Here is a 44,586-nt window from a genome sequence, read left to right as displayed (position 1 = left end):
GTCGAGGTTCCGGAATTCCGGAACCTCGACGCCCGGCACCGTCCACCTGCGGAACCTCGGAAGCCGTGAGCGGCAAGTCACGGAACCACACGCAGTGGCATGGACCCACACGACGAACGGGAGGCCCGGTGCCAGCTGGCACCGGGCCTCCCGTTCGTGTGCGAGGTCGCGACTAGATCGAGAAGCCGAGCGCGCGCATCATCTCGCGACCGTCGTCGGTGATGCGGTCCGGGCCCCACGGCGGCATCCACACCCAGTTGATGCGGAAGGCGTCGACGATGCCGTCGAGCGCGTTGGCGGTGTCGCCCTCGATGACGTCGGTCAGCGGGCAGCCCGCGCTGGTGAGCGTCATGCTGATGATGAGCGCCGTCGCCTCGTCGTCCCAGGCCAGGTCGTAGATGAGGCCGAGGTCGACGATGTTGACGCCGAGCTCCGGGTCCTGCACCTCTTTCAGGCCCTCGACGACCTCGTCGAACTTCTCCGGTGCGAGTGCGGTGATCATCAGTTGCCCGCCGCCGCTGCCTCGGCCTGCACGTACCGGTCGTAGCCCTCGTTCTCGAGGCGGTCGGCCAGCTCGGGTCCGCCCTGCTCGGCGATCTTGCCGGCGACGAACACGTGCACGAAGTCGGGCTTGATGTACCGGAGGATGCGCGTGTAGTGCGTGATGAGCAGCACGCCGAGGCCAGTGGCGGCCTTGGCGCGGTTGACGCCCTCGGACACGATCTTCAGCGCGTCGACGTCGAGTCCCGAGTCGGTCTCGTCGAGGACGGCGAACTTCGGCTTGAGCAGCTCGAGCTGCATGATCTCGTGGCGCTTCTTCTCGCCGCCGGAGAAGCCCTCGTTGACGTTGCGCTCCGCGAAGGCCGAGTCCATCTTGAGGTCGGCCATCGAGGTGCGGAGGTCCTTGACCCAGCTGCGGAGCGCGGGGGCCTCGCCGTCGATGGCGGTCTTCGCCGTGCGCAGGAAGTTCGACACGGTCACGCCGGGGATCTCGACCGGGTACTGCATGGCGAGGAACATGCCGGCGCGGGCACGCTCGTCCACGCTCATGTCGAGCACGTTCTGTCCGTCGAGCGTGATCGAGCCGCCGACGACGTGGTAGCGGGGGTGACCGGCGATCGTGTAGGCCAGCGTCGACTTGCCCGAGCCGTTCGGGCCCATGATCGCGTGGATCTCGCCCTCGTTGATGGTCAGGTCGACGCCCTTGAGGATCTCCTTGACCCCCTGGTCGGTGTCGATCGAGACCTGCAGGTCGCGGATTTCGAAAGTGGACATTGGGTTCCTCCGGTTGCAGCTGGTGTGCGGCGTCAGCCGCGGGAAGTGAGTGGTGGCCGTGTCCGGCCGGAGCACATGGGTCTCAGTCGACCGGGACGGGGTCGTGCACGTCGACGTAGACCTCGCCGTCGCGGACCTCGACCCGGAACACGGGGACGGGCTCGTACGCCGGGAAGTTCTGCGGCTTGCCAGTGGTCAGCGAGAACTGCGAACCGTGGGCCCAGCACTCGAGCGAGTCCCCTTCGACGAAGCCCTCGGCCAGGGAGATGTCCCCGTGGGTGCAGGTGTCGCCGATCGCGTGCACGGTGCCGGCGGAGTCCTTCACGATCGCGACCGCGACGCCGTCGACGACGACGCGCATCGGGCTCTCGACCGCGATGTCCGTCTCGGCGCAGATCTTCTCGGCCATCAGGCGTCCGTGGTTCCGGTCGCGGGTGCAGCGAGCACGGTGCGTCCTTCGAGGAGCTCCTGCTCGACGGCCGCGATCAGGCGTGCCTCGAGCTCGGGGGCGCCGATCTTCTGGATGACCTCGACCAGGAAGCCGAGGACGACCAGACGCCGGGCCTCTTCTTCCGGGATGCCGCGGGCCTGCAGGTAGAAGAGCTGCTCGTCGTCGAACCGACCGGTGGCGCTGGCGTGGCCGGCACCCTCGATGTTGCCGGTCTCGATCTCGAGGTTCGGGATGCTGTCCGCACGGGTGCCGTCGGTCAGGACCAGGTTGCGGTTCTGCTCGTACGAGTCCGTGCCGTCCCCGGAGCGCCCGATGAGCACGTCGCCGATCCACACGGTGTGAGCACCCTGCCCCTGCAGCGCACCCTTGTAGTTGACCCGACCGCGCGTGTTCGGCGCGTCGTGGTTCACGTAGACCTGCTGTTCGATGTACTGACCGGCGTCGGCGAAGTACACGCCGTACATCTCGGTGTCGGCCCCCTGGGCGCCGAGGTGCGTGGACGGGTTGACACGGATCACGTCACCGCCGAGCGAGACCACGACGTGCTTGAGGAAGGCGTCGCGCCCGACCTCGGCCCAGTGGGTGGCCACGTGCACGGCGTCGTCGGCCCAGTCCTGCAGGCTGACGACCGTCAGTCGTGCCCCGTCGCCCACCACGATCTCGACGTTCTCACTGAGCAGCGCGCTGCCGCGGTTGTCGATCACGACGATGCCCTGGGCGTGCGCTTCGGCCGTGATGACCGTGTGCGCCGCTCGCGGCTGCGTGCCGAAGTCGGACCGCGTGATGGTCATCGACTCGTTCGCGTCGGTCGCCTTCACCGTCACGGCGAGGACGGCGTCGCGCGCGGTCCATGCGGCGGCGGACGCTCGGTCCTCGGGGAGTCCGGCAGAGCCGACCCGGGCGTCGTCGCTGCGGACCCACTCGACGTCGGCGCCGTCGGTCTGGGTCGCGAGGTACGGGTACGCCGAGCCGTCGAGTCCGCCGTCGAGCAGCGGCTGGATCTTGTCGAGCGGCGCGAATTTCCAGTTGACCTCGCGGCCGGTGACCGCGGGGTAGGCCTCGATGTCGCCGGACTGCGGACGCTGCGACCGGGTCTGGATGGGGACCTTCGACTCCCAGGCGCCGTCCGAGTGCGCGCGAGCGCCATGCTGCTCGAGGCCGCCAGTGCTGCGCTCGGTGCCGGACGCCGGCTCGATCGGCTGGTCGATACGGGGGGTGGGGGTGGAGCTCGACATCTAGCCGACGGATCCTTCCATGCTCATCTCGATGAGCTTGTTGAGTTCGAGCGCGTACTCCATCGGGAGTTCGCGCGCGATGGGCTCGATGAAGCCGCGGACGATCATGGCCATCGCCTCGTCCTCGGCCAGACCGCGAGACATGAGGTAGAAGAGCTGCTCTTCGCTGACCCGCGAGACCGTGGCCTCGTGTCCGAGCTGGACGTCGTCCACGCGGATGTCGATCGCCGGGTAGGTGTCCGATCGGCTGATCGTGTCGACCAGCAGCGCGTCGCACCGCACCGTGTTGGCGGCGTGGTGCGCGCTCGGGTCGACCCGGACCTCGCCGCGGTAGCCGGCGCGGCCACCGCCACGGGCGATCGACTTCGACACGATCGACGACGTCGTGTACGGCGCCATGTGGATCATCTTGGCGCCGGCGTCCTGGTGCTGCCCGGGACCGGCGAAGGCGACCGACAGGGTCTCACCCTTGGCGTGCTCACCGGCGAGGTAGATCGACGGGTACTTCATCGTGACCTTGGACCCGATGTTGCCGTCGATCCACTCCATCGTGGCGCCCTCGTGCGCGATGGCACGCTTGGTGACGAGGTTGTAGACGTTGTTCGACCAGTTCTGGATCGTCGTGTAGCGCACGCGGGCGTTCTTCTTCACGATGATCTCGACGACGGCGGAGTGCAGCGAGTCGGACTTGTAGATCGGGGCGGTGCAGCCCTCGATGTAGTGGACGTAGCTGTCCTCGTCCGCGATGATCAGCGTCCGCTCGAACTGGCCCATGTTCTCGGTGTTGATGCGGAAGTAGGCCTGCAGCGGGATCTCGACGTGGACGCCCTTGGGGACGTAGACGAACGACCCGCCGGACCACACCGCGGTGTTCAGGGCAGCGAACTTGTTGTCGCCGGCCGGGATGACCGTGCCGAAGTACTCCTGGAAGAGCTCGGGGTGCTCACGGAGCGCGGTGTCCGTGTCCATGAAGATGACGCCCTGCTGCTCCAGGTCCTCGCGGATCTGGTGGTAGACGACCTCGGACTCGTACTGCGCGGCGACGCCGGCGACCAGACGCTGGCGCTCAGCCTCGGGGATGCCGAGCTTCTCGTAGGTGGCGCGGATGTCCTCGGGGAGGTCTTCCCACGACTGCGCCTGCTTCTCGGTGGAGCGGACGAAGTACTTGATGTTGTCGAAGTCGATGCCCGACAGGTCGGCGCCCCACGTCGGCATCGGCTTGCGACCGAAGAGCGAGAGCCCCTTGAGCCGGTTCTTGAGCATCCACTCGGGCTCGTTCTTGAGGTTCGAGATGTCGGTGACGACCTCGTCCGAGATGCCACGGCGGGCCGAGGCACCGGCGGAGTCGGAGTCGGACCAGCCGAACTCGTACTGGCCGAGTCCCTCGAGTTCTGGACGGTCGATGAGCACGTCGGACATGGTCTCCTCGTTTCCTTCTCGGGGCAGTTCCCTGGCGGCAACCGGCGGCTGCCGGATGCCATTCCATCGCGGACCACCGACACGACCGACCGGTCGAGCAGGGGATCACGCAGCTGCTGCCTCGCAACGTCATGGTTCCACGCAGTGCTGGGTTCCACCGGCGATCTCGGCCCATTCGGAGCCGGCGCCTGCCTAGACTTGACTGCTGCTGAACCCTCGAATCCTACAGGGCAACCGCGCAGAACGACAGGAAGGCACCACCCTCGTGACTCGCGTCGCATCTGAAGCCGAGCAGGACGTCCGCACCCCGTGGTGGTCCCTCCCCCGTGTCGTCGACCCCCGCGTCGTCGTCCTGGCCTGGGCCTCGTTCGTCGTCGAGGTCGTCCTCATCGGCACCGGAGGGCTCGTCCGCCTGACCGCGTCCGGGCTCGGATGCCCGACCTGGCCCCGATGCACGGCGGACTCGCTCGTGTCGACGCCGGAGATGGGCGTGCACGGCGTCATCGAGTTCGGCAACCGGCTGCTGACCTTCGTGCTCGTCATCGTGGCGATCGCGATGTTCCTGGCCGTCGTCCGGATGCGCGGGACCCGCCCCGAGCTGTTCTGGCTGGCGTTCGCCCAGGGCGCAGCGATCCCGGTACAGGCGGTCATCGGCGGCCTGAGTGTCCTGACCAACCTGAACCCCTACGTCGTCGGCCTGCACTTCGTCGTCTCGACGGCCCTCGTCGCGGTCACGTCCACGCTCGTGTACCGCTCGACGAACGGCCCCCGCACGGCTCGACGCACGGTGCCGCGCTGGTACCGCGGTGTCGTGGGCGGGACCATCGCCGCGACCGTCGTCACCGTGCTGATCGGCATCCTGACCACCGGCAGCGGTCCGCATGCCGGTGCCGACGAGGCGGTCGACGGCGGCCGACTGCACCGCACCGGGCTCGACCCCGCCGTGCTGCAGCACGTGCACGCGGTCCCCGCCTACGTGCTCTTCGCCCTGACGCTCGTGCTCGTCGTCGGCGCCGTGCGGCTCCGCCTGTCGAGCAAGTGGGCGCTGGTGCTGCTCGTGGTCGAGTTCGTCCAGATCGCGGTCGGCCTGACCCAGGCGCGCACGGCCCTGCCGGTCGGACTGGTCGGGACCCACATGGTGCTCGCCGGGCTGCTCGTGGGCGCTGTCACGGTCGTGACGCTCTCCACTCGCGCGAGCGCCGGACGCGACGCCGTCCGCGCACCGTTCCCCCGCTAGGGGCACGCAGTTCGGAGCGCCGCGGTGCTCGCCCGGATCCCGGACGCACGCGCGGCCTGCCGGGCCGGGCCGGCCCTGCGGCGGTCCGCCGTCGGAGGGGAGGAACGGTGCGAGCCGGTGACGAGCCTCCAGGCCGTGGACGGTGGCCCGTGACCCGTGACCCGTCACCCGCGAAGATGCAGTCCCACGGGTGCCGCCTGGTGTCGGTCACTTGCGTCCGCATGTTCCGTCATCGCACGAGTCGATCGACCGGTGCCATGTCGTCTCATGCGTCCGCATCTTCCGACGGCGATCAGGAGGCGACGCAGCGATCATGCGGCTGACCGTCCGCGTGGGACACGAGACGCCGCTGGAACCGCGGGACGCCGCCCCGTGGGGCGGCGTCCCGGATGCGCGGCGGCGTCTCGGCGGCGCCGCGGCGTCTCGCGCAGCGCCGCGCGGGCAGCGCCGACCGCTAGAAGGTGAAGACCTGCGGCAGGAGCGGGTCGATGCCCACGGCGATGAACAGCAGCGTCAGGTACGTGATCGAGCTGTGGAACACCCGCATCGGGTGGACGTGCTCGACGTGCTGGATGGCCCGGTTGTACAGCTTGTGCGACTCGATGACGAACCACACGCCACCAGCCAGGGCGACGACCGTGTACAGCGGCCCCATGTGGGCGACCGGGATCAGCAGCAGCGAGCAGACCAGCGTGGCCCAGGCGTACAGCACGACCTGCAGGCCGACGACCGTGCGACCGCGGACCACGGCGAGCATCGGCACCGAGGCGGCGTCGTAGTCATCGCGGTACTTCATCGACAGCGGCCAGTAGTGCGGCGGCGTCCACAGGAAGATCACCATGAACAGGATGACCGGCGCCCAGGTCAGCGACCCGGTGACCGCGGCCCATCCGATGAGCACGGGCATGCAGCCGGCGGAGCCGCCCCAGACGATGTTCTGCGGGGTGCGACGCTTGAGCCACAGCGTGTAGACGAACACGTAGATCAGGATCGCGGCCACGCTCAGGGCGGCGGCGAGCCAGTTGACCAGGAACCCGAGCACGGCGGTCGAACCGATCGCCAGGATCCACGAGAAGACCAGGGCCTGGCGGTCGGTGAGCTCGCCGGTGACGAGCGGGCGCGCACTGGTGCGCTTCATCAGGCGGTCGATGTCGCGGTCGATGTAGCAGTTGAAGGCCGACGCGGACCCGGCGGACATCGCGCCGCCGAGCAGCGTCCAGAAGACCAGCCACAGGTCGGGCACGCCCCGCTGGGCGAGGAACATCGTCGGTGCGGTCGTCACGAGCAACAGCTCCATGACCCGCGGCTTCGTCAGCGAGACGTACGCTCGGACCTTGCGGGACAGGGTCGAGGGACGACCGGTGTCGGGCCTGGTCACGGTGGCAGTCGGCAAGGGGACCTTCAGTCTGTTCGCTTCAGCTCGCACACTCGGTGGACGTCGCCGTCGGCGTCCGGGCATGCGCTGACCCGGAATGCTCACGGGTCCTGGACAGTTTACGTGATGGAAGCGCCGCGATGCTGCCCCGCTCCCCCGACACGCCCGGTCCACGGGCCGCAGAGGCCGGATCACGTGAACATCCGGCGTCACCTGGGGACCTTCTGTGTGGCGGTTCACTATGCTGGTGGGGCCTCCCGCTGTGTGCCCCGATGACGCCGGCCGCTCCACGAGCCGGTCGGTCGCCGTCCACCGGTGACCAGACCAGGGCCCCGGGTGGCAACCATGTCCGTGCGATGGCACGAGCCCTCGCACATGTCGCATCAAGAAGGGTCAACATCCAAGTGGCTGAATTCACCTGGGACGCCATCGACAAGAAGGCCGTCGACACGGCCCGCGTGCTCGCCGCCGATTCGGTCGAGGCCGCCGGCAACGGTCACCCCGGCACCGCGATGAGCCTCGCCCCGCTCGCCCACCTCCTCTTCCAGAAGGTGATGCACCGCGACCCGAGCGACTCCACGTGGATCGGCCGTGACCGCTTCATCCTCTCCGCGGGTCACGCCTCGATCCTGCAGTACGTGCAGTTCTACCTCGGCGGCTACGGCCTCGAGATCGACGACCTGCAGCACCTGCGCAAGTGGGGCTCGAAGACGCCGGGTCACCCGGAGTACGGCCACACGGACGGTGTCGAGATCACAACCGGGCCGCTCGGCCAGGGCCTGGCCTCGTCGGTCGGCTTCGCCTACGCGCAGCGATTCGAGCGCGGCCTCTTCGACCCGGAGACCCCGGCCGGTCAGTCCGCGTTCGACCACCACACCTACGTGATCGCCGGTGACGGCGACATGCAGGAGGGCATCACGAACGAAGCCGGTTCGCTCGCCGGACGGCAGCAGCTCGGCAACCTCATCGCGTTCTACGACTCGAACCAGATCTCGATCGAGGACAACACCGACATCGCGTTCTCCGAGAGCGTCCCCGAGCGCTACGAAGCGCTCGGCTGGCACGTCCAGATCGTCGACTGGAAGAAGACCGGCGAGTACCACGAGGACGTCGAGGAGCTGTACGCAGCCATCGAGACCGCCAAGCAGGTCACGGACAAGCCGTCGCTCATCGTCCTCAAGACGATCATCGGCTGGCCGTCGCCCACCAAGCAGAACTCGGGCAAGATCCACGGTTCGGCGCTCGGCGCCGACGAGATCAAGGGCCTCAAGGAGGTCCTCGGCTTCGACACGGACAAGACCTTCGAGGTCGCCCCCGAGGTGCTCGAGTACACGCGCGGCGCCGTCGCCAAGGGCCAGGCCCAGCACGCCGAGTGGCAGAAGACCTTCGACGCGTGGGCCGCGGCCAACGCCGACAAGAAGGCCCTGTTCGACCGCATGCAGGCCAAGGAGCTCCCCGAGGGCCTCGAGGCAGCGCTCCCGGTGTTCTCCACCGAGAAGGCCGTCTCGACCCGTGCCGCCTCGGGCAAGGTCATCAACGCCATCGCGCCGCTGATGCCCGAGTTCTGGGGTGGGTCCGCCGACCTCGCCGAGTCGAACCTGACCACGATCGAGGACGCCAAGTCCTTCGGTCCGGCCGAGGCCTCGACGTCGACCTGGAGCACCGACCCGTTCGGTCGTGTGCTGCACTTCGGCATCCGCGAGCACGCCATGGGCGCGATCCTCAACGGCATCGTCCTGCACGGCAACACGCGCCCCTTCGGTGGCACGTTCCTGATCTTCAGCGACTACATGCGCCCGGCGGTCCGTCTCGCCGCGCTCATGAAGGCGCCGGCGGTCTACGTCTGGACGCACGACTCCATCGCCCTCGGCGAGGACGGCCCCACCCACCAGCCGATCGAGCAGCTCACGGCACTCCGCGCGATCCCGGGTCTCGACGTCGTCCGTCCGGCCGACGCCAACGAGGTCGCGTACGCGTGGCTGACGGTCCTGTCGCACACCGACCGCCCGGCCGGTCTGGCGCTCAGCCGCCAGAACCTCCCGGTGTTCGAGCGTGGCGAGGGCGATGCCTCCGGCGAGACCCTCGCGTCCGCCAAGAACGTCGCGAAGGGCGCGTACGTGCTCGCCGAGGCGCCGAACGGCACCCCGGACGTCATCCTCATCGGCTCCGGCTCCGAGGTGCAGATCGCGATCGACGCGCGCGAGCAGCTCAAGGGCGAGGGCATCAACGCCCGCGTCGTGTCGGCGCCGTCGCTCGAGTGGTTCTTCGAGCAGGACGAGGCCTACCGCGAGTCGGTGCTCCCGTCCTCGGTCAAGGCCCGCGTGTCGGTCGAGGCCGGCATCGGCATGAGCTGGCGCGACATCGTCGGCGACGCCGGTCGCAGCGTCTCGATCGAGCACTTCGGCGCCTCGGCGGACTACCAGACGCTGTACAACGAGTTCGGCTTCACCACCGAGCACGTCGTCGCAGCCGCGAAGGAAACCATCGCAGCAGCATCCTGAGTCGTGAGGGCCGGGTCCGGTACACGGGCCCGGCCCTCCGCACGGGAGGCTCCGGGCGGCTCCGCACGTCACCTCCCGTCTTCAGGGGCTCGCCCCCACAGACCCCGACGCACCAAGTCGACGAAAGAAGAGAAACACATGGCTGACACCACCCCCACCGAAGCGCTCTCCGCCACCGGCGTGAGCATCTGGCTCGACGACCTGTCCCGCGAACTGCTCGAGACCGGTCGTCTCGAGAACCTCATCAAGGACCGCAACGTCGTCGGCGTGACGACCAACCCGACGATCTTCGCGTCGGCCCTCGCCAAGGGCGAGCGCTACGACGCCCAGGTCAAGGAGCTCGCGGCGAAGGACACCGACGTCACCGAGGCGATCTTCGAGATCACCACGCAGGACGTCGCCAACGCCTCCGACGTCTTCAAGGCGATCTACGACGACACCAAGGGCTTCGACGGCCGCGTGTCGATCGAGGTCGAGCCGGGCCTGGCGCACGAGACCGCCAAGACCATCGAGCAGGCCAAGTTCCTGTTCGAGAAGGTCGGCCGCGAGAACGTCCTCATCAAGATCCCCGCGACGATCGAGGGCCTCGAGGCGATCACCGAGGTCATCGGCGCCGGCATCTCGGTCAACGTCACGCTGATCTTCTCGCTCGAGCGCTACCGCGCCGTCATCGACGCCTACCTCGGCGGTCTCGAGAAGGCCAAGGCCGCTGGCCACGACCTGTCGAAGATCCACTCGGTGGCGTCGTTCTTCGTGTCGCGCGTCGACTCCGAGATCGACAAGCGCCTCGACGCCGTCGGCACGGACGAGGCCAAGGCCCTCAAGTCGAAGGCCGGCATCGCCAACGCGCAGCTCGCCTACCAGGTCTGGACCCAGGCCTTCGCCTCGGAGCGTGCCCTCGGCCTGCTCGAGGCCGGTGCCAACACGCAGCGTCCGCTCTGGGCCTCGACCGGCGTCAAGGACCCGTCGCTGCCCGACACGCTGTACGTGACCGAGCTCGCCGCACCGAACACGGTCAACACCATGCCCGGCAAGACGCTGGAGGCCACGTTCGACCACGGCGAGATCCACGGTGACGCGATCGCCGGACAGTACGACGACGCCAACCGGGTCATGGACCAGCTCGCGGCGCAGGGAATCGACTACGACGACGTCGTGGCGCTCCTCGAGAAGGAGGGCGTGGACAAGTTCAACGTCTCCTGGGGTGAGCTCGTCGACACCGTGAAGACGGCCCTCGAGAACGCCAAGAAGTAGTGACTGTCTCCATCGCCGCCAGCGGTGACGCGGCGCGGGCCATCGAACAGGTGGTCCCGCGCCTCGTCACCGACCTGGTGGCGTCGGGCATCACCGCCCAGGACCCCGACCTCTGGGGTCCCTCGGCGGAGACCGAGGCCGCATCGCGCCTCGGCTGGGTCGAGGCAGTGGCGGTCTCGCGGCCGCTCGTGGCCCGCATCGTCGAGCTGCGGGAGCAGCTGCTGGCCGACGGGGTCGACCACGTCGTCCTCGCCGGCATGGGTGGCTCGTCCCTCGCCCCCGAGGTCATCACCCGGACCGCGGGTGTCCCCCTGACGGTGCTGGACTCGACCGACCCCGCCCAGGTCACCGCGGCGCTGACCGACCGCCTCGAGCGCACCGTGCTCGTCGTGTCGTCGAAGTCGGGCTCCACGCTCGAGACCGACTCGCAGCGCCGGGCCTACGAGCAGGCGTTCCGCGACGCCGGCATCGACCCCGCCCAGCGGATCGTCGTGGTCACGGACCCGGGCTCCCCGCTCGAGGCATCCGCGACCGATGCCGGCTACCGCGTCTTCACCGCCGACCCCACGGTCGGCGGGCGGTACTCCGCACTGACCGCCTTCGGGCTGGTGCCCGCGGGACTGGCGGGTGCGGACATCGCCGAACTGCTCGACGAGGCGGACGCCATCTCGGCGTTGCTCGCAGTCGACATCGACGAGAACCCCGGGCTCGTGCTCGGAGCGGTCCTCGCCGGGACGTCGCCGCTGCGGGACAAGATCGGCATCGTCCCGGACGGCACCCACATCATCGGGTTCGCCGACTGGGCCGAGCAGCTGATCGCCGAGTCCACGGGCAAGTCCGGGACGGGCCTGCTCCCCGTCGTGCTCGACGTGGACGCCCCCGAGCTCACCGCGGACCTGCCCGACCTGCAGGTCATCCGGCTGGTCGGCTCCCGCGACGACGAACGCCACGTCGCCGAGAGCGAGGTCGAGATCACCGGCACGCTCGGCGGCCAGTTCCTGGTGTGGGAGTACGCCGTGGCCGTCGCCGGGCGACTGCTCGGCATCGACCCCTTCGACCAGCCCGACGTCGAGGCGGCCAAGGTCGCCACCCGTGCGCTGCTCGACGGCGACGGCACGCCCGTCCCGTCGGCCGCGCCGTCCTTCCAGGACCGCGGCGTGACCGTGACCGCGACCGGTCTCGAGACCGGCGGCGGCCTCGACCAGGCCATGTTGAGCCTCCTGTCAGGCGTGGGTGCCGACGGCTACGTCGCCATCCAGGCCTACGTCGACCGCAACGTGAACCGCGAACTCGCGGTGCTGCGCGACGTCGTCGCCGAGCACGTCGGCCGACCGGTCACCTTCGGGTGGGGTCCGCGCTTCCTGCACTCCACCGGCCAGTACCACAAGGGCGGACCCGCGACGGGGGTGTACCTGCAGATCCTCGCCGACGACGCGGGCGACCTGCGGATCCCCGGTCGGCCCTTCACGTTCGGCCAGCTCATCCGGGCCCAGGCTGCCGGGGACGCCAGCGTCCTCGCCCAGCACGGTCGTCCGGTGCTGACGCTGTCGTCCGGGGACCTCCCGGCACTGACGGACGTCGTCACCGCGGCGCTGCAGGGGCCCACACCCACTTCCTGACACCAAAGGAGTTCACCGACACATGTCACCGGTGGCGATCACCCCGGAGCACAACCCGCTCCGGTTGCCCACGGACCGTCGACTGAACCGGATCGCGGGTCCGAGCACCCTCATCATCTTCGGCGTGACGGGCGACCTGTCCCGCAAGAAGCTGATGCCCGCGGTCTACGACCTCGCGAACCGGGGGCTCCTGCCGCCCGGGTTCGCGTTGGTCGGGTTCGCTCGGCGTGACTGGGAGGACCAGGACTTCTCCCAGCTCGTCCACGACGCGGTCAAGGAGCACTCGCGGACACCCTTCGACGAGGACGTCTGGCGGCAGCTCGAACAGGGCATCCGCTTCGTCCAGGGGTCGTTCGACGACCCCGAGGCGTTCGTCCAGCTCAAGGAGACCGTCGACGCGCTCGACGCCGAGCGGGGAACGCTCGGCAACCACGCCTTCTACCTGTCCATCCCGCCCAAGATGTTCCCGGTCGTCACCGAGCAGCTCAAGCTGTCCGGCCTGACCGAGAAGGCCGAGGGGTCGTGGAGTCGTGTCGTCGTGGAGAAGCCCTTCGGGTCCGACCTGCGCACCGCACGCGAGCTGAACGCCATCGTCGAGAGCGTCTTCGCGCCCGACGACGTGTTCCGCATCGACCACTACCTCGGCAAGGAGACGGTCCAGAACCTCCTGACGCTGCGGTTCGCGAACCAGATGTACGAACCGATCTGGAACTCGAACTACGTGGACCACGTGCAGATCACGATGGCCGAGGACATCGGCGTCGCCGGACGCGCGGCGTACTACGACGGCATCGGTGCGGCACGCGACGTCATCCAGAACCACCTGCTGCAGCTCCTCGCGCTCACCGCGATGGAGGAGCCCGTCTCGTTCAAGGCCGGACACCTCCGTGCCGAGAAGGAGAAGGTGCTCTCCGCCGTGGAGCTGCCGTCCGACCTCAGCACGGCGACCGCCCGCGGGCAGTACGACGGCGGCTGGCAGGGCGGCGAGAAGGTCCTCGGGTTCCTCGAGGAAGCGGGCATGAACCCCGAGTCCACGACCGAGACCTTCGCGGCGATCAAGTTGAACATCGCCACGCGGCGTTGGCAGGGTGTGCCGTTCTACCTGCGTGCCGGCAAGCGCCTCGGCCGCCGTGTCACGGAGATCGCGATCGTCTTCAAGCGCGTCCCCGAGGACGTCTTCGGCATCCCGCAGTCGCCGCTCGGCCAGAACGCGCTGGTCATCCGCGTGCAGCCGGACGAGGGCGTCACGCTCCGCTTCGGCTCGAAGGTCCCCGGCGTCGGCACCCAGGTGCGCGACGTGACGATGGACTTCGGCTACGGCCACGCGTTCACCGAGGCATCCCCCGAGGCGTACGAGCGACTCATCCTCGACGTACTCCTCGGCGACCCACCGCTGTTCCCGCGCCACCAAGAGGTGGAGCTCTCCTGGAAGATCCTCGACCCCATCGAGGAGTTCTGGCGCACGCAGGGCCAGCCCGAGCAGTACCGTCCCGGCACGTGGGGTCCGGCCTCGGCCGACGACCTGCTGAGCCGCGACGGCCGGACCTGGAGGCGTCCATGAAGATCGACCTGCCGAACACCACGGTCTCGAAGATCCAGAAGACCCTCGTCCACATCCGCGAAGAAGGCGGCGCCGTCGCACTGGGTCGCGTCCTGACGTTGATCATCTCGACGGCCCTGGGCCACGAGGAAGAGGCGATCGCGGCCGCGAACGAGGCATCCCGCGAGCACCCGATGCGCGTCATCATCGTGTCCAAGAACGACGGTGACATCGCCTCGCCCGGTCGGCTCGACGCGCAGATCCGCGTCGGCAGCGACGCGGGTGCGAGTGAGGTCATCGTCCTGCGCGCGTACGGCGAGACCGCCACGAACGAGGAGAGCCTGGTCACCGGTCTGCTGCTCCCCGACGCGCCGGTCATCGCCTGGTGGCCCGGGATCGCGCCGCCGAAGCCGGCCGAGTCGTCGCTCGGCCGCATCGCCCAGCGGCGCATCACCGACGCGGCCACACAGAAGGACCCGAGCGCGGCGATAACCGCACTGGCGGAGTCGTACGTGCCGGGTGACACCGACTTCGCGTGGACCCGGCTGACGCTCTGGCGCAACCAGCTCGCCGCGGCGCTCGACCAGCCGCCGTACGAGCCGATCACCGGTGTCGAGGTGTCGGGGGCGAGCGACAGCCCGTCGACGATCCTCCTCGCCGCGTGGCTCCAGCTGCAGCTCCAGGTCCCGGTGTCGGTCGTGACCTCCCCGCGTGCCACGGGCTCGAGCGGCATCCACGGCGTCTCGCTCGTCCGCGAGTCCGGCACCATCGAGCTCGAGCGCTCCCTGGTCGACGTGGCGACGCTGTCGATGCCCGGTCAGCCGGTGCACGACCTGTCGCTGCCGCGCCGGAACCTGCGCGACTGTCTCGCAGAGGAACTCCGTAGACTCGACCCGGACGTCCTCTTCGGAGACGTCGTCAAGCACGGGGTGGCCCAGCTCCGCGAGCACATCGCGAACTGACCGCACCACTCGGTCGGGTCGCATGTCCAGCGCGGACGTGCGACCCGACCGGACCGAAGGCGGTCCACCACGGCCCGCCGACCTGAACACGGGAGTCACGTGACCAACGAACGGCGGGTGCTGGTGCACCCGGACAAGCAGGCCCTCGGCGCGTCCGTCGCCGCACGCTTCATCACGAAGATCATCGACGTGCTGGACGAGCAGGAGCGCGCGGACATCGCCATCAGCGGTGGTTCGGTGTCGACCCTCGTGCTCGCCGCCATCGGCCAGTCGCAGGCGCGTGAGAGCGTCGACTGGTCGAAGGTGCACGTCTGGTGGGTCGACGAGCGCTGGGCACCCGAAGGTGATGCCGACCGCAACGTCACCGGCACGCAGGCCGACTTCTTCGACCACGTCGGCATCCCGGCGTCGAACATCCACCCGATGGCCGCGTCCGACGCCGGCATCTCCATCGACGAGGCCGCGGCGCGGTACGAGCGCGAGCTGCAGGACGCGGCGCCCGACTCGGCCGTCGCGCCGAAGTTCGACATCACGCTCCTCGGCGTCGGCCCGGACGGCCACACCGCGTCGCTCTTCCCGGAGTTCGCGCAGCTGTCGATCACCGACCGCACGGTCGTGCCGGTCGACGACTCCCCCAAGCCCCCGCCGCAGCGTCTGACCCTGACCTACCCGGCGATCAACGCGTCGCAGCGCGTGTGGGTCATCTTGTCCGGCGCCGAGAAGGCCTCGGTCCTCGGCCTGGCACTCGCTGGTGCCTCGGTCGACGAGGTCCCCGTCGGCGGCGTGCAGGGTCGCAAGCGCACCGTGTTCTTCGTGGACCAGGACGCCGCACGCGACGTCCCCGAGAACCTGATCGCGTCGACGTACTGACATCCCGCACCCTCTGACAGGAGGCCCGGTGCCAGCTGGCACCGGGCCTCCCGTCGTTCCGGGGTCGCCCCCCAACCCGCGCGAGGTTCCGAAGTCATGGCATCTCGCGCCCACTGACCGGTCACTCGCGGAACCGCGACGCCAGCCGCGCGGCGAGTCGTGCGATCTCGAAGACCGCCGCACCGCTGATCGCCACCCGCAACGACGAAGGCCCCCGCACCGGAGTGCGGGGGCCTTCGTGACGTTCGGTGCTACTTCGCGGTACCGCGACGCTGCCGGAGCTGCTGCAGCGCGTCTTCGAGGAGCTGTGCTGCTTCTTCCTCGGTGCGGCGCTCCTTGACGTACGCCAGGTGGGTCTTGTACGGCTCGGTCTTCGTGACCTGCGGCGGGTTCTCCTTGTCGCGGCCCGCCGGGAGCCCGGTGGACGGCGAGTCGACCGTCTCCGGGATCTCGTCGTCGGGGAGGTTCGCCGCGAAGTAGCGGACGACCTCGTTCCCCAGCGCGTCCCAGTACGAGATCGCGACGCGCTCGGCCTGGACCCCGCGGTCCTGCTCCCCCATCGGGCCTGCACCGACGCGCGACCCCCGGATTGCACTGCCTCCTGATGCCATGACTCAGCTCCCCGCTGTGAACTTGTTGATGAGACCGAGCACGATGATGCTCACGATCCAGAGCAGACCGAGGATCACCGTGATCCGGTTCAGGTTGCGCTCGGCCACGCCGGACGCCCCGAGGTTGCTCGTCACACCGCCGCCGAACATGTCGGAGAGGCCGCCACCGCGGCCCTTGTGCAGGAGGATGAGGAGCGTGAGCAGGAGGCTCGTGATTGCGAGCAGGACCTGCAGCACGACGGAGAGTATCGCCACGACGTACCTTTCGTGTCAGTCAGCCATGCAAGTGTACCGGGCCGCCGGAGCGGCCGGGTCACCGGCACGGGCGTGGCTCGGGCCGGCCACGGTGACGCGGCCGGCCCGAACTGGTCGGATCAGAGTCCGACGTGATGCCGGAAGCGCGCGATCGCCGCGAACTCCTGCACGTCGAGGGACGCGCCACCGACGAGCGCGCCGTCGACGTCGGGCTCGCGGAGGAAGCCCGCGATGTTGCCCGACTTGACGGAGCCGCCGTACAGCACGCGCGTCGCGGCGGCGAGGTCCTCGCCCCACGCGGCGGCGATTCCCCGGCGGATGGCGGCGCACTCGTCCTGCGCCTGGTCGGCCGACGCTGCCTGGCCGGAACCGATGGCCCAGACGGGCTCGTACGCGACGACGATCTCGGACGGCTGCACGGCGTCGAGGACGACCTGCAGCTGCTCGACGGCAACGACACCGGCGCCGCGTTCTTCACGCTGCTCGCCGGTCTCGCCCACGCACACCACCGGCACGACGCCGTGCTTGACTGCGGCGGCCGTCTTGGCGGCCACGACCTGGTCGGTCTCCCCGTGCATCGTGCGACGCTCGGAGTGTCCGACGATCACGTACGCGGCGTCGAGTGCCGCGAGGAACGCACCAGAGACGTCACCGGTGTACGCACCCGAGTCGTGCTGGGACAGGTCCTGGGCGCCGAAGCGGATCGGGAGCTTGTCGGCCGAGATGAGCGTCTGCACGCTGCGCAGGTCGGTGAAGGGCGGGAACACCGCGACCTCGACGTCGTCGAAGTCGTGGCGTGCGTCCTTCAGCGTCCACGCGAGCTTCTGCACGGTCGCGATCGCCTGGAGATGATCGAGATTCATCTTCCAATTGCCGGCGATGAGCGGTGTTCGGGTCATCGGGTCCATCCGAGTGCTTCGAGACCGGGCAGCGACTTGCCCTCGAGGAACTCGAGGCTCGCACCGCCGCCGGTCGAGATGTGGCCGAACTGGTCGTCGGAGAACCCGAGCGACCGCACGGCCGCGGCGGAGTCGCCACCGCCGACGACCCCGAGGCCGTCGACCTCGGTCAGGGCCTGCGCGACGGTCTTCGTCCCCGCGGCGAAGGCCGGGAACTCGAACACGCCCATCGGGCCGTTCCAGAACACGGTCTTCGACCCGGACACCGCGCGGGCGAACCGCTCGGCCGTCTCCGGACCGATGTCGAGGCCGATGCCGTCGGCACCGAACGACGACGACTCGATCGCGTCAGCGGCCACCGTCTCGTGTTCGGCGTCCGCTGCGAAGCCGGATGCCACGACGACGTCGGTCGGCAGGTCGATCGTCACGCCGAGCTCGTCCGCGCGCGACAGGTACTCGCGGACGACGTCGAGCTGGTCCTGTTCGAGCAGGGACTTGGCGACGCCGTGGCCCTGAGCCGCCAGGAAGGTGAAGAGCATGCCACCGCCGATGCAGAGCGTGTCGACCTGCGGGAGCAGGTGGTCGATCACACCGAGCTTGTCGCTGACCTTCGATCCGCCGAGCACCACCGTGTAGGGGCGCTCGGGAGTCGCGGTCAGGCGCTCGAGCACGCGCAGTTCGGTCTCGATGAGCCCACCCGCAGCCGAGGGCAGCACCGACGCGAGCTCGTAGACCGAGGCCTGCTTGCGGTGCACGACACCGAACCCGTCGGACACGAAGGCGTCGGCCATGGCGGCGATCCGCTCCGCGAAGGCCTGGCGCTCGGCTGCGTCCTTCGAGGTCTCCTCCGGGTTGAAGCGGAGGTTCTCGAGCAGCAGGACGTCGCCGTCCTGGAGCTCGTCGGCTGCCGCACCGGCGAGGTCACCGACGGTCTCGTCGACGAACTCGACGGGCTTGCCGAGCAGCTCGGACAGACGCTGCCCCACCGGCGCGAGGGAGTACTCCGGTGTCGGCGAGCCGTCCGGGCGACCGAGGTGCGAGATCACGATGACGCGAGCGCCGGCCGTGATGAGCGTGTTCAGCGTGCCGAGGGACGCGCGAACGCGCCCGTCGTCCGTGATGACCCCGTCCTTGAGCGGGACGTTGAGGTCACACCGGACGACGACGCGCTTGCCGGCGAGGTCACCGAGGTCGCCCCAGTGACCGGGGCTCCCCAGGGTTCGGAGGCTCATGTGTTACAGACGCTCGCCGACGTACTCGGTCAGGTCGACGAGGCGGTTCGAGTAGCCCCACTCGTTGTCGTACCACGAGGTGATCTTGACGAGGCCGCCGATGACCTTGGTCAGGCCGGAGTCGTAGATCGAGGAGTGCGGGTCCGTGGTGATGTCGGTCGACACCAGCGGGTCCTCGCTGTAGAGCAGGATGCCCTTCATCGGGCCCTCGGCTGCTTCCTTGTAGGCGGCGTTGATCTCGTCGACCGTGACCTCGGACTTGGTCTCGAGGGTGAGGTCGGTGATCGAACCGGTCGGGACCGGGACGCGGAGCGCGAAGCCGTCGAGCTTGCCGGCGAGCTCCGGCATGACGAGACCGATGGCCTTGGCGGCACCGGTCGAGGTCGGGACGATGTTGAGTGCGGCCGCGCGGGCACGACGGGGGTCCTTGTGCGGGCCGTCCTGCAGGTTCTGGTCGGCGGTGTACGCGTGCACCGTCGTCATGAGCCCGCGCTCGATGCCGAACTTGTCGTGGAACACCTTGGCGAGCGGCGCGAGGCTGTTCGTGGTGCACGACGCGTTCGAGATGATGTTGTGGTTCGCCGGGTCGTACTGGTCCTCGTTCACACCGAGCACGATGGTGACGTCGTCACCGGTGGCCGGGGCGGAGATGACGACCTTCTTGGCGCCCGCGTCGATGTGCTTCTGCGCGTCGGCGGCCTTGGTGAAGAACCCGGTCGACTCGATGACGATGTCGACACCCAGGTCGCCCCAGGGGAGGTTGGCGGGATCGCGCTCCGCGAGGACCTTGATCGGCTTGCCGTCGACCACGATGTTGTCGCCGTCGAGCTCGACGGAGACGCCGAGGCGACCGGTGATCGAGTCGAACTTGAGCAGGTTCGCCAGAGCGGCGTTGTCCGTGAGGTCGTTCACAGCGACGATCTCGAGGTCGCTGCCCTTGGCCAGAGCGGCCCGGAAGAAGTTACGGCCGATGCGGCCGAAGCCGTTGATGCCGATCTTGACGGTCAATGGTTCTCCTGGTGGGTGTGGAGCGCTCGGAGGGCGCTGCTTGTTCGGAGTCGAGGGCCCTGCGACAGGCCCGCGTGTGCTGGACGATACGCCCGCGACGTCGCCCTCACGACCCTAGCAGTCGGAGCTTCAGCACCCGTTCGTGTGACGTGCAGACGGGGGTCAGGCGCCTTCGAGCTCCTCGGGGACGCTCGCCTCGGTACCGGGGACGTCGAGCTCGACGGCGCGCTTGTCGGCCATCGCGAGCAGACGGCGGATCCGACCGGCGATCGCGTCCTTGGTCATGGGCGGGTCGGCGTGCTGGCCGAGCTCGTCGAGCGACGCGTCACGGTGCGCCAACCGGAGCGACCCGGCGTACTGCAGGTGGTCGGGGACCTCGTCGCCGAGGATCTCGAGTGCGCGCTCGACCCGTGCGCAGGCGGCGACGGCCGCCTGTGCGGAACGCCGGAGGTTGGCGTCGTCGAAGTTCACGAGGCGGTTCGCCGTGGCGCGGACCTCGCGACGCTGGCGCATCTCCTCCCAGTCCGCGGTGGTGCGGGCCGCGCCCATCGCGGTGAGCATCTGCCCGATCGCCTCGCCGTCGCGGATGACGACGCGGTGCACACCGCGGACTTCGCGGCCCTTCGCGGCGATGCCGAGTCGCGAAGCGGCTCCGACCAGTGCCATCGCCGCCTCGTTGCCGGGGCAGGTCACCTCGAGTGCGGCGGCCCGGCCGGGGTCCGTGAGGGTGCCGGCGGCCAGGAAGGCACCTCGCCAGATCGCGGCGAGGTCCTCGCGGTTGCCCGTGGTCAGGCGGTTCGGCAGACCACGCACCGGACGACGCCGAGCGTCCATCAGACCGGTCTGCCGTGCGAGGGTCTCCCCCGCCTCGAGCACGCGGACCAGGTAGCGGGTCCCGCGACGGGACGATGCCGTGGAGCCGACCGAGGCCTCGCTCCGGACGCCGTACAGCTCGGCCAGGTCCTTGCGGACGCGGTGGACGATGATCCGCGTGTCGACCTCGACCTCGACGGCGATCCTGCCGGAGATGACGTGCAGGCCACCCGCGAACCGGAGGATCGTCGCGAGTTCGGCGGCGCGGACCGTGTTGCGGCCCACGGCGACCCTGGCCAGTTCGTCCTTGACCTCGGCAGTCAACGGCACAGCATCATTCCTTACGTTCAGTCGGTGGTGGGGTTCTGTATCCCGGTGGCGCACGCGTGTGGAGCGGCCGGTGGGACGGTCACTCCCGGCCGAGATCTCGGTTCTTCACACGCACGGCGACGTTGGGCATCCCACGGAGGAGGCTCGCCAACTCGGCGACGATGGCGACCGAGCGGTGCTTGCCGCCGGTACAGCCGATGGCGATCGTAGCGTGTCTTTTGTTCTCGCGCTGGTACCCGCCGAGGACCGGCTCGAGCACGGCGGCGTAGCGGTCGACGAACGTGCGGGACCCCGGCTGCGCGAGGACGTACTCGGACACGGGTGCGTCCAGACCGGTGTGCGGACGGAGTTCCGGCACCCAGTACGGGTTCGGGATGAACCGCACGTCGGCCACCATGTCGGCGTCGGCGGGCAGCCCGTACTTGAACCCGAAGCTCATCAGCGTGACCTGGACGCCGGTGAAGCGGTCCTCGGCGAACTTCTCGGTCACGGTGTTGGCGAGCTGGTGGATGTTGAGGTCGGACGTGTCGATGATCACGTCGGACGCCTCGCGCAGCCCGAGCAGCCGCGTTCGCTCACGCGCGATGCCGTCGAGCAGCGTGTCCTCACCCTGGAGCGGGTGCGGTCGCCGGACCTGCTCGAACCGCCGGACGAGGACCTGGTCGGTCGCCTCGAGGAAGAGCACCCGGACCCGGGCCGAGGTCGCCGCCCGAAGTCGTTCGACGGCGTGTTCAGGGTCGGTGAAGTAGCGGCCCCCGCGGACGTCGACCACGGCGGCGAGCTTCGGGATCTTCTCGCCGGCGCGGTCGGCCAGGTCGGTGAGCGGGCCGAGCATCTGGGTCGGCAGGTTGTCGACGACGTACCAGTCGAGGTCCTCGAGCGCCTTGCCCACCGTGGAGCGCCCGGCGCCGGACATCCCGGTCACGATCAGGACGTCGTGCTGCGGACTCGCATCGGTGTCGGTCATCTGGAGATGTGCTCCGTCGTCGCTGCCCGGGCGCGTCGCTCGGGCGGGCCGGGGGCCCGCAGGAGCGGGCCGGGGTGAGTGTGCTCGGGGTCCAGGCTATCGCCCGTTCGGGGGTCGCGGACCCGACGGCCGGGAGGACCGTGGTGACGTCACGACGGCAACTGCGGACCGCCGCCGGTCACCTCGGGGACCCGCACCGAGCCTCCTGTCCGGTCTGCGCTGCTCAGGTCCCCGTCGGCGTCGGGCGCGCTGCCGGGCCCGGGCGCGCTTGTCGGTGACTCCCCCGTCGGCGCGCTGGCCGGCACCGTCTGCAGCTTCCGCACGACCGCTGCGGCGGTCGCCGGGCCGACGCCCTGCACCTCGCCGATCTCGTCCGCCGTGGCGGACCGCAGCCGGGTGACCGAGCCGAAGTGCTTCAGCAGCGCGCTGACGCGGCTCGGCCCGAGACCGGGGATCTCGGACAGCTGCGTGCGGACGTCGCGCTTGCGGCGCCCCCGCTGGTGGGTGATGGCGAACCGGTGGGCCTCGTCGCGGATGCGCTGGATGAGGAACAGGGCCTCGGAGTTGCGCGGCAGGATCACCGGGAAGTCGTCGTCGGGCAGCCAGAGTTCCTCGAGGCGCTTGGCGATGCCGACGAGGGCGATGTCGGTGACCCCGGCCTCGTCCATCGCCCGCTTGGCTGCGGCCACCTGCGGCTGCCCGCCGTCGACGATCAGCAGCTGCGGGCGGTAGGCGAAGCGCTTGGTCGGCTTCTCGACCGCGACCACGCCCTCGGCGTTCTGGTCCGGCTGGTCCGGCAGCTCGGCGTCCTCGTCGAGACGGGCGAGGCGCCGCGTGAGCACCTGGTGCATGCTGTCGGTGTCGTCACGGGTCTCGGCGATCGAGTAGCGGCGGTACTGGTCCTTGCGCGGCAGACCGTCCTCGAAGACGACCATCGACGCGACGACGTTCGTGCCCTGCAGGTGCGAGATGTCGTAGCACTCCATGCGCAGCGGCGCCTCGGACATGCCCAGGGCGTCCTGGATGTCGGCCAGCGCGGCGGCACGCGTGGTGTAGTCGGCGGACCGCTTCGTCTTGTAGAGCATGAGCGCCTGTTGCGCGTTCTGCGAGGCCGTCCGGGCGAGCCCGGCGCGGTCGCCGCGCTGCGCGGTGCTGAGCTTCGTGCCACGACCCCCACGCCGCTCACTGAGCCACTGCTGCAACGCGTCGGCATCGTCCGGGAGCTCCGGCACGACGACCTCGCGCGGGGGCTCCTCGGTCGTCGGGCTGGTCAGTGGACCGCCGGCCCGCGACGACGGCTCGGCATCGGCGTAGACACCCTGCACGATCTGCTCCACCAGCTCGCCCGTCGTGATGTCGAGCTCCTTGTCGACGACCCACCCGCGGACACCGCGGATGCGACCACCGCGGACGGAGAACAGCTGCACGGCGGCCGCGAGTTCGTCCTCGGCGATGCCGAACAGGTCGAGGTCGACGGAGTCCTTGAGCACCACCGCGGACTTCTCGAGCACGGCTTCGAGTGCCCCGACCTGGTCGCGGTACTTCGCCGCCTGTTCGTACTGCATGGCGTCGGCGGAGGCCCCCATGCGCTGCCGGAGCTCGGTGATCACGCGGCGGTCGTAGCTGTTCATGAACCGCACGAACTCGTCGACGAGCGCGCGGTGCTCGGCGATCGTGACGCGCTGCGAGCACGGGCCGCCGCACTTGCCGATCTGCCCCGGGAAGCACGGCTTGCCGGTCTGCATGGCGCGCTTGTACGACGAGTCCGAGCAGGTGCGGATCGGGAACACCTTGATCATCAGGTCGATGGTGTCGTGCACGGCCCAGATCTTCGGGTACGGACCGAAGTACTTGGCCCCCCGGATCTTGCGGTTGCGCGTGACCATCACCCGGGGGGCTTCGTCGCCGAGCGTGATCGCCATGTACGGGTACGACTTGTCGTCCCGGAACTTGACGTTGAACGGCGGGTCGAACTCCTTGATCCAGGTGTACTCGAGCTGGAGTGCCTCGATCTCGGACCCGACGGTCGTCCACTCGACGCTCTTCGCCGTCAGGACCATGCGGCGGGTGCGTTCGTGCAGGGTCGGCAGCGGCGCGAAGTAGTTGCTCAGCCGAGCGCGGAGGTTCTTCGCCTTGCCGACGTACAGCACCCGGCCGTTGCCGTCACGCCATCGGTACACGCCCGGATCGGTCGGGATCTCACCGGCCTTCGGACGCCACGGGACAGTGTCCGCCACCTACCGCGCACCTGCCCGCTGCTTGTCGGACCCGGCGCCGCGCCCGAGCGTGCCGGTCTCGGAGACCTTGCGTGCGCCCACCGAACGCTGCTTGCCGACCCGTGCGTCCTGCGCCTCGAGGATCTCGCGCAGGAACACGCCCGTGTGGCTCTCCGGGACGTCGGCGACGTGCTCGGGCGTGCCGGTCGCCAGGACCGTCCCGCCGCCGGAGCCGCCCTCGGGACCCATGTCGATGACCCAGTCGGCGGACTTGATGACGTCGAGGTTGTGCTCGATCGTGATCACCGTGTTGCCCTTGTCGACCAGGCTCTGCAGCACGAGCAGCAGCTTGCGGACGTCCTCGAAGTGCAGACCGGTCGTCGGCTCGTCGAGCACGTACACCGTGCGGCCGTTCGAGCGTCGCTGCAGCTCGGTCGCGAGCTTGACGCGCTGGGCTTCGCCACCGGACAGCGTCGTGGCGCTCTGGCCGAGGCGGACGTAGCCCAGGCCGACGTCGACGAGGGTCGCCATGTACCGGTGGATGGCGGAGATCGGCTCGAAGAACTCGGCTGCCTCGCTGATCGGCATGTCGAGGACCTCGGAGATGTCCTTGCCCTTGTAGTGCACCTGCAGCGTCTCGCGGTTGTACCGCGCACCGCCGCACACCTCGCACGCGACGTACACGTCGGGCAGGAAGTTCATCTCGATCTTGATGGTGCCGTCGCCCGAGCAGTTCTCGCAGCGGCCGCCCTTGACGTTGAAGCTGAACCGACCGGGCAGGTACCCGCGGATCTTGGCCTCGGGGGTCTCGGCGAACAGCTGCCGGATCCGGTCGAACACGCCCGTGTAGGTCGCGGGGTTCGACCGCGGGGTGCGGCCGATCGGTGCCTGGTCGACGTGCACGACCTTGTCGAGCTGGTCGAGCCCCTTGACCCGGGTGTGCTTGCCCGCGATGTGGCGGGCACCGTTGAGCTGGTTGGCGAGCACCTTGTACAGGATGTCGTTGACGAGCGTCGACTTGCCCGAGCCGCTGACGCCCGTGACGGCGGTGAAGACGCCGAGCGGGAAGTCGACGTCGACCTCGCGCAGGTTGTTCGCGCGCGCGCCCTGCACGGTGATCACGCGCTTCTTGTTGATCGCGCGACGCTTGCTCGGCATGTCGATCGCGCGACGGCCCGCCAGGTAGTCACCGGTGATCGACTCGTGGTTCTCGATCATGTCGGCGTACGACCCCGAGTGCACGACGTTGCCGCCGTTGACCCCGGCGCCCGGGCCGATGTCGACGACCCAGTCCGCCGTGCGGATGGTGTCCTCGTCGTGCTCGACGACGATGAGCGTGTTGCCGAGGTTCTTCAGCTTGACGAGGGTGTCGATGAGCCGGCGGTTGTCGCGCTGGTGCAGCCCGATGCTCGGCTCGTCGAGCACGTAGAGCACACCGGTCAGCCCGGACCCGATCTGCGTGGCGAGCCGGATGCGCTGCGCCTCGCCGCCGGACAGCGAGCCGGCGCCACGGGACAGCGTCAGGTAGTTCAGGCCGACCTCGAGCAGGAACTCGAGCCGCGCGCGGATCTCCCGCAGGACCGCCGCGGCGATGTGCGCTTCGCGGTCGGTCAGGGTCAGGGTGTCCATGAAGGCGTAGGCGTCGTCGAGGCTGAGCTGGGTGACGTCGGCGATGCTGCGGTCGGCAACGGTGACGCCGAGGACCTCGGGCTTCAGGCGCGTGCCGTCGCAGACCGGGCAGGGCACTTCGCGCAGGTAGCCCTGGAAGCGCTGGCGCTGCGAGTCCGACTCGGCCTCGGCGAACTTGCGCTCGATGTAGGGCATGACGCCCTCGAACCCGCTGGTGTAGCGCATCTCACGGCCGAAGCGGTTGCGCCAGGACACCGAGACCTCGAAGTCCTTGCCGGTGAGGATGGCTGCCTGCACCGTCGGGTCGAGCTGGCTCCACGGGGTGTCGAGCCGGAAGCCGAGCTCCTTGCCGAGGCCGGCCAGGAGCTTCTCGAAGTACGCGTACAGGCCGCTCGTGCCGGTCCACGGCAGCAGCACGCCGTCCGCCAGCGAGGCCTCGGGGTCGCCGAGCACCAGGTCGGGGTCGACCGACATGCGCGTGCCGAGGCCGGAGCACTCGGGGCACGCGCCGAACGGGGCGTTGAACGAGAACGTCCTGGGCTCGATCTCGGTGAGCGCGAGGGGGTGGTTGTTCGGGCAGGACAGGTTCTCGGAGTAGGTCCGGACAGCGCCGGGGCCCTCGTGGTCGACGAGGTCGATCGCCACCGTGCCGTTGGTCAGGCGCAGCGCGGTCTCGAGCGAGTCGGTCAGGCGTCCGAGGATGTCGTCGCCGGCCACCAGACGGTCGACGATCACCGAGATGTCGTGCTTGACCTGCTTCTTGAGCGTGGGCGGGCTGCTCAGCTGGATCCGCTCGCCGTCGACGATCGCCCGCGAGTACCCCGAGGCCGCGAGCTCCTGGAAGAGGTCGACGAACTCGCCCTTCTTCTTGGAGACGATCGGCGCGAGCACCTGGAAGCGGGTGCCGGTCTCCTGCGTCATGAGCTGGTCGGCGATCTGCTGCACGCTCTGCTTGCTGATGACCTCGCCGCAGACGGGGCAGTGCGGGATGCCGATGCGCGCCCAGAGCAGGCGCATGTAGTCGTAGACCTCGGTGATGGTGCCGACGGTGGAGCGCGGGTTGCGGTTCGTCGACTTCTGGTCGATCGACACCGCGGGCGACAGACCCTCGATGAAGTCGACGTCGGGACGGTCGACCTGCCCGAGGAACTGGCGGGCGTAGGCCGACAGCGACTCGACGTACCGGCGCTGTCCCTCGGCGAAGATCGTGTCGAACGCCAGGGAGGACTTGCCGGACCCGGACAACCCCGTGAACACGACGAGCGAGTCGCGCGGGATCTCGAGGTCGACGTCCCGCAGGTTGTGCACGCGCGCACCGCGGACGCTCAGCGTCGTGGTGTCGTGCGGTGCGGTGCCGCCGGGCAGGTGCAGGTCTGCGGGCTCGAGGTCGGAACGGTCGGCGTCCGGCCGGTCGTCGTCCGCGGCGCCGCCGAGGGCGTTGCTTCCGGGCGTGACAGGGCCGCGATCAGAGGTGATGGTCATCGCCCACGAGTCTACGAACCGATGCCGACATTCGGTTCCGGTTCGGTGTCAGACGAATGCGTCGAGAGCGAACGCGACGCCGGAGGCCTGCTCGCTCGCCTGCCAGAGCCGCGCTGCCTCGGTGCGGTCGTGCGCGCGCGGCTCGGCGCGGACGACGGCAGCCGGTCCCCGCAGCTGGAAGGCACCGCCGGGACCCCAGTACTCGCCCGAGCGGACTCCGGCACCGACCGTGGCGTGCACGAGCGGCAGCGCACCCGCGTCCTTGCCCTGGGCGACGAGGCGTTCCCCGGGGCGGGTCCACGCGGGTTCGTCACGCGCCGGGGTGACCAGCGGGCGGGACGGACCGAGCGAGTCGAGTGCGAGGCCCGGGTGGGCGACGACGCTCGACACGGCGGACCCGGCGTCGGCCAGGCGCTCGGCGAGCTCGAAGCCGAACAGCATCACCGCGAGCTTGCTGCGGCCGTACTGCCGGTAGCCGGAGTAGTGCCCCGCACCGAGCGGGTCGCGACGGTCGAGGGTGGCCCAGCGGTGTGCGATCGAGCCGAGGTGCACGACGCGGCCGCCCGTCCGCTCGAGCATCGGCAGCACGAGCCCGGTGAAGGCGAAGTGCCCCAGGTGGTTCGTGCCGACCTGCAGCTCGAGGCCCTGTGCGGTGGCACGCTCGGCCCGCGAGCCCACGACTCCGGCGTTGTTGAGCAGCGCGTCGACCGGACCGAGGTCCTGCAGCGCCGTCGCGGCCGCGCGGACGCTCTCCAGGTCGGCCAGGTCGACGTGCAGGTGCTCGAGCACCGCGGTCGGGACCTGCTGCCGGATGCTGCGCGCGGCGGCGTCGGCCCGTTCCGCACTGCGCGTCGCCAACACGACCCGGTGGCCCGCGGCGGCGAGCTGTTCGGCCGCGTGGTACCCGAGCCCGGCGCTCGCGCCCGTCACGACGACGGTGCGGGGTCGAGCTGCGTCGGTCTCAGCGGACATGGCCGGCCGACTCCATCTGCCGGAGTGCCTTCTTGAGGTCCTGGACCTCGTCGCGCAGGCGCGCGGCGAGTTCGAACTTGAGCTCGGTCGCGGCCTGGAGCATCTGGTCGTTGAGGTCGGCGATGGTCGCCTCGAGCTGGGTCGCGCCCTCACCGGCGATGCCCTCGCGCTTGAGCGACGGCGTCGGCGCCCGGCCGCGGTCCTTCGCGCTGCTGCCGCGACGCTCGAGCAGCGCCTTCGTGTCGTCGTTCTCGCGGTTCAGCTGCTCGGTGATGTCGCCGATCTTCTTGCGCAGCGGCTGCGGGTCGATGCCGTGCTCGAGGTTGTAGGCCACCTGCTTCTCGCGGCGACGGTCGGTCTCCTCGATGGCCTGCTTCATGGAGTCGGTCATCTTGTCGGCGTACATGAGCACCTGACCCGACACGTTGCGGGCGGCACGGCCGATGGTCTGGATGAGCGACGTCGACGAGCGCAGGAAGCCTTCCTTGTCGGCGTCGAGGATCGCCACGAGGGACACCTCGGGCAGGTCCAGCCCCTCACGCAGCAGGTTGATGCCGACGAGCACGTCGTAGACGCCCTGTCGCAGCTCGGTCAGGAGCTCGACGCGCTTGAGCGTGTCGACGTCGGAGTGCAGGTACCGGACCCGGACGCCCGCGTTGCCGAGGAAGTCGGTCAGCTCTTCGGCCATGCGCTTGGTCAGGGTCGTGACCAGCACGCGCTTGTCCTTGTCGACGCGCTGCTGGATCTCCTCGAGCAGGTCGTCGATCTGGCCGTCGGACGGCTTGACGACGATCTCGGGGTCGATCAGGCCGGTCGGGCGGATGATCTGCTCGACGACGCTGTCGGTGATCCCGAGTTCGTACTTGCCGGGTGTCGCCGACAGGAAGACCTTCTGCCCGGCACGCTCGAGGAACTCTTCCCACTTGAGCGGGCGGTTGTCCATCGCGCTGGGCAGCCGGAAGCCGTGCTCGACCAGGGTGCGCTTGCGGGACGCGTCGCCTTCGTACATCGCGCCGATCTGCGGCACGGTGACGTGCGACTCGTCGATCACGATGAGGAAGTCGTCGGCGAAGTAGTCGAGCAGGCAGTGCGGTGCTTCGCCGGGCATGCGCCCGTCGACGTGCCGCGAGTAGTTCTCGATGCCGGAGCAGAAGCCGATCTGCTCCATCATCTCGATGTCGAAGGTGGTGCGCATCCGCAGGCGCTGGGCCTCGAGCAGCTTGCCCTGGCCCTCGAGCTCGGCGAGGCGCTCGGCCAGTTCTTCCTTGATGGTGCCGATGGCACGGTGCATGACGTCGGTGTCGGCGACGTAGTGCGACGCCGGGAAGATCGAGACCGCAGGGAGGTCGTCGATGACGTTGCCCGTGAGCGGGTGCAGCGAACTCAGTGCCTCGATCTCGTCCCCGAACATCTCGATGCGGATCGCGTGCTCTTCGTACATCGGGATGATCTCGATGGTGTCGCCACGGACCCGGAAGGTCCCGCGCGCGAAGTCGACGTCGTTGCGCTGGTACTGCATCGCGACGAACCGGCGGACGAGCTGGTCGCGCGAGATCTCCTGGCCGACCGACAGCGCCACCGAGGCGTTCATGTACTGCTCCGGCGTGCCGAGGCCGTAGATGCACGACACGGTCGACACCACGACGACATCACGACGACTGAGCAGCGAGTTCGTCGTCGAGTGCCGCAGACGCTCCACCTCGGCGTTGACCGAGGAGTCCTTCTCGATGAAGGTGTCGGTCTGCGGGACGTACGCCTCGGGCTGGTAGTAGTCGTAGTACGACACGAAGTACTCGATGGCGTTGTTCGGCAGCAGACTGCGGAACTCGGTGGCCAGCTGCGCCGCCAGGGTCTTGTTGTGCGCGAGCACGAGCGTCGGGCGCTGCACCTGCTCGATGAGCCAGGCCGTGGTCGCCGACTTGCCGGTACCCGTCGCGCCGAGCAGCACCACGTCGGTCTCACCGGCGTTGATGCGCCCGGCGAGTTCGGCGATCGCCGCGGGCTGGTCACCGCTCGGCGAGTACTCGCTGATCACCTCGAACGGGCGGACCGCGCGGGCGGGTTCCATCGTGACTGCCATGCGGTCAATGCTAGGCGCGCCCACCGACACCTCGCCGGTCTGCTCGCCGACGGCGTACCCCTCGTGCTGCAGCGGGCGTATCGTCCCGGAAGAGCAGGCTCCGAGGACGCTGATAAGAACGGTCCCTAGCGTCTCGTTCGTTCAGCAGCACCCCGATCGATCCTCACTCCCCCGAAGAGGCCCCCATGACGACGGCGACCCCAGCGGCACCGACGAAGGGCACCCCGTTCCGCGGACGCATCCGCGGGCGCGTGCTCATCCTGCTCTGCTTCATGTACGCGATCTCGTACATCGACCGCACCAACATCTCGACCGCACTGCCCCACATCACCGAGGAGTTCGGGTTCAACGAGGCCACGGCCGGCCTGATCGTGTCCGCGTTCTCGCTGCCGTACGCCCTGCTGCAGGTGTTCGGCGGCACGATCAGCGAGAAGTTCGGCCCGCGCAAGGCCCTGTTCGTCATCACCGTCATCTGGGGCGTCGCGACGCTCTGGACCGGCTTCGCGGTGGGCTTCTGGACGCTGTTCGCCGCTCGCGCCCTGCTCGGCCTCAGCGAGGCAGCCGCCTTCCCGACCGCGACCCAGGCGATGAGCCGCTGGATCCCCCGCGACCGGAACGGCTTCGCGCAGGGTGTCGTGCACTCCGCGGCCCGGCTCGGCAACGCGCTCGCCCCCCTGGTCGTCGCGTACTTCATCGCGATCAGCGGCTGGCGACTGGCCTTCTTCGCGACCGCCGTGCTGTCGTTCGCGTGGGCCGTCGTCTGGTTCGTCTGGTTCCGCGACAAGCCGGAGTCGGCCAAGGGCATCACGCAGGCCGAACTGTCCGAGCTGCCGCCGGTCGAGACCCGTGCGACCCGGCCTCCCGTCCCGTGGCGCCAGATGGCGAAGCAGATCCTGCCGGTCACCTTCGTCGACTTCGGCTACGGATGGACCCTCTGGGTGTTCCTGACCTGGCTGCCGACGTTCCTCAGCTCCACCTACGGGCTGGAGATCGGCGACTTCGCCCTGTTCACGACGCTCATCCTGCTGGCGGGTGTCGTCGGCGACACGGTCGGCGGCATGCTGAGCGACCGCATCATCCACCGCGGCGGGAACACCCGGAACGCCCGGCGCACGATCCTGGTGACCGGGCTCGGCGGGTCGCTGCTGTGCCTGATCCCGCTGGTGATCGGCCAGGGGCTCCTCGTCGCGACGATCTCGCTCGCGCTGTCGTTCTTCTTCCTCGAGCTCTGCAACGCCAACCTCTGGGCGATCCCGATGGACGTCGCCCCGCAGTGGTCGGGGACGGCGTCCGGGTTCATGAACACCGGGTTCGGCGTCGCGGGCGTCATCTCGCCGATCGTCTTCGGGCTGCTCATCGACGCGAGCGGGTGGCAGCTCCCCTTCGCCCTGTCCTGCGCACTGCTGTTCGCCGCGGCGGTCGTCGCGTGGTTCATGAAGCCGCAGCGCCTCACCTCGACGGACGGCGTGCTCGAGGTCGGGACGCCGACGGCGGAGCAGCAGCAGGCCTGACCGGACCATGTGACGGACTGGAGGCCCGTGGCGACGCCGCCACGGGCCTCCAGCCCGTCAGGCGCGCGCCCCGCGCGACGCCAGCGACGGCCGCCCGGCCAGCGGGACGCTGAGGGGGGTCCAGCGGAACGCCTCGGTGATCGCCACCGACAGCACGACGACCAGCAGGTAGGTCACGAGCGTCAGCCACGGCTTCGGGACGAGCGCCTCGAGCGGGCTGGACCCGTAGAGCAGCAGCCAGATCACCAGCGGGTGGCTGAGGAAGATGCCGAACGACCGGTCCGAGGCGTAGTCGACCACCCGAGCGAGCGGGCTGCCCGCCACCCGCCGGTCCGCCCAGGCCGCGCCGACCGCCAGGAACCCGACGAAGACGATGGTGCTCCACACGGCCTCCACGGGCTGCAGCGGCGTGCCGGCGGCGTACGGCGAGTCGCCGGTCGCCATCTGCAGCACGAACACCCCGAGCGTCAGGAGCACGCCGCCGAGGAAGACCCAGCCGATGCCACGACGGTGGGTCCGCACGAACCCGAGGAACCGGTCGGCGTGGTCGGCGGCGATCGCACCCGACACGATGAAGAACACGTACGAGAAGAAGAACTGCTTCTGGGTGCCGTGCAGCCACGCGTCGGTCGAGGGGAAGTACTTGTAGCAGGCGAAGACCCCGAGCTGCACGACGAGCGACACGACCAGGACGCTCACGTGGTGTCCGCGGGTCTTCCGGACGAGCCACATGATCGCGGGCAGCAGCAGGTAGACCTGCATCGTCACGAGCAGGAAGTAGAGGTGGTACTTGGCCGTCCCGGTCACGACCCCGGTGGCGAACGTGGTCACGAGCGCGGGCACGTCACCACGCTGGCCGGAGTCGAGCAGCCAGGCGGAGGCGACGTACACGAACGACCACGCCAGGTAGGGCACGCCCACGAGCAGGAACCGCTTCGGCCAGAACACCGACATCGGCTTCGGGCGGACCGCGTAGCTGTAGACGAGCACGAACGCGGTGAGCGTGAAGAAGACCAGCCGGGTGAAGTGCAGCAGCGCGAGCAGCCCAGCCAGCCCGACGTCGTCGGACGCCATCGTGTGGCTGGTGGTGTGCACCCCGAGCACGCACGCGAAGGTCAGGATCCGCAGGACGTCGACCTCGTACAGGTGACGCGGTCGGCCGGACGCGGTGCGCGTCGGGGTCTGCACGCCGACGGTGCCGGCGACCGGTCCGGCGGGGTCGCGGGTCGAGATGGGGCTCTGGGTCACGACGTCGCCGCCATCCCCCGCACCCGGGCGCGCTGGATCTTGCCCGTCGGTGCCCTGGGCAGGTCCGGGACGACGACGATCTCGACCGGCCGCCGGAAGCGGGTCAGGGACCGCTCGGCACGCGCCGTCAGGTCGGCCACGAGGGCCACCGGGTCGAGGGGCTCGTCGAGGTCCGGCTGCGGGATGACGTACGCGATCGGGACGCTGCCGAGGACGTCGTCGGGGCGGCCGACCACGACGGCCTCGAGCACGCGGGCGTCGCCGAGCAGCACGTCCTCGACCTCGGACGGCCAGACCTTCTCGCCCCCGCGGTTGATCACGTCATCGGACCGGCCGACCAGCGACACCCAGCCGTCCGGGGCGACGGAGCCGACGTCACCGGTGGCGAGCCAGCCCGCCGCGTCGAAGCGCTCGGCCGCACGGCCGAACAGGTACGACCGCACGATGCCGGGGCCGCGGATCCAGAGTGCGCCCACCTCGCCCGCGGGCAGGACCGAGCCGTCCTCGCCGCGGACCTGTACCTCGGAGTCGACCGGCACACCGACGGTGCCGGGTCGCGCAGGCTGGTCGAGCGGCGTCGCGGTGATCTGGCTGGCACCCTCGGTCATGCCCCAGCTGACGACGAGCGGGACGTCGCCGAGAGCGGCCCGGACCGGGTCGGGCAAGGGTGCCGAGGCGCTCCGGACGAACCGCAGACCGGCCGGGAACGCCATCGGACCGGTCTTCGCGAGCACCGCGAGGATCGCCGGGACGGCGTTCAGCCAGGTGATCCGGCGTTCGCCGAGCAACTCCCAGAAACCCGTGCGCCGGAACCGGCGGTCGAGCACCAGCGTGGCACCGGCCACCAGGGTCGCGAGCAAACCGACGACCTCGGCGTTGACGTGGAACAGCGGCAGCGAGTTGAAGCCCCGGTCGTCCGGGGACAGGCGGTTGTGGTCGACGACGGCCCTGGCGACGGAGAGCAGCTGCGTCTCCGGCAGCTCGACCCCCTTCGGCGTACCGGTCGAGCCCGAGGTGAAGAGCACGACCGAGCCCTGGCCGGGGGCGTCCGCGGACTCCGCGGGCAGGTCGCCGTCACGGACGTCGGACGGGAGGCCCGTGGCCGGGTCGACGCGCGCCGACGGCGTGCCGGGGATGGTCGCGTCGACGTCGCGGTCCGAGACGACGATGGACCCGCCACCGAGCAGGTCGGCGAGCCGCGCCGGCTCGGTGGTCGGCTGGCCGGTGTCGACCGGGACGGCACGGCGCCCCGACGCGATCGCTGCGAGGTGCACGACCGCGAAGGCGAGCGGGTCGCCGACGTCGACCAGCACGGCACCGGAGTCGGGGACGCCGATCACGTCGAACGTCGACGCCCAGGCGTCGACGGCCTGTCCGAGGGCCCCGTAGGACAGGACCCGGTCGGAGCGGGCGTCCTCGAGGTAGACGCGGTCGCGGTCGACCTCGGCGCGGTGCCGGATCAGGTCGCGGAGACCCTGGGGAGGAGTTCGGACGTCGTGCTGCATCGGTTCATGCTAGGACCGGTTGCTATGACGCGCCGGAGGATGCGTCGACCGGCGCGAACCGGCGCAGCAGCCACTGCCACAGTCCGAGCATCCGGGGCTGTCCGTCGGCGTCGAGCGGCGTCGTGTCCTTGATGGTCCGCGAGTGCGACTCGTCCGGTGTCCCGACCCGGATGTCCGTGAGGATCGCGTGCGGGTCCCATCCCGTCGGCGGTGCCGCCGTGTCGGTGCGCCACGGTCCGTCCGGGCCGCCGGCCGTCGCGGGGCCGTCGAGGCCGAGGACTTCCCATGACCCGCGGATCCGTGGGCCGAACACGTCGCGGACGTCGTCGATCGCGTACATGCGCGACGCCGGGGTGGCACCCGGGTGGTCCATCCAGGCCGCGTGCACGGGACCGAGGGACTCGACCGGCGACGAGAACATCAGCGCACCGAGGACCGGCCGGACGTGCGCGATGTACGCCGCTTCGCCACCGCCCTGGGAGTGGCCGGCGACGACGATGTCCTGCCACGCGATGTCCTCGTCGGAGGCGACGAACCGCCCCCAGCCGCCCTTCGGGTCGACGTCGTCGAGGTGCGCGATCGCGTCCCGGAACCGGGAGACGATGGAGCCGGCGGGCGAGACGTCGCTGAACTCGGACGGGCGGGTGCCGTCGAAACGGTTGCGCTGCACCTCGCCGTAGCACCGCGCGTCGGCCTCGCAGGTGCCCGAGAGCGTCCTGCCGAGGTTCCAGTAGTCGAGCCCGAGGACGTGGTAGCCGTCGCCGAGTGCGGTCGTCAGGAACCGCTGGTACTGCGCCGGCTTCGACCGGGTGGCGGGCAGGAAGAGCAGGAGCGGGCCGTCGTTCGCCGTGCGCGCCGCGAAGTCGTCGCGGTTCGGCTCGAGCCGTTCACCGTCGATCGCCCCGAGTCGGAAGCGGTGGAACTCGTTGGCCGGACCGCGTTCGCCGCCCCGCGCCTGGGCGGTGGCCGGCGCACGACCGTGCTGTTCCTCACGCCGTTCGGCAGTCAGGTTTGCGGCGATGACCGCGCCGCCGCCGATCGCGACGAGCACGATCGCGGCGACGAGGAGCAGGATGCGGTGTCTCATCCGACCAGGCGCTGCCAGACCGCGTCAGCGGAAGCGAGAGTCTGGTCGAGCGTGCCGGTGGCGTCGACGACGTGGTCGGCCAGTGCGAGCCGCTCCGCGTCGGACGCCTGGGCTCCGATGCGCCGCTCGGCCTCGGCTTCGTCCATCCCACGGTGCTCGACGAGTCGCCGGACCCGCACGGCGGCGGGGGCGTCGACGACCACCACCGCGTCGAAGCGGAGCGGCCGCGACCCCCTGGCCTCGGCGAGCAGGGGCACGTCGTACACGACGACCGCGTCCGGGTCGGCTGCTGCGGCGCTGTCGAAGGCCTGTTGCGCGAGTCGCCAGACCTCGGGGTGGGTGATGCGCTCGAGGTCACGGCGTGCTGCGGGGTCCGAGAACACGACCGCTCCGAGTGCCGGTCGGTCGAGCGAGCCGTCCGGGGCGATCACATCCGGGCCGAAACGCTCGGCGACCCGGGCCAGGCCGGGGCTGCCGGGGGCCACTGCCTGGCGGGCGAGTCGGTCCGCGTCCACGACGACGGCGCCGAGCTCCGCCCAGCGGCCGGAGACGGTCGACTTCCCCGCGGCGATGCCGCCCGTGAGTCCGATGATGCGCACGTGACCGAGCCTAGGGTCACGAGGCTCACGGAATGCCGGAAGCCCGGCACCCCCGAGGGGATGCCGGGCTTCCGGTTCGCGCAGGACTCGATCAGTTGGTCGAGCTGAGCTTCTCGCGGAGCGCCGCGAGCGATGCGTCGTCGGCCAGGGTGCCCTGACCGGCCTGCTCGCTCGTGGTGGACGAGGACGTCGCGGTCGCGGGGAGGTCGAACGACCCCGAGGCCTCGTCGGTGAGGGACTTGGCGACCTGGGCCTTGTGGGCCTCCCAGCGACCCTGGGCGGCCGCGTACTGGCCTTCCCATGCTTCGCGCTGGGTGTCGTAGCCCTCGAGCCACTCGTTGGTCTCCGGGTCGAAGCCCTCGGGGTACTTGTAGTCACCCTTGTCGTCGTACTCGGTCGGCATGCCGTAGAGCGCCGGGTCGAACTCGGTGCTCTCCGGGTCGACGCCCTCGTTGGCCTGCTTGAGGCTGAGCGAGATGCGGCGACGGTCGAGGTCGATGTCGATGATCTTCACGAAGACCTCGTCACCGACGGAGACGACCTGCTCGGCGAGCTCGACGTGCTTGTTCGAGAGCTCCGAGATGTGGACCAGGCCCTCGATGCCGTCCGCGACGCGGACGAAGGCACCGAACGGCACGAGCTTCGTGACCTTGCCCGGTGCGATCTGGCCGATCGCGTGGGTGCGGGCGAAGACCTGCCACGGGTCCTCTTGGGTGGCCTTGAGCGAGAGCGACACGCGCTCGCGGTCCAGGTCGACCTCGAGGATCTCGACGGTGACTTCCTGACCGACCTCGACGACCTCGCTGGCGTGCTCGATGTGCTTCCAGCTGAGCTCGGACACGTGGACGAGACCGTCGACGCCGCCGAGGTCGACGAACGCACCGAAGTTGACGATCGACGAGACGACGCCCTTGCGGACCTGGCCCTTGTGGAGGTTGTTGAGGAACGTGGTGCGGGACTCGGACTGCGTCTGCTCGAGGAGCGCACGGCGCGACAGGACCACGTTGTTGCGGTTCTTGTCGAGCTCGAGGATCTTCGCCTCGATCTCCTGGCCGAGGTACGGCGTGAGGTCGCGGACGCGGCGCAGCTCGATGAGCGATGCCGGGAGGAAGCCGCGCAGACCGATGTCCACGATGAGGCCGCCCTTGACGACCTCGATGACGGTGCCGGTGACGACCCCGTCGGACTCCTTGATCTTCTCGACGTCGCCCCACGCACGCTCGTACTGCGCACGCTTCTTCGACAGGATGAGGCGGCCTTCCTTGTCCTCCTTCTGGAGGACCAGGGCCTCGACCTCGTCACCGACGTTGACGACCTCGTTGGGGTCGACGTCGTGCTTGATCGAGAGCTCGCGCGAGGGGATGACACCCTCGGTCTTGTACCCGACGTCGAGGAGGACCTCGTCGCGGTCGATCTTCACGACGGTGCCGGAGATGAGATCGCCGTCGTTGAAGAACTTCAGGGTCTTCTCGACCTCGGCCAGGAAGTCATCAGCCGAACCGATGTCGTTGATGGCGACCTGCTTAGGAGCCTTGGTCGTAGTGGTTGTCATGTAGAGATTGCTCCGAACGGACATGAGTCGGGCCAGGGCGACACAGGAGACGAGTCCTGGGCGGTGCCGCGATGGCGGTTGGTGTGGTGGCGCGGATTGCGCCGCACAAGTCTAACCGGGCGTGGGATGGCTCACAAGCACGCATGCGGTGCCGTGTCGCGCCCAGTCCGGCGTGCGCAACGGCGACGGTCAGTCGACGAGTGCCGAACGCAGGGTGTCGAGACCGACACCACCCAGGGCGAGTGCCCGGTGGTGGAACGCCTTGAGGTCGAAGTCGCTGCCCTGTCGTGCGGCCACGTCGTCGCGGATGGACTCCCAGACGCGCTGCCCGATCTTGTACGAGGGTGCCTGCCCGGGCCAGCCGAAGTAGCGCGCCACCTCGAAGCGGATGAAGGCGTCGTCCATGTTGACGTTGCGACGCATGAAGTCGAGCGCGTACTCCCACGTCCACCCGCCACCGTCCGGGTTGGTCTTCTGCAGGTGCACGCCGATGTCGAGCACGACGCGGGCGGCACGCATGCGCTGTCCGTCGAGCATGCCGAGGCGGTCGCCGTCGTCGTCCAGGAACCCGAGCTGCTCCATGAGCCGTTCGGCGTAGAGCGCCCACCCCTCGACGTGGCCGGACGGGCCGGCGAGCTGTCGCCGCCAGGTGTTGAGCTCGCCGCGGTTGTAGACGGCCTGGCTGATCTGCAGGTGGTGGCCGGGGACACCCTCGTGGTAGACGGTGGTCTTCTCACGCCAGGTGCCGAACTCCGTCACGCCCTGCGGCACGGACCACCACATGCGGCCGGCACGCGAGAAGTCGTCGGACGGGCCCGAGTAGTAGATCCCGCCCTCTTGCGTGGGGGCGATCCGGCACTCCAGGCGCTTGATCGGGTCGGCGATGTCGAAGTACGTGCCGTCCATCGCGCGGATCGACGCGTCGCTGGTCTCCTGCATCCACCGGCGCAGGGCGTCGGTGCCGTGCAGGGTGCGGGCCGGGTCCGCGTCGAGGACCTCGATCGCACGGGCGACGGACGCGCCGGACTCGATCCGGTCGGCGATCCGTTCCTGTTCGTCACGCATGCGCGCGAGTTCCTCGATGCCCCACTCGTACGCTTCGTCGAGGTCGACGACGGCGCCGAGGAAGCGCCGGGAGTGCAGCTCGTACGCGTCGCGGCCGACGGCGTCGACCGGGGTCGCGAGCGGCATCAGCTCGTGCTCGAGGAAGCGGCTGAGCGAGCGGTAGGCGGCCGCCGCGACGTCGGCACCGCGCTGCAGGTCCGCGCGGAGCGAGTCGGGCAGGGTCGTGCCGTCCTCGGTCGTCGCAGCGTCGGCGAGCTGCCGGAAGAAGCCGTCGGCGGCACCGCTGCGTGCGGCCTGTTCCGCGACGAGTTCCACCTGGCGGCGGGCCGGGGTGACCTGCTCGCGCGTGCCCTGGAGCAGCGACTCGCGGTACCCCTCGAGCGCGTCGGGCAGCGCGGCGAACCGGCTGGCGATGTCGTGCCAGTCCGACTCGGTGGCCGTCGGCATCAGGTCGATCGCGTCGCGCAGGGATTGCGGCGGGCTCGCGATGACGTTCAGGTCGCGCAGGTGGAGCCGCCGCTCGTACGACTCGACGACCAGGTCGAGCTCGGCGCCGAGGTCGGTCTTGGTGACCCGGTCGACGTCGTCGACGGGGGTGGCGGCGTCGAGCGCGCCCTTCGCCGCGCGGGCGGCCGACGCCATCGCATCGGCACCGGCCGGTGAGGTGTCGCCGTACTCGCCCGTCCGGCCCGCGACACCGATGTACGTGGCGATGGTCGGGTCGAGGTCGACGAGGGTGCTGACCCAGTCCTCGGCGACGCGGTCGACGGCGGAGGGCTGGCGGACGGGGCGTTCTTCGGTCATGCCCCGACCCTACCGAGCCGGTCCGACGACGTCAGTGGGCCGCGGCCTCCCAGTTGGCGCCGACGCCGACGGAGACGTCCAGCGGGACCGTGAGCTCCGCCGCGCCGCCCATGCGTGTCCGCAGGATCTCCTCGACACGGTCCTGCTCGCCGGGAGCCACCTCGAGGATGAGCTCGTCGTGCACCTGCAGCAGCAGCCGGGTGCCGAGGTCGCCCTCGCGCAGGTCGGCCGCGACGCCGAGCATCGCGATCTTCATGATGTCGGCGGCCGACCCCTGGATCGGGGCGTTGAGCGCGGCACGCTCGGCGTTCTCACGCAGCACCCGGTTCGGGCTCTTGAGGTCGGGGAACGGCCGTCGGCGGCCGAAGATGGTCTCCGTGTAGCCGGCTTCGCGGGCCTCTTCGACCACGTTGCGGAGGTAGTCACGGACCGCGCCGAACCGGGCGAAGTACTCGGTCATCAGAGTGCGTGCTTCGGCCTGCTCGATGCGCAGCTGCTTCGAGAGCCCGAACGCGCTCAGCCCGTACGCCAGGCCGTAGGACATCGCCTTGACCTTCGTGCGCATCTCGGCAGAGACGTCGGCCGGCTCGACGCCAAACACCCGAGCCCCGACGAAGCGGTGCAGGTCCTCGCCCTCGTTGAAGGCCTGGATGAGCCCGGGGTCGCCCGAGAGGTGCGCCATGATGCGCATCTCGATCTGCGAGTAGTCCGCCGTCAGCAGCGTCGTGTACGGCTCGGCCACGGCGAACGCCGACCGGATGCGCCGACCGACGGCCGTCTTGACCGGGATGTTCTGCAGGTTCGGGTCGGTGGACGACACACGCCCGGTGCTGGTCCCGGTCTGCTCGTACCGGGTGTGGATGCGCCCGTCGACGACCGCGGCGTCGAGCGTGTCGACGATCTGGCGGAGCTTGGTGGCGTCGCGGTGCTGCAGCAGCAGCCCGAGGAACGGGTGAGGGTGCTGGTCCTGCAGGTCGGCCAGGCTGGCGGCGTCGGTCGAGAAGCCGGTCTTGGTCTTGCGGGTCTTCGGCATCGCGAGCTCGGTGAAGAGCACCTCTTGCAGCTGCTTCGGCGATCCGAGGTTGACCTCGTGGCCGATCTCGGCGAAGGCCTGCTGGGCGAGCTCGGCGGCGCGCTCCCCCAGTTCCTTCGACAGCCCGGTCAGCACCGGACGGTCGATGCCGACGCCTGTGGTCTCCATCTGCGCCAGGACCGACACCAGGGGCAGTTCGATGTCGTCGAGGACCTGCAGCGAACCGGGGTCGATGCGGGCACGCAGGGCCGTGGTGACCCGGAGGACGTACCAGGCGTGCACGCCCACGTTCACCGGCGCCGTCTCGGGGACGAGCTGGTTGGGGTCGGCCGTGGGCAGCTCTTCGCCGAGCTCCTGGTACACCAGGTCGGCGAGGGGCTGGCCCTGCTTGCCGGGGTTGGCGAGCCAGCCCATGATGCGGGCGTCCCCCGCGATGCCGTTGACGACGATGCCCGCGGTGCCCAGCGCCTTGACCGCGGCCTTGGCGTCGTGGAAGTGCTTCGGCACGTCCGAGGCGAACCACGCCGTCAGCTGCTCGTAGTCCTTCGCGCCGCTGCCGCCGGGGACGAGCACGGCGTCGTCGTGGGTGGCGATGCCGATCGCGCTGAGCCGGCCGTCGATGACCTCGACGGCGACGCCGTAGCCGTTCTCGGCGCCGGACGCGCCCTTGCGCTCGAGCCAGTAGCCGAGCTCTTCGTCGATGAGCGTGCCGACGGGCGGCGGCGTGACGCCGGAGTCCTCGACGGTGCCCTCGACCGCGCTGTCGGCAGCGTCGCCGCCCCCGACGACCTTGAACACCCGGTCGAGCAGGGTGCGGAACTGGAGCTTCGCGAACAGCTCGCGCACCGCCGCTTCGTCGACGGGACGGAGCGCCACGTCGCCCGGGCCGACCGGGAGCTCGACGTCGGTGACCAGGCGGTTCAGTCGGCGGTTGCGGATCGCCCGGTCCCGCTGCTCGCGCAGGTTGTTGCCGACGACGCCCTTGATGTCGTCGGCGTGCTCGAGCACCCCGTCGAGCGAGCCGTACTGCGTGACCCACTTGACGGCGGTCTTCTCGCCCACCTTGTCGATGCCGACCAGGTTGTCGCTCGTCTCGCCGACGAGCGCGGCGATGTCCGGGTACTGGTGCGGTTCGATGCCGTAGCGCTCGTAGACCTTGTCGCGGTCGTAGCGCGTGAGCTCGGAGACGCCGCGGACCGACGGGTACAGCAGCGTGACGTCGTCGTTGACCAGCTGGATGGAGTCACGGTCGCCGGACACGACGTAGACCTGGTAGCCCTGCGCTGCCCCCTGTGCGGACAGGGTCGCGAGGATGTCGTCGGCCTCGTAGTCCTCTTTCGTGACGGTCGTGATGCCCATCGCCTCGAGTGCCTGCTGCAGCAACGGGATCTGGCCCTTGAACTCGGCCGGGGTCTCGGAGCGGGTGCCCTTGTACTCGGCGTACTCCCGCGTGCGGAACGAGAACCGGGAGATGTCGAACGCCACCGCCAGGTGGGTGGGCTTTTCGCGCTGGAGGAGCATGAGCAGCATCGAGATGAACCCGTGGATGGCGTTCGTGTGCTGTCCGTCGCGGTTGACGAAGCTGTCGACCGGCAGTGCGTAGAAGGCCCGGAAGGCGAGCGAATGGCCGTCGATGACCATGAGGGTAGGCTTTGCGGAGTCCGACACCCGGACAGCCTACCGACGCCACCCGACACAGGAGCGCTGCGCGTGACCGACGAAGCGACCACCACCGGCTCCGTCGACGAACGGCTCGCAGACCGCGGCATGGGCGAGCTCGGCGAGAAGATGGGCATGATCATCACGGAGCTCTCGGCGGAGCGCGCCGTCGGCTCCATCCCCGTCGAGGGCAACCGTCAGCCGGTGGGCCTGCTGCACGGCGGCGCCTACGTCGTGCTGGCCGAGAGCCTCGGGTCGATGGCGGCGAACGTGCACGCCGGACCCGGCCGCTACGCCGTGGGCATCGAGCTGAACGCGTCGCACTCCCGCAGCGCGACGAGCGGCACCGTCACCGGGGTCTGCACCGCGATCCACCTCGGCAACACGCTCACGACGCACGAGGTCGTGCTCACGGACGACCAGGGCCGGCGCTGCTCCACCGTCCGCATCACCAACATGATCCGCGAGCGGCGCTGAGCCCTCGCCCGTCATCAGGGAGTCCACCGTGGACTGGAAGATCGAACTCGTCATGGTCCCCGTCAGCGACGTCGACCGGTCGCGCGACTTCTACGAGCGCATCGGCTTCACCATCGACCACGACCAGCGGGTCTCCGACGAGGTCCGCTTCGTCCAGGCGACACCGCCGGGGTCCGCCTGCTCCATCGCGTTCGGCCAGGGCATCATGTCGCCCGACGTCGTCCCCGGCTCGCTCAAGTCGATCCAGGTCGTCGTGCCCGACGCCGACCAGGCGCTGTCCGACCTGCGGTCGCTCGGGGTCGACGCCGTCGGGGTGGACGAGATGGCATGGGGCCGCTTCGTCTTCTTCACCGACCCGGACGGCAACGCATGGACCCTGCAGCAGCTCCCCGCGCGCAGCTGAGCCGGTGCGGTCAGTCCTCTGGCGGTCGCTGCAGCAGCAGTCGGGCGTCCCCGAAGCCGAGGCGCCGGTAGAGCCGCTCGCCGTCGACGCTCGAGTGCACCGACGTGCGCTCGGCGCCGAGCTCGTCCGCGACCGCCAGCAGCCGGTCGACCATGCGTCCGGCCACACCCGACCCGCGCAGGTCGGGGTGGACGTAGACGGTCTGCAGCTCGGCCGCCATCCGTCCGCCCGGTCGGTGCGGCGCGGGCGGACGCGGCGTCAGCGCGAGCCACGCCATGCCGAGCACGATCCCGTCGCGCTCCGCGACGACGCACCGGTGCGTCTCCGGGCGGCGCAGTGCGAAGGCCGTCATCGCGTCGCGGTACGCCTCGGGCGACTGGCCGGGCGTGCGCCCGTCCTCGTCGACGCTCCACCGCCAGCGCAGGTCGGCCACCGCGGGCATGTCGTCGGGACGGGAGGACCGGATCACCACGTCGTTCACGGTCCCACCCTCGCAGATGGTCCCCACACGCGTCGACGCCGCCACCCGGAGCGGGTGGCGGCGTCGACGCGGTGTCGGTGAGCGACTACTTCTTGGCGCTGAGCTGCTCGATGATCGCCTTGGCGACGTCGTGCATGGTCAGACGGCGGTCCATGGAGGCCTTCTGGATCCAGCGGAAGGCCTCGGGCTCGGTCAGGCCCATCTTCTCGTTGAGCAGGCCCTTGGCGCGGTCGACGAGCTTGCGGGTCTCGAAGCGCTCGACCAGGTCGGCGACCTCGGCTTCGAGGGTGATGATCTGCTGGTACCGCGAGAGGGCGATCTCGATCGCGGGGAGCAGGTCGTTCGGGGTGAACGGCTTGACGACGTAGGCGAGGGCGCCGGCCTCGGTCGCACGCTCGACGAGTTCCTTCTGGCTGAACGCCGTCAGGAGGACGACCGGCGCGATGTGGTTCTTCGACAGCTTCTCGGCTGCGGAGATCCCGTCGAGCTGCGGCATCTTGACGTCCATGATGACGAGGTCGGGGCGCAGGTCAGTGGCGAGCTGCACGGCGGTCTCGCCGTCGCCCGCTTCGCCGACGACGTCGAACCCGTTGTCACGGAGGATCTCGACGATGTCGAGGCGGATGAGCGATTCGTCCTCGGCGACGACGACGCGACGGGGTGCTGTTGCGGTTGTTGCTTCTGAGTCACTCACGCCGGAGAGCCTACTAGACCCGCGGAGTCCTGCCCGCAGCCATGGACCGATCAGTGAACAAAAGGACCCTGGTACGAGTGGCGCGACCCGGAGACCGGAACAGCGAACCTGGTACGAGTGGCGGGACTTGAACCCGCACGCCGTGAGGCAGAGCATTTTGAGTGCCCCGTGTCTGCCGATTCCACCACACTCGCGAGGACGCCGATGTTACCAGGCCGAGCCGGGCCTCCAGGTCG

Annotated in this window: 37 protein-coding genes and 1 tRNA gene (1 of these 38 running past the window's edge); 10 read left to right on the top strand and 28 right to left on the bottom strand. The window is 69.7% G+C overall.

What is annotated here, in order from left to right; genetic code table 11:
* Positions 1-172: 172 nt before the first annotated feature.
* The 5 genes from ASG04_RS11645 to sufB all read right to left on the bottom strand — a co-directional run bounded on the left by ASG04_RS11645 (position 173) and on the right by sufB (position 4,380).
* The gene (locus tag ASG04_RS11645) at positions 173-502 is read right to left on the bottom strand and encodes a metal-sulfur cluster assembly factor (RefSeq protein WP_056124405.1); all 330 of its coding nucleotides are present in this window, start codon (positions 500-502) and stop codon (positions 173-175) included.
* Positions 502-1,275: a Fe-S cluster assembly ATPase SufC gene (gene sufC, locus ASG04_RS11640; RefSeq protein ID WP_056124404.1), complete on the bottom strand. Its 774-nt coding sequence runs from the start codon at positions 1,273-1,275 to the stop codon at positions 502-504. The genes ASG04_RS11645 and sufC overlap by 1 nt, the downstream gene beginning before the upstream one ends.
* Positions 1,276-1,357: 82 nt before the next feature.
* A complete protein-coding gene (locus tag ASG04_RS11635) occupies positions 1,358-1,684 on the bottom strand; it encodes a non-heme iron oxygenase ferredoxin subunit (protein ID WP_082518070.1) in 327 nt (108 codons plus the stop codon).
* Positions 1,684-2,961, bottom strand: a complete 1,278-nt coding sequence (gene sufD, locus ASG04_RS11630) for a Fe-S cluster assembly protein SufD (protein WP_082518068.1) — start codon at positions 2,959-2,961, stop codon at positions 1,684-1,686. The genes ASG04_RS11635 and sufD overlap by 1 nt, the downstream gene beginning before the upstream one ends.
* On the bottom strand, positions 2,962-4,380 hold the full coding sequence (gene sufB / locus ASG04_RS11625; RefSeq protein WP_056124401.1) for a Fe-S cluster assembly protein SufB: 1,419 nt from the start codon (positions 4,378-4,380) through the stop codon (positions 2,962-2,964). It lies immediately after the preceding gene.
* Positions 4,381-4,645: 265 nt separating this feature from the next.
* Here sufB and ASG04_RS11620 point away from each other — a divergent pair, with 265 nt between their 5' ends.
* Positions 4,646-5,617, top strand: a complete 972-nt coding sequence (locus ASG04_RS11620; RefSeq protein ID WP_056124399.1) for a COX15/CtaA family protein — start codon at positions 4,646-4,648, stop codon at positions 5,615-5,617.
* A gap of 454 nt (positions 5,618-6,071) precedes the next feature.
* Here the strand turns inward: ASG04_RS11620 and ASG04_RS11615 are convergent, their stop codons facing one another.
* Complete coding sequence (locus ASG04_RS11615; RefSeq protein ID WP_056124398.1) at positions 6,072-6,995, bottom strand: heme o synthase; 924 nt, start codon at positions 6,993-6,995, stop codon at positions 6,072-6,074.
* A 401-nt stretch (positions 6,996-7,396) separates the two neighbouring features.
* Between ASG04_RS11615 and tkt the strand changes: the two genes are divergently transcribed.
* The 6 genes from tkt (at position 7,397) to pgl (ending at position 15,738) form a co-directional block, all read left to right on the top strand.
* A complete protein-coding gene (gene tkt, locus ASG04_RS11610) occupies positions 7,397-9,493 on the top strand; it encodes a transketolase (protein ID WP_056124396.1) in 2,097 nt (698 codons plus the stop codon).
* A gap of 138 nt (positions 9,494-9,631) precedes the next feature.
* The gene (tal, locus tag ASG04_RS11605) at positions 9,632-10,747 is read left to right on the top strand and encodes a transaldolase (protein WP_056124394.1); all 1,116 of its coding nucleotides are present in this window, start codon (positions 9,632-9,634) and stop codon (positions 10,745-10,747) included.
* Positions 10,747-12,366 (top strand): glucose-6-phosphate isomerase, encoded by a 1,620-nt coding sequence (locus ASG04_RS11600; RefSeq protein ID WP_056124391.1) that lies wholly within the window; start codon positions 10,747-10,749, stop codon positions 12,364-12,366. Before tal ends, ASG04_RS11600 begins: the two co-directional genes overlap by 1 nt.
* Before the next feature lie 22 nt (positions 12,367-12,388).
* Positions 12,389-13,927, top strand: coding sequence for a glucose-6-phosphate dehydrogenase (gene zwf / locus ASG04_RS11595; protein ID WP_056124388.1), 1,539 nt, complete (start codon positions 12,389-12,391; stop codon positions 13,925-13,927).
* The gene (locus ASG04_RS11590) at positions 13,924-14,868 is read left to right on the top strand and encodes a glucose-6-phosphate dehydrogenase assembly protein OpcA (RefSeq protein ID WP_056124385.1); all 945 of its coding nucleotides are present in this window, start codon (positions 13,924-13,926) and stop codon (positions 14,866-14,868) included. The genes zwf and ASG04_RS11590 overlap by 4 nt, the downstream gene beginning before the upstream one ends.
* Positions 14,869-14,967: 99 nt before the next feature.
* On the top strand, positions 14,968-15,738 hold the full coding sequence (gene pgl / locus ASG04_RS11585) for a 6-phosphogluconolactonase (RefSeq protein ID WP_056124382.1): 771 nt from the start codon (positions 14,968-14,970) through the stop codon (positions 15,736-15,738).
* Between the two features lie 251 nt (positions 15,739-15,989).
* On the opposite strand, the gene ASG04_RS11580 is transcribed toward pgl, so the two are convergent.
* The 11 genes from ASG04_RS11580 to uvrB all read right to left on the bottom strand — a co-directional run bounded on the left by ASG04_RS11580 (position 15,990) and on the right by uvrB (position 30,220).
* Positions 15,990-16,349 (bottom strand): RNA polymerase-binding protein RbpA, encoded by a 360-nt coding sequence (locus tag ASG04_RS11580; RefSeq protein WP_056124379.1) that lies wholly within the window; start codon positions 16,347-16,349, stop codon positions 15,990-15,992.
* A gap of 3 nt (positions 16,350-16,352) precedes the next feature.
* Complete coding sequence (secG, locus tag ASG04_RS11575) at positions 16,353-16,604, bottom strand: preprotein translocase subunit SecG (RefSeq protein WP_056124375.1); 252 nt, start codon at positions 16,602-16,604, stop codon at positions 16,353-16,355.
* A gap of 119 nt (positions 16,605-16,723) precedes the next feature.
* Positions 16,724-17,512, bottom strand: coding sequence for a triose-phosphate isomerase (gene tpiA / locus ASG04_RS11570; protein WP_056124372.1), 789 nt, complete (start codon positions 17,510-17,512; stop codon positions 16,724-16,726).
* Complete coding sequence (locus tag ASG04_RS11565) at positions 17,500-18,735, bottom strand: phosphoglycerate kinase (RefSeq protein ID WP_056124369.1); 1,236 nt, start codon at positions 18,733-18,735, stop codon at positions 17,500-17,502. Before ASG04_RS11565 ends, tpiA begins: the two co-directional genes overlap by 13 nt.
* 3 nt (positions 18,736-18,738) lie before the next feature.
* The gene (gene gap, locus ASG04_RS11560; protein ID WP_056124367.1) at positions 18,739-19,743 is read right to left on the bottom strand and encodes a type I glyceraldehyde-3-phosphate dehydrogenase; all 1,005 of its coding nucleotides are present in this window, start codon (positions 19,741-19,743) and stop codon (positions 18,739-18,741) included.
* Between the two features lie 162 nt (positions 19,744-19,905).
* Positions 19,906-20,886 (bottom strand): DNA-binding protein WhiA, encoded by a 981-nt coding sequence (gene whiA, locus ASG04_RS11555; protein ID WP_056124365.1) that lies wholly within the window; start codon positions 20,884-20,886, stop codon positions 19,906-19,908.
* A gap of 79 nt (positions 20,887-20,965) precedes the next feature.
* Positions 20,966-21,853, bottom strand: coding sequence for an RNase adapter RapZ (rapZ, locus tag ASG04_RS11550; RefSeq protein ID WP_056124362.1), 888 nt, complete (start codon positions 21,851-21,853; stop codon positions 20,966-20,968).
* Positions 21,854-22,002: 149 nt separating this feature from the next.
* Positions 22,003-24,090 (bottom strand): excinuclease ABC subunit UvrC, encoded by a 2,088-nt coding sequence (gene uvrC, locus ASG04_RS11545; protein WP_056124360.1) that lies wholly within the window; start codon positions 24,088-24,090, stop codon positions 22,003-22,005.
* Complete coding sequence (gene uvrA / locus ASG04_RS11540) at positions 24,091-27,180, bottom strand: excinuclease ABC subunit UvrA (RefSeq protein WP_111106283.1); 3,090 nt, start codon at positions 27,178-27,180, stop codon at positions 24,091-24,093.
* Positions 27,181-27,228: 48 nt separating this feature from the next.
* Entirely contained in the window at positions 27,229-28,152 is a 924-nt protein-coding gene (locus ASG04_RS11535; RefSeq protein ID WP_056124356.1) for an SDR family NAD(P)-dependent oxidoreductase, read from the bottom strand.
* A complete protein-coding gene (uvrB, locus tag ASG04_RS11530; protein ID WP_056125718.1) occupies positions 28,142-30,220 on the bottom strand; it encodes an excinuclease ABC subunit UvrB in 2,079 nt (692 codons plus the stop codon). The genes ASG04_RS11535 and uvrB overlap by 11 nt, the downstream gene beginning before the upstream one ends.
* Positions 30,221-30,417: 197 nt before the next feature.
* Here uvrB and ASG04_RS11525 point away from each other — a divergent pair, with 197 nt between their 5' ends.
* The gene (locus ASG04_RS11525; protein WP_082518066.1) at positions 30,418-31,743 is read left to right on the top strand and encodes an MFS transporter; all 1,326 of its coding nucleotides are present in this window, start codon (positions 30,418-30,420) and stop codon (positions 31,741-31,743) included.
* A gap of 57 nt (positions 31,744-31,800) precedes the next feature.
* Here the strand turns inward: ASG04_RS11525 and ASG04_RS11520 are convergent, their stop codons facing one another.
* The 7 genes from ASG04_RS11520 to polA all read right to left on the bottom strand — a co-directional run bounded on the left by ASG04_RS11520 (position 31,801) and on the right by polA (position 42,304).
* Entirely contained in the window at positions 31,801-32,991 is a 1,191-nt protein-coding gene (locus tag ASG04_RS11520) for an acyltransferase (protein WP_056124354.1), read from the bottom strand.
* Positions 32,988-34,496 (bottom strand): class I adenylate-forming enzyme family protein, encoded by a 1,509-nt coding sequence (locus ASG04_RS11515; RefSeq protein ID WP_056124351.1) that lies wholly within the window; start codon positions 34,494-34,496, stop codon positions 32,988-32,990. The genes ASG04_RS11520 and ASG04_RS11515 overlap by 4 nt, the downstream gene beginning before the upstream one ends.
* A gap of 22 nt (positions 34,497-34,518) precedes the next feature.
* Positions 34,519-35,583 (bottom strand): BPSS1187 family protein, encoded by a 1,065-nt coding sequence (locus ASG04_RS11510; RefSeq protein WP_056124348.1) that lies wholly within the window; start codon positions 35,581-35,583, stop codon positions 34,519-34,521.
* Positions 35,580-36,182 carry a dephospho-CoA kinase gene (gene coaE / locus ASG04_RS11505; RefSeq protein WP_056124345.1) on the bottom strand — a complete coding sequence of 201 codons (603 nt, stop codon included), beginning with the start codon at positions 36,180-36,182 and terminating at the stop codon, positions 35,580-35,582. Before coaE ends, ASG04_RS11510 begins: the two co-directional genes overlap by 4 nt.
* A 91-nt stretch (positions 36,183-36,273) precedes the next feature.
* Complete coding sequence (rpsA, locus tag ASG04_RS11500; protein WP_056124344.1) at positions 36,274-37,734, bottom strand: 30S ribosomal protein S1; 1,461 nt, start codon at positions 37,732-37,734, stop codon at positions 36,274-36,276.
* 189 nt (positions 37,735-37,923) lie between these two features.
* Positions 37,924-39,603 carry a DUF885 domain-containing protein gene (locus ASG04_RS11495; RefSeq protein WP_056124340.1) on the bottom strand — a complete coding sequence of 560 codons (1,680 nt, stop codon included), beginning with the start codon at positions 39,601-39,603 and terminating at the stop codon, positions 37,924-37,926.
* A 31-nt stretch (positions 39,604-39,634) separates the two neighbouring features.
* Entirely contained in the window at positions 39,635-42,304 is a 2,670-nt protein-coding gene (gene polA / locus ASG04_RS11490; protein ID WP_056124338.1) for a DNA polymerase I, read from the bottom strand.
* A 99-nt stretch (positions 42,305-42,403) separates the two neighbouring features.
* Between polA and ASG04_RS11485 the strand changes: the two genes are divergently transcribed.
* Both ASG04_RS11485 and ASG04_RS11480 read left to right on the top strand, forming a co-directional pair.
* Positions 42,404-42,772, top strand: coding sequence for a PaaI family thioesterase (locus ASG04_RS11485; RefSeq protein WP_056125717.1), 369 nt, complete (start codon positions 42,404-42,406; stop codon positions 42,770-42,772).
* A gap of 28 nt (positions 42,773-42,800) precedes the next feature.
* Complete coding sequence (locus tag ASG04_RS11480; RefSeq protein WP_056124335.1) at positions 42,801-43,175, top strand: VOC family protein; 375 nt, start codon at positions 42,801-42,803, stop codon at positions 43,173-43,175.
* A gap of 10 nt (positions 43,176-43,185) precedes the next feature.
* Here ASG04_RS11480 and ASG04_RS11475 read toward each other — a convergent pair whose 3' ends face one another.
* From ASG04_RS11475 to ASG04_RS11460, 4 genes are all read right to left on the bottom strand, one after another.
* Entirely contained in the window at positions 43,186-43,656 is a 471-nt protein-coding gene (locus ASG04_RS11475) for a GNAT family N-acetyltransferase (RefSeq protein ID WP_156463645.1), read from the bottom strand.
* Between the two features lie 85 nt (positions 43,657-43,741).
* The gene (locus ASG04_RS11470) at positions 43,742-44,350 is read right to left on the bottom strand and encodes an ANTAR domain-containing response regulator (RefSeq protein WP_056124330.1); all 609 of its coding nucleotides are present in this window, start codon (positions 44,348-44,350) and stop codon (positions 43,742-43,744) included.
* A 109-nt stretch (positions 44,351-44,459) separates the two neighbouring features.
* Positions 44,460-44,544: transfer RNA gene (locus tag ASG04_RS11465), tRNA-Leu, on the bottom strand.
* Between the two features lie 13 nt (positions 44,545-44,557).
* Positions 44,558-44,586, bottom strand: the final stretch of a protein-coding gene (locus ASG04_RS11460) for a GAF domain-containing protein (protein WP_056124327.1). Its footprint extends 1,195 nt past the window's final position; the window shows 29 of its 1,224 coding nt (coding positions 1,196-1,224); the start codon falls outside the window, past its right edge; its stop codon occupies positions 44,558-44,560.

The organism is Curtobacterium sp. Leaf183, assembly GCF_001424385.1.
Classification (GTDB): domain Bacteria; phylum Actinomycetota; class Actinomycetes; order Actinomycetales; family Microbacteriaceae; genus Curtobacterium.
The sequence above is the reverse complement of the archived record's forward strand: the minus strand, read 5'-3'. Positions and strand labels throughout refer to the sequence as shown.

Coding starts and splice junctions, on each gene's coding strand:
- rpsA (WP_056124344.1), bottom strand. CDS start 37,734: ATGACAACCACTACGACCAAGGCTCCTAAGCAGGTCGCCATCAACGAC.
- rapZ (WP_056124362.1), bottom strand. CDS start 21,853: ATGACCGACACCGATGCGAGTCCGCAGCACGACGTCCTGATCGTGACC.
- ASG04_RS11510 (WP_056124348.1), bottom strand. CDS start 35,583: ATGAGACACCGCATCCTGCTCCTCGTCGCCGCGATCGTGCTCGTCGCG.
- ASG04_RS11485 (WP_056125717.1), top strand. CDS start 42,404: ATGGGCGAGCTCGGCGAGAAGATGGGCATGATCATCACGGAGCTCTCG.
- ASG04_RS11495 (WP_056124340.1), bottom strand. CDS start 39,603: ATGACCGAAGAACGCCCCGTCCGCCAGCCCTCCGCCGTCGACCGCGTC.
- zwf (WP_056124388.1), top strand. CDS start 12,389: ATGTCACCGGTGGCGATCACCCCGGAGCACAACCCGCTCCGGTTGCCC.
- ASG04_RS11565 (WP_056124369.1), bottom strand. CDS start 18,735: ATGAGCCTCCGAACCCTGGGGAGCCCCGGTCACTGGGGCGACCTCGGT.
- sufB (WP_056124401.1), bottom strand. CDS start 4,380: ATGTCCGACGTGCTCATCGACCGTCCAGAACTCGAGGGACTCGGCCAG.
- ASG04_RS11590 (WP_056124385.1), top strand. CDS start 13,924: ATGAAGATCGACCTGCCGAACACCACGGTCTCGAAGATCCAGAAGACC.
- ASG04_RS11580 (WP_056124379.1), bottom strand. CDS start 16,349: ATGGCATCAGGAGGCAGTGCAATCCGGGGGTCGCGCGTCGGTGCAGGC.
- ASG04_RS11535 (WP_056124356.1), bottom strand. CDS start 28,152: ATGTCCGCTGAGACCGACGCAGCTCGACCCCGCACCGTCGTCGTGACG.
- uvrA (WP_111106283.1), bottom strand. CDS start 27,180: ATGACCATCACCTCTGATCGCGGCCCTGTCACGCCCGGAAGCAACGCC.
- ASG04_RS11515 (WP_056124351.1), bottom strand. CDS start 34,496: ATGCAGCACGACGTCCGAACTCCTCCCCAGGGTCTCCGCGACCTGATC.
- uvrB (WP_056125718.1), bottom strand. CDS start 30,220: ATGGAACCCGCCCGCGCGGTCCGCCCGTTCGAGGTGATCAGCGAGTAC.
- sufC (WP_056124404.1), bottom strand. CDS start 1,275: ATGTCCACTTTCGAAATCCGCGACCTGCAGGTCTCGATCGACACCGAC.
- ASG04_RS11525 (WP_082518066.1), top strand. CDS start 30,418: ATGACGACGGCGACCCCAGCGGCACCGACGAAGGGCACCCCGTTCCGC.
- ASG04_RS11635 (WP_082518070.1), bottom strand. CDS start 1,684: ATGGCCGAGAAGATCTGCGCCGAGACGGACATCGCGGTCGAGAGCCCG.
- sufD (WP_082518068.1), bottom strand. CDS start 2,961: ATGTCGAGCTCCACCCCCACCCCCCGTATCGACCAGCCGATCGAGCCG.
- ASG04_RS11645 (WP_056124405.1), bottom strand. CDS start 502: ATGATCACCGCACTCGCACCGGAGAAGTTCGACGAGGTCGTCGAGGGC.
- tpiA (WP_056124372.1), bottom strand. CDS start 17,512: ATGGACCCGATGACCCGAACACCGCTCATCGCCGGCAATTGGAAGATG.
- tal (WP_056124394.1), top strand. CDS start 9,632: ATGGCTGACACCACCCCCACCGAAGCGCTCTCCGCCACCGGCGTGAGC.